This is a genomic window from Brevibacillus invocatus, from assembly GCF_003710915.1.
GTDB classification, from domain to species: Bacteria; Bacillota; Bacilli; order Brevibacillales; family Brevibacillaceae; genus Brevibacillus; species Brevibacillus invocatus.
In genome coordinates this window covers 1-49629 of record NZ_RHHR01000021.1, presented here as the reverse complement: position 1 = coordinate 49629, position 49629 = coordinate 1, and the positions used below count along the sequence as shown (strand labels likewise).

Here is a 49629-nt window from a genome sequence, read left to right as displayed (position 1 = left end):
GTAAGACCCCTCATAGACGATGAGGTTGATAGGTTCGGTGTGGAAGCGTGGTAACACGTGGAGCTGACGAATACTAATCGGTCGAGGACTTATCCACATGTCTTAGCAATCATGCAGATCCAGTTTTGATGGAACAAGGATAAAGGCTGTATTCTCGATTACTCAAAAGAGTGATGGTGAATACAGCTTTTTTTATTTCCAAATCACCTTTTCAAATACTAATCAAAAAAATCAATGCTCTAATAAATACATCGAAACAAAGGCTTGTCTTTTGGTATATGGGGATCAGGCATAAGGCGATTCTCACATTGTGATCGAAACGCTTTATGCTATGCTGAATGTCAGGAGTACAGGGCTCGAAAATACGAGTATCGCTTTTGTTCTACTTTCAGATTGATTCATTTTACTAACAGGATAAAGGGTGAAAGTTCAAGGAAGAGGGATGGGTATGTTAATACTTGCCGTAGAAGACGAGCAGGCTCTCCTTCAAGCTATAGAGGGAGTTTTGTCAGATGAAGGTTACCAAGTGGATACAGCAGAACGGGGAGACGATGGTCTCTTGTTGGCGGAGAGAGGAATCTATGACTTGCTGGTCTTAGATATCATGCTTCCAGGTATGGATGGAATTACGATGGTAAAAACCTTGCGCACCAAAGGAGTGACGACACCTGTACTGTTTTTGACCGCAAAGGACAGCGTGCAGGCACGAGTAGAGGGGCTGGATGCCGGAGCAGACGATTATTTGATCAAGCCCTTTGCCGTGGAGGAATTGACGGCAAGAGTCAGAGCCCTTCTGAGACGACACGGCAAAACAGCAGCAGAAGGAGAGATGACGTACGGGCCAATCTCCCTGAGAGTGAACGAGTACGATGGATTTATTCAGGATGAACCGATGAGATTGACGACAAAGGAATTTGAACTGCTCAAGTACTTCTTGCAAAACCGGGAGCAGATTTTGACCCGCCAACAGATTTTTGATCGAGTGTGGGGCATTCATTCCGATGCGAACTATGGCGTGGACGATCTCTACGTCCATTATCTTCGCAAAAAAATGGGTGCATGCGAAAATATCATCCGAACGGTCCGCAACGTCGGCTACATCTTAAAAAGGGAAGAATGATATGTTTCAAAAAACCAGATTTCGTCTGGTGACGCTGAATGTCATCGTAGTCTTTTTACTGCTGAATGCCTTGGGGGGCGCCGTGTATTTTACCATGAAAATTCTCCTCTATTCACAGGTGGATCGGGAGCTGGAGAAGGTATCCCAACGCTTGGTCCACGACCCGTTTCCACGGCTACAGCGGATAAACGAAGATCCCTACCCGTATAATCGGCAAGAGCGCAAGAAATTCGCCGATATGGAGCGCAGATATGTCCTGCTTGTATGGGATGGGGGTGGGAGGCTCCTCGGGTCTGCCTTTGGGGAACGTATGGACCCTGATGATTTTGAGCAATTTCACCAGCCCGAGGTAGTGGCCGGGATCGATACCAGAACAGTCAATGAACATGTATTCCGTGTCCAGACGGTGACGATCCCGAAAAGAGTCATAGTCGGCGACCGAATGGTCATGTCGCAGCAGTTCCAGGTCATTTACAACCTGGCCCCCGAGCAAAATATGCTAAACAGTTTGTTGTATGTCGTGTTGATCGGCAATGTGATCAGCATCCTGATCGCGATCGTCGTAGGGTGGTTTCTGGCGAAAAGGGCACTCGTGCCGATCCAGGTCTCCTGGGAGAAGCAGCAGCAGTTTATAGCGGATGCATCCCATGAGCTGCGTACTCCGCTGACTGCGATTTTGGTCAATCTGGAGCGGCTGTTCCGTCACCCGGATCGGACGATTGAACAGGAGAGCGAAAAGATCATGATCGGAATGCAAGAAGCCAAGCGCCTGAGCCATCTTGTCTCCGATCTGTTGACCCTGGCGCGGAGCGATTCGAACGAGCTGCAAATCATGAAAAAAAGATTCAACGTCAATGAAGTGGTTCAAACCTGCACCCAGGTGTTTTCTCAAATGGCGATTGCCAAGGAAGTAAGGCTGGAGACAGAGATTGAAGAGTCTCTGGATATGATGGGCGATGAAGAACGAATCCATCAAATGATGGTCATCCTATTGGATAATGCTCTGAAGTACACGAATCCCGGTGGAAGCATCTTCGTTTCCTGCAAAAGGGAGGGGCAGCGTGTAGCGATCATGGTCAAGGATACGGGAATTGGTATTCCGAAGGATGAAATTCCGCTCGTCTTTGACCGGTTCTATCGTGTGGATAAGATGCGTTCTAAATCCACAGAAGGGACTGGACTTGGACTTTCCATCGCCAAATGGATCGTCGAAGTACATCAAGGGAAAATTCAGGTTAGCAGTGAAGAAGGGATCGGAACATCATTTCTGGTCACACTTCCGATGAAGGTATGAAGCCGATATTCTGGCGAGAGCTGGAATTCGGTTTTTTTATTTTTTACACTTAACAAATTAAAATGTATGTTATATTATGAATATAACGAATTGGAAAAAGGAGGAATTGCGATGAGGTTGTTGGACGAATATTTGGAGCTTGGTGTCGTAGCGATGGCTAGAGCAGCAGAAGAAGGATGGTTTGGCGGCCATTATGGAGCAGCGCTCCTGGCAGGATATTTCATGTCTAGAGAGCATGATTTGCCGGAGCATATGAAGGACGGTATTGAACGAACCTGCGAATCCTACCGGGCCCTCAAGCCCGCGTGGTTCGCACCGCTGGAACAAGATGAAAAAGCCGATCCTGATCTATTGGAGCTTGTTGTGGCGGGTTTGGCTGAAAACGTAAAGCAGCTGCGTACCTCCGGTCATGGGCTGGCATTGGGCGTGATGGCGTTAAAGGCTTTGCGCGAACGTCCTGACCTGATCCGCCCGAGTATCGTAGCAGGACTGGTGAAGCTATTGAAGGCGACCACTGTAGATCGCCCCAATCGTTACTGGGGGATTGAAGATTACACCGAAGTCACCGTGGAGCAGATTGAGGGGATCCCTGCTTACGAAAAGGTCAATGAAATGGCAAAACATACGTTTGAAGAACTCCATGCCGTTTACCCGAACCGAGTCATTGACGGACAGCGTTATTTCTTCGAAGGCGAAGTGACGCACAGCATTACACATGCACAGGCTTTGAGTGAGTTGAGCCGGTTTGGGTATGACGATTTGGTTCAAGAAGGGATCAGAAACCATCGGGTACAAATGTTTCTGAATCGTCAACGACCGGAATTGATTCTCGAAGACGAGGTGAAGGAACCGGCTTTTAACCAGATTTTTTCCCCGAAGTACTGGGAAAAAACCTACCGTGACCCGCATGCCTTGAAGCTGCCGTATGCAGCGCTGGACTTGCTGAAGCAGCTGACAGAGGAAAAGAGACCGGAAGCAGAGCAAAATCTATGCAAAATACTCACCATCACCGAGTAACGAAGAAAAGGGAGGCCGCAATGGACCTCCCCTTTGTATTAATAATTGGGAATGAGCGTAGTAGTCGATTCGCAGTTGGCAAAATAGCTTTTGTGTTCCACCAGCGCACTGCGAATCGCCTGTTCATTGATGTCAAAGCCGATACCAGGAGCAGTCGGTACATTCAGAACACCAGGCTTGGCAAAATCGATCCACGGCGTGACGATATCTTCTGCAAAATAGCGATGGGAAGGTGAGGTATCGCCAGGAATGGTGAAGTTGGCAAGTGAGGCCATCGCAATATTGTGAGCGCGGCCAATTCCTGCCTCCAGCATGCCGCCGCACCAGACAGGTACATGATTTGCTTGGCACAGATCATGAATTTTCTTCGCGTCTGTCAGCCCGCCTACGCGACCGATCTTGATATTGATAATCCGACAGCTTCCGAGACCGATTGCTTTGCGGGCGTCTTCTACCGTATGGATACTCTCGTCAAGGCAGATGGGCGTTTTCAGCTCTCTTTGCAGGGTGGCGTGATCGATGATATCGTCGTGGGCCAACGGTTGTTCGATCATGATCAATCCGAACTCGTCCAGTTCCTTCAGCATTTCGATATCGGACAAGGTGTAAGCAGAGTTGGCATCGGCCATCAAGGGCACATCTGGACCAAATGTTTGGCGGATCGCACGCATCGGCTCCACATCAAAGCCGGGTTTGATCTTCACCTTGATCTTTTTGTACCCGTCACGGACAAAGCCTTCGACTCGCTGGAGCAGCTTTTCAATGGTGGGCTCGATTCCGATGCTGACCCCCACATCAATCGTCGTACGTGTACCACCCAAAGCCTGAGACAAAGACATGCCCTGCATTTTGGCATACAAATCCCAGACGGCGCCCTCCAAGGCAGCTTTGGCCATGTGGTTGCGCCTCATCCAGGAAAAGAGGTGGGATACTTCATCAGGATGCTCGATTTCACGTTTGAACAGTTGCGGGATCAGGTATTTCTCCAGCATGTACCAGACAGTATCCACATCTTCTTCGTTGTAGACCGGAACATCCATCGCGACACTTTCCCCAAAGCCAACATGCTTGCCGCTATACGCGCGGACGAGGATGCATTCCTTGTGCGTTTCTACTCCCATGCTGGTTTCAAACGGGGAATTCAACGGGATTTTGATGCGTTGCAAATCGATACGCTCCAGTTTCACGATTACCTCTCCTCCAATGGTTGAATGTGCCAGGTCACAGCCAAGACCAAGCATGGTGGCCTTCAGATGAGCACGCCCAGCGCCATCGTCATATGGGCATCGTGTCCACAGGAATGATTGGCACAAAAAAGTCCGTCCACCTCCTGCCACAAAGCGTCCATGTCGGCACGCAGCCCGACCGTGAAAGCGTCCGGTGTCGAGCTTCCCCACTCAGCGACAACGCCTGTCATGTCCTCAAAGGTCGTCAGGCGACAGTTGTATGATTTCAAGAAGTCTGCAAGAAAGGAAGTCGTCTGTACTTCCTGCCAGCTAATCTCGGGATGTTGATGAAAAATTGTTCAATGGTTGTGGCATATTTCCTCCTGGGAGACGTCTTGTCAATTTGTCTTTCAAGTCAGACTTTATTCTAATTCCAGACGTTCGTCAACCTATGCGAGGAGTTGAGCACGCTCCCTCATATCTTCATGAAGTTGGCAAGACAAGGCTTGCTCCAGAACCGCAAAAATATGGTTAAATGAAAGGAGGAGCAAGAGAGAAAATAGGAGGAGAGGGTGAGGAGTCATTATGGACAACACATTGGTACCTGAGGTTTTACAGATGATTGGTCAAGTGATTCCTGAAGGGGTTTCCATCGCGATCTCAGACGGGAAACAGTATACCTATTACAAGCCAAGTGAAGCTATTGATTTAAAAATTGAACCTGGTGATCTGGTTCCGGTTGGCTCCGCCACCCACAAGGCTTTGGAAATCAAGGGAAAAGTGGCTCATCATGTGGAGAGCCGTGTCTTTGGCATTCCGTATTACGGAGTTTCCATTCCTGTCATCATGCAAGGAAGAATCGAGGGGTATATTACCGCCATCTATTCTCCGCAAATGATGCCTATGGCTATACCTGAGCCGCCACGGCCACCTTTTCTGATCGGAAGGGACGAAAACGGCTGGTTGCCCATTCCGATGAACGAGATTATGTACATCAGCTCCAATGAAGGAAAAACACAGCTCCATACAGCGAATGGGGCTTATACCAATAAATACAATATGGCAGAGCTGGAGAACCTGCTTGCACCTGGGCAGTTCATTCGCTGTCATCGCTCTTATTTTGTCAATCTGGAAGCCATTCGTTTTATCCATCCGCATTTCCATTCCACATTCATTCTGGAGATGAAGGACAAGCAAAAAAGTCGCGTTCCGGTCAGCCAGTCTTACGCCAGCACTTTCCGCCAATTGCTCGGTTTCTAGGACTTTTTACCCATTAGCATTCGCGCTCAAATATTCTAGCTTATGGCCGGAATTTCTGCTTTGCATGAAATTGAGTGCCCGCTCAGTCGTCTGTGTGCTAGTTTATTTACAACAAGATTATGACTGTCACAAGGGGGAACTTAATCATGTGGGAGCGCTTACGTGATAAACGATTAGCAGATAAAATCGTCACGGCTGATGAAGCAGCAAGTTGGATCGAAGATGGCATGACACTTGGCTTGAGCGGTTTTACGCGCGCAGGTGATGCCAAGCTGGTTCCCATCGCTTTGGCTGAGAAGGCAAAAAGAGAAAATAAACCTTTTGGCGTTAACGTATATACAGGAGCATCGCTTGGAGCAGATGTAGACGCAATTATGGCAGAAGCGGGCATCGTGAACAAACGTGTGCCATTCCAAGCTGACTCGACTATGCGCAAAAAAATCAATGATGGCAGCATCATGTTTGTAGATCAACATTTGTCTCATACCGCAGAACTGATTCGCACGGGCGTAATGGGACAGATTGATTACGCCATTGTGGAAGCGGTTGCAATCACAGAGGATGGCATGATCATTCCGACGACATCTGTAGGCAACTCCAATATCTTTGTGGATCAAGCCAAGCATGTCATCATCGAGCTGAATGTGAACCAACCACTCGCACTGGAAGGCATCCACGATATTTATACACCGGAAATGCAGGGCGAGCGTGGCCCGATTCCACTCACATCGGTGGAACAGCGCATTGGAACAATTGGCATCCCGGTTGATATCAACAAAATCAAGGGGATTGTGGTCTCTGAAGTGGTTGACTCGCCATCCACGATCGTCGAGCCTGATGAAGAGACCGCGCAAATCGCTGCACATCTGATCGAGTTTTTACGTCATGAAGTACAGGCAGGTCGCATGCCGAGAAACCTGGCTCCGCTGCAATCGGGTATTGGTACGGTTGCCAATGCTGTGTTCAACGGATTCCTGGACTCTGAGTTTACGGATCTGACGGTTTACTCCGAGGTGTTGCAGGATGCTGTATTCGATCTGTTGGATGCAGGCAAAATCGCATTTGCTTCCGGCTGTTCGATCACGCTGACCGCAGAGAAGATGAAGCACGTAACAGAAAATTTCGCTGCCTATCGTGACAAACTCATGCTGCGTCCTCAGGAAATCACAAATCACCCAGAGCTGATCCGTCGTCTCGGCCTGATCTCGATCAATACCGCTCTGGAGGCGGACATCTACGGCAATGTGAACTCCACCAACGTATCGGGAACCAAGATGATGAACGGAATTGGTGGTTCCGGGGATTTTGCCCGCAACTCTCGTCTGGGCATCTTCGTGACCAAGTCTATTGCAAAGGGCGGCAAGATATCCAGTATCGTACCGTTTGCTTCTCATGTAGACCACACGGAGCACGATGTAGATATTCTCGTGACAGAGCAAGGCTTGGCGGATCTGCGTGGATTGGCACCACGTGAAAGAGCACTGAAAATCATCGACAACTGTGCGCACCCGATCTACCGCGATCAGCTCCGTGCATACTATGAGGAGGCACTGACACGCGGCGGTCACACGCCACATGTCCTGGAAAAAGCTTTCTCCTGGCACCAGCGTTTTGCCGAGGAAGGATCCATGCTGGAAAATGCACCTGTGCTTAGCCGTTAAGCATACGTGAATAAACCTTAATTAAAAAACCCGCCTGGTATCGATACGGATACACGGGCGGGTTTTTGTATGCTGCATGTAGAAGGTTAAATATGCTGCTCGCGGGCGAGCTCTGCCTTCTTTTCTTTGTGGTTGGCCAACGCGAAGACAGTACCGACAATGCAAAACGCTCCCAGCCATTCGAACAGGCCAAACGGTACATGCAGCCATACAACTGTCGCGACGACGGCGGATAAAGGTTCAGCACTTGCCAAGACACTTGTTTCTGATGGGAGGATGAAGCGTAGGCTGTCCAGGTACAGGTAAAATGCGATCAGCGTTCCAAACAAGACAAGAAAGGCGACAGCGAGAACAGACTGCACAGCCCAGATCTGACCGGTCGCTTGCCAAGGCTGAGACAGAAGGCAAAGACCGATCCCGCCGATGAGCATTCCCCAGCCCAACACTACGGTTGCTCCCCATCGCTCAAGCAGCTTCTTTGGATACAAGGTGTAAAAGGCGAGGGCGATTGCCGATGCTAGCCCCCACAGTACCGCCCCTGTCGAGATGGACAAATTGCCTGGATTGCCGTTGGTGATCAGTAGGAAGGTGCCCAGCAGTGCGAGGAAAAGCGCTAGCATTTGTGCCACACTAGGCAGCTGTCGATTTCGAGCTACGAGATAGCCCGTGAGAAAAACCGGCCCCAGGTACTGCAACAGTGTCGCGGTAGCTGCATTTCCCAGTTCGATAGAAGCAAAATACGTATACTGCACAGCCAAAAGACCAAATAGGGCAAAGATTACAAGCTTACCAAAGTCAGCTCCTGAACGAAGGATCTTCCAAACATTCTGGCGATTATCACCAACCAGAGAAAGGAGCAGCAGCATCGCTCCCGACAGGAGGAGGCGCGCCGCAACTAGCCAATCTGTCGTAAAATGATAATGCTGCAAGAGAGACTGGGCTACAGTCCCGGAAACACCCCATAAAAGCGAAGCAACAAGCACCATACTAAAACCGCGGATTCGCGTCGACACTTCTACATTTCTCCCCACTTTGTCATCTAGTATGGACTATATCCCATTCCTGAACCGCAGACAAGGACATTGCAAGCCATTCCTCCAGCCAGACAGGCCTCATTTGACAAGCGCGTGAATTTCAAGTAAGATTATCTTAAATTAAAGATATATCATTTGTTTGCAAAGGAGGGCTTGCCATGTCAGAGAAGCAGCAGCAGCCACTTCGAAATGATTCCCTCGATCTGTTAGTTGTGCTTTCGAGATCCTACAATTGGGTAACGGCTCATATCAATCGCGATATTCGGCAGTATGGATTGAATCCCACTGAATTCGGGGTTCTAGAATTTCTATTCCATAAAGGACCACAGCCCTTGCAGCAAATTGGAGAAAAGATCCTGATCTCCAGCGGCAACATTACCTATGTCGTGGACAAACTAGAGAAAAAGCAATTGCTGGTCCGCAAGCCTTGTGCAGTCGATCGTCGCGTCATCTATGCAGAGCTGACAGAAAAAGGGCATCAACTTTTGAGTGACATTTTTCCTGGGCACACAAAGTCCATCGAAAAGGCAGTAAGTGGACTGACTCCGGAAGAAAAGCATCAAGCCATTGCGCTTTTAAAAAAATTGGGCAGGGCCGCGCAGGAGCATTATTAGCAAGTGATTTGCTGATGTTCCTGCGAAGTGCCTGCAGTTTTCAACAGTAAAAGACTTGACAATATGCCTTAAATGTAATAATCTCGAAATCAAGATATGCAAATTGAATGTTAGTTACTAACATCAAGAAAGGGGAATATTCCTAACATGAGTAAAGTATTATTGATTAAAGCCAACGATCGCCCTATCGACCAAGCTGCAAGCGTGAAACTGTATCACGCGTTTGCAGATTCCTATAAGGAGAGTCATCCAAACGACGAGGTTGTTGAACTGGACTTGTTTGCAGAAAATCTTCCTTACTACGGAAACGACATGATCACTGCTATGTTCAAAGCAGGTCGTGGAATGGAATTGACTGCTGAAGAGCAAAAATCAGCTGATCTGGTGAACAAATATCTGAACCAATTCTCTGAAGCAGAAAAAATTGTGATTGCTTTCCCAATGTGGAACTTCACTGTACCGGCTGTTCTGCACACCTATTTGGACTACCTGGCTCAAGCAGGCAAAACATTCCGTTACACAGCCAATGGACCTGAAGGTCTTATGGGTGATAAAAAGGTTGCACTGTTGAGCGCTCGCGGCGGCGTATACTCCGAAGCTCCAATGGACGCAATCGAACTGGCTAACCGCTACGTGAAAACCATGCTTGGATTCTGGGGTATCAGCAACATCACTGAAGTGATTGTGGAAGGCCACAACCAATTCCCAGACAAAGCAGAAGAAATCGTACATGAAGGCGTCGTCAAAGCAGCGAAACTGGCGGAAACTTTCTAAAGGCCCGCCAGCCTTTTTTTCAGCAAGTATCTTTATTTAAAGATACTATAATTTAAAATAATTTAAGGAGAGATGAAAAATGATGGATCTTGGTTTGCTCATTATTCGTTTGGTGATTGGGTTGTTGTTCGTAGGTCATGGGGCACAGAAGCTGTTTGGCTGGTTTGGCGGCTATGGTTTGAAAGGAACAGGCGGATGGATGGAATCGCTCGGCATGAAGCCTGGTGTCACAATGGCACTGCTGGCCGGACTGTCTGAACTGGTTGGGGGACTGCTGTTCGCTACCGGTGTTGGCGGTGGTGTTGGCACCTGGGTCGGTGCTCTGTTGATCGCCTTTACCATGCTGGTTGCAATCGTGAAGGTTCACGCTCAAAATGGATTTTGGGTCACGCAAAACGGCTATGAATTCAACCTGACTTTGATCGCGGTAGTTATCGGTGTTGCTCTGATTGGACCTGGCGCATACATCCTGTTTTAATCGCACCCTCTGACGAATACGAATCATTCGTGCAACGTGCGCCAATCGACGGAATAAAGGAGGAACTAGCAGATGGATATTCGTGTCTATACACAAAACGAACAGGCAAAAGGACATTTTGGCGACGGTGAAATTGTAGAAAACAAACCAATCGGATTTCCACGAGAAGGCTCTGTGGTCAGCCGTGTGGGTCCGCTCTTTTACTGGGCGTGGGCCAAATCCTTGAAAACCTTTGAAATACCGTTTCATCCTCATTCCGGATTTGAAATTTTATCGTATGTATTGAATGGAACGGTAGGGCATAAAGACACGTTGGGAAATTGGCAAAAAGTGACCACTGGCGGCGTTCAGATCATGCAAACAGGATCTGGCGCTCATCATGCGGAGGAGCTCGGCAAAGATACCGAGATGTTTCAAATCTGGTTCGAGCCGCATCTGTCTCAGGCTACCAAACGTCCGCCGACGTACAATCAGTACGATCATGAGGAATTTCCGGTGGAGCATGCGGGCAGCGTGAGCGTCAAGCAGATGATCGGCGCTCATGCTCCAATCGAGGTCGTAGCTGATGTGAAGATGCAGGATGTTCGGATTCCTGCTGGCGCTACCTATTCCCTGTCCCTCCCGGCCGGATACGCGCATGCTGTTGTCGTGGTAGAAGGCTCTGGGGTGGTCAGTGAAGCTGGCAAGGAAGATGTGAATGGTGTCGCTGCCAAAAATGGAGACTTTGTCGTCACTTCTACGGAAGCGGACCACAACGTGACCTATCAGGCAAATTCAGATGAAGATTTCCGGTTGGTGTTGATCCAGGTACCGACTGAGGTGGATTATCCCCTGTATCGAAAATAAGAAAAACAGGAAAGAGTGCCCTCGAGCAGAATTTTTGGCTTGGGGGCATTTTTTTCTGTTTTGAAAGGCTTTAAAAACATTTGTTTATATGATAGACTTTTGTTTGCGGGCGTTAGTGTGAATGATAAGGAAGGAAGGAGGATGACCGTGGACAAAGAGAAACAGATTTTGCATCACATCCGGCACAATCCCTTTATCAGCCAACAGGAGTTAGCAGATCTGATCGGCATCTCCCGTTCAGCGATAGCAGGCTATATTGCGCAGCTGACCAAAAGAGGAGAGATTAAGGGGCGTGCTTATGTGCTCCGGGATGAGGGCTTGATTACCTGCATCGGCGGCGCAAACCTGGATCGAAAAGCGAGAGGCAAGCAGCAAATCCGACTCCATTCCTCCAATCCTGTGACCATTTCGGAGTCCTGCGGGGGAGTAGCACGCAATATCGCAGAAAATCTGGGACGCCTAGGCTGCAATACAGCAATCATCACCTGCATTGGCGAGGACAAGGAAGGTGAATGGATCGTTCAGGAAACGCGAAAGCATGGAGTGGATATCAGCCAGATCTGGAGGCTGCCTACCCAACGTACAGGTACCTATACAGCGCTACTGGACATTGACGGAGAAATGGTTGTTTCCCTGGCTAATATGGATATTTACGATGCGCTGACACCCGAGATGTTCGATGAAAGATGGTCGCATATCGCAGCAGCGAACGTGGTGTTTCTCGATACCAATGTGCCGACGGATTGTCTGGCCTACATCATCGAGCGTTGCAGGAAGGAGCAGATCCTCCTGTTCATCGATCCGGTATCATCGGCCAAAGCGCAGAAGCTGCCAGAGCGGTTGGACGGCGTGGAAGCGATTCTGCCGAATCTGGAGGAAGCGGAGCTGCTGGCAGGAATGGAAATTCGCTCGCTCGATGATTGTGCCCGAGCATGCGAGCGAATTCGGGAGCGCGGCGTCAAACACGTCGTCGTGACAATGGGAGAGCAGGGAGTCTACTATCAGTCCGAAGAATACGCCGAGCAACTGGCTCCCTATCCGGCAGAGGTTGTAGATGTGACTGGGGCAGGGGACGCCTTTGTCTCCGGGTTGCTATACGGAGTCGTGAATGGCGAAGCTTTCCCGAGGGCGTTGCGTCTGGGACTGGCGGCATCTGCCTTGACTTTGCAGACGGAGCAATCCGTAGCGGTTGGACTCCAGCCGGAACAACTCGAAGAGATCGTGGAACAATACGAAAAGGAGCGATAAATAATGAAATCATACCTGAGCTATACAGATGAAGTGCGTCACGCGTTGGAGAACAATCTGCCAGTGGTTGCATTGGAAACCACGATTATTTCTCACGGGATGCCATATCCGCAAAACATCGAGATGGCCAAGGAAGTAGAACAGATCATTCGCGACAACGGAGCAGTGCCTGCGACGATCGGGATCATGAACGGACAGATCAAGATTGGGCTGTCCGAAAGCGAGCTGGAAGAATTCGCGACGAACAAATCGGTAGAAAAAGTAAGCCGTCGTGACTTCCCGTACATCCTGGCAAGCGGCAAGATCGGAGCTACAACTGTAGCAGCAACGATGATCGCGGCACAGCTGGCGGGCATTCGAGTCTTTGCTACAGGCGGAATTGGCGGCGTTCACCGCGAAGGGGAAATCACTTGGGACGTATCTGCAGACTTGACCGAGCTGGCACAAACCAGTGTGGCAGTCGTTTGTGCTGGAGCCAAATCGATCCTGGATCTGGGTCGCACGCTGGAATACCTGGAGACGCAAGGCGTACCTGTAGTGGGGTATCGCACAGACGAATTCCCATCCTTCTTTGCGCGCGAAAGCGGCTTTGGCGTAGACTTCCGCATGGATACGCCAGAGCAAGTGGGAACGCTGATGGATACGAAATGGAAGCTGGGCATGGAGGGCGGGATGATTATCGCCAACCCTGTTCCTGAATCCGACGCACTGGATCATAGCAAAATCGAGGCTGTCATTCAGCAAGCGCTGAATGAAGCGAAGGAAAACAACATCGCTGGGAAAAAAGTAACGCCATTTTTGCTCGATAAAGTCAAGCAGCTGACTGAGGGCAAAAGCTTGCAAACCAACATCGCCCTGGTTAAGCATAATGCGGCAGTAGCGGCGCAAATAGCCGCTGCATACAACGCGAAAAGCAAGTAATTATAAACAAATGTAGAAGTTGCTGTTCCGAACAAATCGGGGCAGCAATTTTTTTTGAAAAAAGCTCTTGATATACCTAAGGGGGGTATAGTAAGATAAGGTCATGATAAGCAGACAGCTTCGGGGGAACAATACCAAAAAACATACCCCTTATGGGTATGTGATACGGAGGAATAACAAATGAGTGCCAAAACAGCTGAGGCGACACTTCCGATTACGGGAATGACTTGTGCCGCGTGCGCTCTACGTATTGAGAAAGGCCTGAAAAAGCTGGATGGAGTAGAGACAGCGAATGTCAATTTGGCTTTGGAGAAATCGTCGGTGGTCTACAATCCGGAAAAAACGAGCATTGAGGATATTCGCGGCAAGATTGAAGCGCTTGGCTACGGTGTCGCTGCCGATAAGGTGGAGCTGTCGATCACTGGAATGACTTGTGCAGCGTGCTCCACGCGGATTGAAAAAGGTCTGAATAAGATGCCTGGCGTATTGAAGGCCAACGTCAACCTTGCTCTGGAGACAGCAACAGTCGAGTATGATGGCTCACATATCGGGGTGTCTGATCTGATCCGTCAGGTAGAGAAGCTGGGGTATCAGGCTGCTCGCCGGGAAGAGGACGGCTCAGGAGCCGAGCGGGATCGTCGGGAAGAGGAGATCAAAAGACAGACGAGGAAGTTCTGGATTTCTGCGGTGCTTTCCTTCCCTCTCCTATGGGCGATGGTCAGTCACTTTTCCTTCACGTCGTTCATCTGGCTGCCGGAGGCGCTGATGAATCCCTGGGTACAACTGGCTTTGGCTACGCCTGTTCAGTTCGTAATCGGAGCTCAATTTTATGTGGGGGCGTACAAAGCGCTGCGCAACAAAAGCGCCAACATGGATGTACTGGTAGCCCTCGGGACTTCAGCCGCTTACTTTTACAGCCTGTATATGGCGATTGAGTCCATCGGTTCACATGCACACATGGTAGAGCTGTATTTTGAAACAAGTGCGGTGCTGATTACGCTGATCCTGCTGGGTAAACTTTTCGAGGTCAGAGCCAAGGGGCGCTCCTCGGAGGCAATTCGCAAGCTGATGGGCTTGCAGGCCAAGACAGCATCTGTCATTCGTGATGGTGTAGAGATGGTGATTCCGGTCGAGGATGTCAGACCTGGAGATATCGTTCAGATCAAACCAGGTGAAAAAGTACCCGTCGATGGAGTCGTGCTGGAAGGGCAGTCCGCTGTGGATGAGTCGATGCTGACAGGAGAGAGCATCCCGGTCGACAAAGCAGCCGGCGACAATGTGATTGGAGCTACAATCAACAAGAACGGCATGTTGAAGGTCAAGGCAACAAAGGTAGGCAAGGAGACGGCCTTGGCACAGATCATTCGCGTCGTGGAGGAAGCGCAGGGTTCCAAAGCTCCCATCCAACGGCTGGCAGACAGCATCTCCGGGGTTTTTGTTCCAATCGTGGTAGCAATCGCGATTCTGACCTTTTTGATCTGGTACCTGCTGGTCATACCGGGCAATTTTGGCGAGGCTCTGGAAAAGGCCATTGCTGTACTCGTCATCGCTTGCCCGTGCGCACTCGGCTTGGCGACACCTACTTCCATCATGGCTGGATCGGGACGTGCGGCAGAGCTGGGCATCCTCTTTAAAGGAGGAGAGCATCTGGAGACGGCGCATCACCTGGACACGATTGTGCTGGATAAAACAGGTACTGTCACCAAAGGTGAGCCAGAGCTGACGGATGTTGTCCCGCATGGTTTGGAAGAGCAGGAGCTGCTAGCTCTGGTCGGAGCAGCGGAGAAAAATTCCGAGCATCCACTGGCTCAGGCTATCGTGAAGGGAATTGTCGATCAAGGAGTAGCGCTTGGCACAACGAATTCTTTTGAAGCGATTCCGGGGTATGGAATTCGCGCTGTGGTGGACGATAAAGAAGTGCTGGTAGGGACGCGCCGTTTAATGGAGCAATACAACATTTCTTTTGAGCCATTGAGCGCGGGGATGCTCTCTTTGGAAAAGGCAGGCAAGACCGCGATGCTGGCTGCAGTAGATGGTCAGCTGGCGGGGATGATTGCGGTGGCAGATACCATCAAGCCCTCCTCGCGCAAAGCCATTGAGCGTTTGAAGGAGATGGGAATGACGGTCATCATGATGACTGGCGACAACCGTCAAACAGCGGAAGCGATTGCCCGTGAGGCAGGAATTGATCACGTGATTGCCGAAGTGCTGCCAGAAGGCAAGGCGGCAGAAGTGAAAAAATTGCAGGAGCAAGGAAAGAAAGTGGCAATGGTCGGAGATGGGATCAACGATGCACCTGCCTTGGCCACAGCCGATATCGGGATGGCGATTGGAACAGGTACCGATGTGGCGATGGAGGCTGCCGACATTACCTTGATGCGCGGTGAGCTGACCAGTGTAGCCGACGCTATCGAGATGAGCAAGCGGACCATCCGCAACATCAAGCAAAATCTGTTCTGGGCCTTGGCTTACAACACACTAGGCATTCCTGTCGCGGCAATCGGCTTTCTCGCGCCTTGGCTGGCAGGAGCTGCGATGGCTTTCAGCTCCGTCTCGGTAGTGCTCAATGCCCTGCGCCTGCAACGCGTAAAACTGTAAACCCACTCTCTGAACCTCACACGGCTTTATCTGTGAGTGTTCAAGGGTATATTATATAAATTGAAAATGAGGAGAGATAATCATGAAAAACATTACATTGAACGTAGAAGGAATGTCTTGCAATCATTGCGTCATGACCATTGAGAAAACCTTGAAGGAATTAGGCGCAAATGGAAAAGTAGACCTGGCTGCCAAGACGGTTGAGGTTTCCTATGAAGAGGGCGCAGTGACAGTGGAATCGATCAAGGAAGCCATCGAGGATCAAGGATACGACGTGAAGTAAATGCACGGCATGAAAGACAAAGCTCCAGTCCGAATATAAACATCGGGCTGGAGCTTTTTTTCTAATCGTTCCTCACGGCTTCATCCTGAGTTATTAACTATCAAAGACTTGTGTTTTTCTTCCAGTTTCTATTCGCACAGTAAATTTGCCTCCAGTGTATTCCTCTATTGTATTTGTCCAAAAATGCTGTGCGGGCTTGTTATTATCGATTTGGTATACTTCCCAATGTCCCTTATGCATTTGAAATAGTTCTTTTGCAACTTGTTTACCTAACCCTGTTCTTCGATATCTTTTCATAATAAAAAACTCAGCAATCGAAAAGTATGCGTCCTCTTCGCCTGTATTTATTAATCTCACTAAGACGAATCCAGCAATTTTCCCTTTAACCCATATTAAATAGGGAAACCTAGCGTCCTCTGTCCAGTATTCGTTTAACGGATATTCTCCATATCTCCCGTTATCTTCAATATGTAGGTCCATAAACTCAGAGAAATCATAAATATAGAATTGCAAAAGGTTGCTGAGTGTTTCCTTTTCATCCACAGTTGCTTTTTTAATTTCATAGTTCTTCAAAAAAATACCCCTTTATAAAAGTTCTACAATGTACCCCGTATTCAGCTTTTAAGCGCATCTAGGTTACCCGACCTTCCCACAGACCACGACTTCCCAAAAAGAAATTCGTGTAATGAATGGAACTCTCCTCCTCTACAGCACGACAAATGGTTTTTCTTTACCTTCCTTCACCTGTTTTGTAAAGACTTTGCAAATTGTTTACATGGCCTTCATATTCCGCACGTTCGATCAACAATAAACGCCCAGAGAAGGCGTTTTTCTTTTATCAAACCTTGTCGAGCCCTTTATACAGCGTTAAAAATACGACTCTACAATGAAGGCAAGACGAACGATGAACCAAGAAGTCGGTGGCAAAAGGAGGACATTACCATGATGGATCTGCATGTGCACACCACTGCATCGGATGGAAAAATGGCACCGGTCGAGCTGCTGGCTGAAGCGAAGGATAGAGGAATTCGCTACCTGGCCATCACTGACCATGATACGGTAGACGGTTACTTGCAGGCTCGTGACGAAGCCAAGAAGCTGGGTCTCCATCTGATCCCCGGAATTGAGTGGAATACAGAGGGACCTGAAGGGGAGCTGCACATCCTCGGCTACGGCTTTGATATATCCGACCCGCGCTTGCTTCACTTGATGGACAAAAGGCAGCAGGAGAGGGTCGCTTGGATAACCGAGATCGTAGAGCGCTGCAATCAGCTTGGGCTGATGATCACCGTGGAAGAATGCATGGCCAGAGCGCGCGGAAGTGTGATCGTTCGCACGCATGTAGCGGAGGCCATGGTCGCACGTGGATATGGACGGACGCCGCAGGCGATGTTTGATGCTTACTTGCGAAAAGGCTCGCCCGCCTATGTTCCGCGCCCGCCTTTTTCAGCTCGGGAGGCTATCGAATCTACCCATGAAGTCGGTGGAATCGCCGTACTTGCACACCCCGGCATCTATCCGTTTGAGGTTCAGCTGGGCAATTTGCTCGATTATGGCATCGATGGCATTGAAGTGTATTATCCGCGGCACTCCTTGGCAGAAATGGCGTACTGGGAACGCGAGGCAAAAAGGAATCACCTGATTCGATCCGGAGGCAGTGACTTTCATGGTCACGGCACACGCAATCCTTATCTCATCGGAAGTGTGCCGATACCAGCAGAAGTAAGGGAGTGGTGGACATGCTGTTTGTTTCGTCAACCTTGATGTGGACGTACCCGGTAGAGGCAGCCATCCTGATAGCGTGGCAATACGGCTTTGCAGGTATGGAGGTATGGGCGGAGCATGTCTGGTTTCATCAAAGCAATGCGATGGAGATCCGGGATGCAGCCAAGCGGACGAATACAAAGCTCACGCTGCATGCGGCCAGCTGGGACTTGAATCTGTGCTCGCTCAACCAGGGGATTCGCAAGCAGTCGGTCAAAGAGGTGATTCGATCTCTTGATCTGGCGAAAGAGATCGGAGCAAACAGTGTCACGATTCACCCGGGACGAGTCACCCTGTCACCCAAAAGTCGAGGATGGCACGAGCCGATTCTGATCGAGAGCTTGAATGTGCTGGCGCGTGAGGCACAGGAGCGGGGGCTGGTGCTGTCGATCGAGCATATTGAGCCGCTTCCAAAGGAAATGGTGGTCACACCGGATGACCTGAATCGACTGCGCATGGCTCTCGACTACCCAACGACAGCTACCTTTGATATTGCGCACGTACCGCTGACCAGTTCCCTGACACAGTTTTACCAGGAGCTGGAGGGCGTAGACAAAATCCATGTCAGTGACGCCACGGCGACCAAGCTGCACGTGCCACTAGGTACGGGTAACATCGATCTGGATGCGATCTGGCAGCTGCTGTGGGAATCCCAAAAGCCAATCATCCTGGAGGGCTGGGATGATTCGCGTGAGCTGTCCTTGCTGAAGCAAAACCTGTTGTATCTGGAAACAAGCGACTGTGTCTCATTTGAATTGGTATAGGAGGTCATTCCTGTTTTGAATATTCTCATTACAAACGACGATGGTATTTTTTCCAGTGGCGTGCTGTGCCTGGCGAAAGCCCTGCAGTCATTCGGAAACGTATCGATTGTCTGTCCCGATCAGGAAAGAAGTGCGATCAGCCATGCCATTACGCTGAAATCACCGGTGAAGGCAAACAAGGTAAACTTTTTTGATACCTCTCTGGAAGCATGGGCTGTCAACGGAACTCCTGCCGATTGTGTCAAAATGGCGATCGAGGTGATTCTCAAAGATAAGCCGGACGTGATTGTATCCGGGATCAATCGTGGCCCCAATCTGGGACGAGACGTCTTCTACTCCGGTACGATCTCAGCAGCGATCGAAGGAGCCCTGTACCAAATCCCGTCGATTGCCATCTCGCTGGCGACATTGAAACCCAATGCTTCCTATTCCTTGGTCGAATCACTGGCCTACGATGTGTTCGAAACCTTGTTCCGTCACAAGCTCAGTGCCGATACCGTACTGAATATCAACTTGCCTTACCTGTCCAAGGAAATGGTTAGAGGTGTAGCGGTTACACCGCTGGCGATGGATGTGCTTCGCTACCAGTACGTGGGTTTAAACGATCCACAAGGGTATTTGTGCTACTGGCTTTCCGACACCTTGAGCGAGATTCATTTTGAGGAAGAGGAATCTGATTATTACAAACTGCGAGATGGATACGTCACAATTACTCCTCTTCAGTTGAACATGACGAATACAGCGATGAAAAGCAAGATAAGCAAGTGGTTTCAATCATCTGTATCCAATTCGTAACGCTCTATACATACCAAGGAGGCAATCGATATGAACCGAATCCCTTTACGTAAATGGACCTTGTCTTTGTTTGCAGCTGTTTCAGTCATGGGACTGGCTGCTTGTGGCACTTCTACCAGCTCCACGCAGCAAGCCGCAACTCCTGCTCCTGCTCCAACGGCTCCCGCAGCCAGCACGCCAGCACCGGAAGCGTCCACGCCCAAAGTAGAAGGTACACTCAGCTTCTATACGTCCCAACCAGACGCGGACGCAGCAGCACTGATCGAGGGCTTCACGAAACAATATCCGCAGGTAAAGGTAGAGCTGTTTCGCTCGGGGACAGAAGAAGTCGTAAGCCGTCTGCAGGCAGAGGCGCAAGCAGGTCAGGTAAAAGCCGATGTGCTGCTGGTCGCGGATGCCCCTACGTTTGCCAGTCTGAAAAAGCAAGATTTGCTCATGCCCTATGCATCACCTGAAGCGGAGCAAATCCCTGCAGAACTGAAGGATGCAGACGGCACCTACACCGGAACCAAAGTCATGGCGACAGTTCTCGCTGTCAATTCCAGCAAAGTGAAGGCACTTCCAGATAGCTGGAAAGTGCTGACCGCTCCAGAAGCGACAGGGAAAGCAGTGATGCCAAGTCCGCTTTACTCTGGCGCAGCTGCCTACAACCTGGGTGTATTTACACGTCAAAGTGAGTTCGGCTGGGAATATTTCGAAGGTCTGAAAGCAAACCAGATGACAGTCTCAAAAGGAAATGGAGCTGTTCTGAAAAGCTTGGCTGGTGGTGAAAAAGAGTACGCGATGGTCGTCGATTACATGGTGGCGCGTGCCAAGCAAGAGGGCTCGCCAGTGGAACTGGTCTATCCGAGTGAAGGTGTACCTGTGATCACAGAGCCGATCGGGATCCTGAAGGCTGCGAAAAATCAGGACGCTGCAAAGGCATTTGTCGATTATGTGCTGTCTGAGGAAGGACAGAAGCTGGCGGCAGGCTTGGGCTACACACCGATTCGCAAAGGGGTAGCTGCGCCTGAAGGACTCAAAGCTTTGGAAGAAATCAAAGTGCTGTCTGCAAGCATTGATGAGCTGGAGGCATCCAGGGAAGCGGATAAAAAGAAATTTGGAGAGATGATGGGTGGCAACTAACTGGCAATCGGCATGGAGCGAACGACAAGTGGAGGGGCGGCGTACGATGGCCGCCGCTCCCAAGCTGAAAGAGGCGGCTACTTGGCTCGTGTTGGTGCCGGTCGCCTTCTTCTTTGTCTATCCGTTGTTGAAGCTGCTACTGCTCAGTGTAAAAACGGATGAGGGGATCGGATGGGGCACTTTTGCCGAGATGCTGGCAGATGCACGCACTTGGACCGCAGTCGTCAACTCGCTATCCGCTGCCGGAATCTCCACCCTGATATCCCTTGCTATCGGGGTATCTCTTGCCTGGCTGTGCGCGTATACCGATATTCGCTGGAAGGGAGCGATCCACGTATGCGCGTTGCTTCCGCTCTTGATCCCCTCGTATGTCATGACGCTGGCCTGGACACAAATGGCTGGACCTGCGGGGGTTTTGAACCGGGCCGCCAGCTGGCTGGTTGGCACTCCGGTAGAGCTGTGGAATGTGTATGGTCTGGACGGAATCATCGTCGTGATGGGGTTAAGTCACTATCCTTTGGTCTACATGCTGACGCTTTCTGTGCTGTACCGGATTCCCAAGGAACTGGAATGGGCTGCGCGCTCGTCCGGAGCCCATTCCCGCACGGTCTTTTGGCAAGTGACTTTGCCGCTTGCACTGCCAGGGATTGCCGGTGGAGGCCTGCTTGCCTTCATTTCCGGACTTGATAACTTTGGTATACCGGCTTTCTTGGGGATCCCAGAAGGTATTGCTGTACTGAGTACCTTGATATATGAGCAGGTCATTGGCTTTGGACCGAGCGCATTTGCCCGAGCATCCGTACTTTCGATTCTGCTTGGTATGATCGCACTAGCAGGAACGGGACTGCAATGGCTGCTGCTGCGCAAAAGTCGTGTGGATCAGACCAGTGCAGAGGATCGATCCGTTCGCCGTCCTTTGGGCAAGCGGAAAAGCTGGGTGGAGGCAGCAGTATGGCTGTTTCTTGTGGTGACGAGCTTCCTGCCGCTGCTTTCAATGGCTTCTACCGCGTTTATAAAAGCCTATGGTTTGCCGTTTATTAGCGAAAACCTGACCCTAAAGCATTTCCTATTCGTGCTCCGGGATCATGCCGGGACGCGCGAGGCAATCTCGAATAGTTTGATGCTGGCAAGTCTGGCAGGCGCGCTCTGTCTGGTGGTCGGTACCTTGTTTGCGTACTGGCGAATCCAGCGTCCATCCCCATTGGGAAAGGCGATGGAGGGAGCTGTTTCCTTGCCTTATGCTTTGCCAGGCATGGTAATTGGTTTGGCGATGATTCTGACCTGGATTGAGCCGATCCCAGGATGGCAGCCGGGCGTGTACGGTACCGTTTGGCTCATCCTGATCGCCTACGTGACACGCTTTTTGATCCTTCAGGTAAAAAGCAGCACCGTCTCGATCATGCAGGTAGGCAGAGAAGTCGAGGAGGCAGCGCGCATCAGCGGGGGGAGATTCTGGACGCGGTGGAGTCGTATCCTGCTGCCCTTGTATGCGCCAGGCATGCTAACCGGATTGTTCCTTGTCTTTCTGACGGCCTTTACGGAACTGACCATCTCGTCCTTGCTCTGGTCGTCTGGAGCGCAGACCATCGGCGTGGTGATCTTTGGCTTTGAACAGGCAGGGTCCACGACACTCAGTACCGCTCTTTCTACGATGATCGTGGCCGTGATTTTGCTGCTGTTGGCTGCGGGAGGATTGTGGAAAAGATATTGGCAACGGAGGGTAGAAGGATGAATGACGCGATGGTAGTGGGGGTATCCAAGCGATTTGGTGAGGTGCATGCGCTGCACCAGATCGATTTGCAGATAAAGAGCGGAGAATTCGTCGCTTTGCTGGGCCCGAGCGGCTGCGGAAAAACGACGCTGCTGCGTCTATTGGCGGGATTTGAATCGCCATCGAGCGGCGAAATCTGGCTGAATCACGAGCGGGTAGCGGACAAAAACCAGCTCAAACCACCGGAACAGCGGCGCATCGGTATGGTTTTCCAGTCGTTTGCCCTCTGGCCGCATCTGACGGTGTATGAGAATGTGGCGTTTCCGTTGCGCCATCAGCAGAATGTGCCAGAAGTTTATAAAAATAATCCCGGTGCGCGAGTGGCCGAGATGCTGGAGATGGTGGGCCTGGGAGGCATGGAAAAGCGCTACCCGAGCCAGCTGTCCGGTGGGCAAAAGCAGCGGGTGGCGCTGGCGAGGGCGATTGTGTTCAACCCAACGCTGCTCTTGATGGACGAACCGTTGAGCAGCCTGGATGCCGAATTGCGTATCCAGATGCGCAAGGAAATCCAGCATATTCACCGGGAGCTGGGAACCTCGATCGTGTACGTGACGCATGATCAGTCAGAGGCGCTGGCGATGGCGGACAAGATCGTCGTGATGCGCGGTGGACGAGTCGAGCAGGCGGGTACGCCGCACGAGATCTACTACTCGCCGCAGTCACCGTTTGTCGCCAAGTTCGTCGGGCGTGCCAACTTTGTCAAAGGACAGTGGGCGGACCCGCATACGTTTTTACTGGAGAGAGACGGGCAAGCATCGCTACCGCTCCGGGTCTCCCAAGATTTCGCTCCCTTTCATGCGGATCAGGTGCTGCCGGTCAGGCCCGATCAGATCAAGCTTCACCCATGGAACGAGGGAGCGGATGGTGTGAGGGGACGCGTCCAGCATGTTCAGTTTCAAGGGAGAGAGCTGCTCTATTCCATTCAGATTGGAAAGGAAGAATGGGAGGTCGCCTCTGATATCGGAACCTCGTTTTCCTATGGGGATCAGGTGGCTGTGGAGATTTTGGTATAGCGCAAAAGGAAGAAAAGGCAGAAGGCTCCTCGCAACGGTAGATCATACCGCTGCAGGAGCCTTTTGGTTGTGTTTCAGAGGCAGGAAAGTGATTTTTCCAAGTCCTTGTCCAGGACGTACACCTCGATTCGTTCGCCGATTTTGGTGCTGATATCGCTATGGCTCGACAGTACCTTGCAGCCCGTCATCCGCTCTACGACATCCTCCAATTCCTTGCTGTACATCTCCCGCAACAGCTCACGCATCTCTTTGACGATGCGTCGTCCCTTCTCATGACCAGAGAGATGCTTCTCCTCGACAGTGAGAACGCCCTTGAATCTGGCAATCACCATATCACTGACAATATAGGTCTTTGCTTCCTGTGGTCCTCTCCCGATCAGGTCGCGTTGAAACTTGATAAGCGCTTCGCTGATTTCGGACTCCAGCTTTTTTTTCACAGAGATGGCCAAGCGCCATTCCTCCCCGGATATTCGTTGTGACTTATCTTACTCAGCGGCTGAAAGCCTGTCAACTGTTGAAAAATGAGGGGGGTAGGTGACCTGTGAAAACGTGTGGATTCGAGAGGGATTCTTCATTTTGATGAGCAGGAAAAAGATAAACGAATGCGATTCATAAAGAAAGACACGATTCCATGAATTCTTGCGGAACTGAACGTTCACAAGAAGTGGGAGCAAGCGTATAATCAAAGCACGATAAAGAAATAGGCAAACAAACGGCCTAGTCCCGAGCATCGCGGGAGCGGGGGAACCAATCTTTTGGGGTTAATCCTGAGTAATCAGGAGGGATGAGGAAATCTTCTCTGCCATCCTACCCGTCAGCTAACCTCGTCGGCCAAAGCAGGGAAGGTCGTGCAGTGATGAAGTCTGGGCTAAGAATGCGCCAGAAGGAGAGTTCCTCTCGGGCGTGTGATAGGCTGATGCAGGCTTTTTCTTTGGGACCTTTGTTCCGGAGGGAAAGGATGTATCGGTCTATTTTTTATGGGGAAATCAACGGGCAGCTTATCCATATGCAGTCCAATGGCTGCAGATGGATAAGAGGTAGTGGGTCACGTCATAAACCGAGTAACGTAGACGAAAAACAATGGATCCTGAACAGGAAGACAGAGTACAGGGAGTCCACAATGTGGGACGCCAGGTATTACGTAGGCCTGCGGATTTCGATTAGCAACCATGCTTTGGTTTGCTGTGGAATTTCGCAGTTTTTTGTATTGCGCAAAAATGTGAAGCGAGGGAAGAGAATGCCCAAAATTCAGGTGAGACAGCTATCAAAGGTGTTTGGTAGACAACCGCAGCTAGCATTGAAGCTTTTGGCAGAGGGGTGGACAAAGGAACAAATTTTTAGGCAGACCGGTCTTTCCGTCGGCGTTAACCAAGTGAGTTTTGACGTGGAGGAAGGAGAAATATTTGTCATTATGGGTCTCTCCGGAAGCGGCAAGTCCACTTTGGTCCGACTGTGCAATCGGCTGATTGAACCGACGAGCGGAACCATTTTCATTGATGGAGAAGAGATCATCGGCATGAATGCCACTCAATTGCGCGAGGTGCGGAGAAAGAAACTGGGGATGGTGTTCCAAAACTTCGCTCTCTTTCCGCAGCGGACAGTTCGTGAAAACGTTGAATTTGGTCTGGAGATTCAGCATGTTCCGGTGGATGCCCGGCAAGAAAAAGCAAGAGAAGCCATCGCTCTCGTTGGTTTAGAGGAGTGGGAGAATGCCTACCCGGTTCAATTAAGCGGCGGTATGCGCCAGCGGGTCGGACTGGCACGTGCGCTTGCCAACAATCCCGATGTTCTCTTGATGGATGAAGCGTTTAGTGCACTAGACCCTTTGATTCGAAAAGATATGCAGGATGAACTTCTGGAGTTGCAGATGACGATGAAAAAGACGATCTTGTTTATTACTCACGACCTTCATGAAGCATTGCGATTGGGAGACCGTATCGCGCTTATGAGGGATGGGCAGTTGATTCAAGTAGGACGACCGGAAGAGATCATGACCGATCCGGCAGATGAGTTCGTGAAAAAATTCGTGGAGGATGCAGACTTGTCCAGAGTTCTTGTAGCAAAGAATGTGATGAAGCGGGCAGAAGCGATCACGCCGGATAAAGGGGCGCGTGTCGCGCTTCAGCTCATGATGGATAACGGTGTGTCCAGCTTGTATATCGTGGACAAAAAACGATCGCTGCTGGGATTGGTTTCTGCCTACGATGTATCGCTCGCAATCAGTACGGGTGAGACACTTTCGACTATTATGAAAACGGACATTCCGACAGTTTCACCGGATACACTCCTGCACGATTTGATTCCCATGATGGCAGATGTGCATGTCCCCATTGCGGTAGTAGGCGAGCAACAGCGTTTGCTGGGTGTCCTTGTAAAAGGGGCGGTATTGGGTGGTCTGGTTGGAAAAGTAAATATTTCGGATGAACGGATAGAGCGATTGAGGGTAGAGGTGAAGAGCGATGGACTCCGTGCCTAAGGTCCCGATCGATAAGTGGGTAGAAGGATTCGTAGCGTTTCTTGGTGAGTACAGAGGGGAGCTGTTTGATCCGATCGACTCTGTCATTTCGGGGATGCTAACCTTTTTTTCCACTGTATTGACAGGTGTTCCGTTTTTTATCATCATCCTGCTGTTTGGGGCGCTGACCTGGGTGTTTGGGAAGCGAAATACGATGATTACTACCGTAATTGGGCTCTCGCTCATCTATAACCTGGGCTATTGGGAAAATACCATGGAAACGTTGGGGCTGGTCATTGTTTCGGCATTGGTTTCCATCGTAGTGGGGATTCCTGCAGGTATCCTTTGCGCGAGGCACGACGCGTTTCGCAATCTGATGACGCCTGTACTTGATTTGATGCAAACGATGCCTGCGTTTGTGTACCTCATCCCCGCGATTTTTTTCTTCGGCTTGGGGGAGGTTCCTGGAGTCATCGCTTCTGTCATTTTTGCCATGCCGCCGATTGTGCGTCTCACCAATCTTGGGATTCGCCAGGTACCTCAGGAATTGGCCGAAGCGGCAGACGCCTTTGGCTCTACCGGTTGGCAGAAATTATGGAAGGTTCAGCTGCCTCTGGCTAAAACGACGATATTGGCTGGGATCAATCAGTGCATCATGCTTGCGCTCTCAATGGTCGTGATTGCAGCGATGATTGGGGCCAAGGGACTGGGAGCGGATGTATACCGCGCCATATCCCAAGTGGACATAGGTAGAGGATTCGAGGCAGGGCTGTCGATTGTGATCATTGCGATCGTCTTGGATCGAATTACACAACATGCAGGTCAAAAGGAGAGAGAAACGATATGAAGAAAACGATTACCGTTATCCTGGCTATAATGTTGGGTGCTTCTGTATGGGTGACAGGCTGCTCTCAGCAGGAAGCGAGCCCGACGCCTAGTGTAACGCCCCCTCAGACATCTACCGAAGCAGCCAGTACCTCAGTGGGTGAAATACTGGATTACAAAATCATCGGCATCGACGCCGGGTCTGGCTCCATGTTGAAGACAGCGGAAGTGTTGACGCACTACGGGCTGGACAATTGGCAGTTGGTCGAGGGCTCCGATGCGGCCATGACGGCAGCTTTGACCCAGGCGTATGCAGAGAAGCAACCCATTATCATTACGGGCTGGTCCCCCCATTGGATGTTTAAAAAAATGGATCTGAAGTATCTGGAGGACCCGAAAAACGGCTTTGGTGGAGCCGAACAAATCCATACCATCGTCCGAAAAGGATTGAAACAGGAGCATCCTGCAGCCTATCAGTTTTTGGATGCGTTCCATTGGGAGCCAACTGATATGGAGGCCGTCATGGTACAGATTCTAGACGGGGAACAACCGGCGGATGCAGCGTCTGAGTGGGTGAAAAACAACGAGGAAAAGGTAGGGAAATGGGTGGAAGGCATCCAGCCTGTAAACAAAGAAAAACTGACGATCGCTTATGTGGCATGGGATTCCGAGATCGCCAGCACCCACGTGGTAGAACATGTGTTAGAGAAAAGACTCGGGTATGAAGTGGAATTGAGTCAGGTGCAGACCGGACCCATGTGGGCAGGTGTGGCGATCGGTGATGTTGATGGCATGGTAGCTGCTTGGCTACCTTCTACGGATGTAAGCTACCTCAAAAAGTTCGGAGGACAGATTGAGGATCTGGGTCCAAATCTGGATGGAACAAAAATCGGATTGGTGGTTCCGGCTTACATGGACATCACGTCCATCGAGGATCTCAAGAATTGATTCGGGAGGGCTGTGTCTGTGATGAAGAATTATCTGGTGATCGGAAAGGGAGAGGCATTCACTTCTTTTGTCCAGACGCTAAACGGTGACAGTCAGCCAGCCTTTTTTGGCAGGAATCCCGGTGCGTATTCGTCGATTGCGGCAATGACGGGTGAAGCGATTCAGCGATTCGTGCCCGTCTCCTTTGACGAAAGCTACCGCGATCAGGATTCCTTGCTGGTGTATCATTCTGCCTACATCTTTCCTGATGAATGGTCAGAAGGGCGCGATTTTATTGCCTTGTTCCGGCAATTGGGAACCTGCCGGATCTTTGTGATGACGCATGAGCATCGCAACGTGACGTTGTACAAATGTTTGGGAGCGAACTATGTCATCGTAAGTAAGCCAGGATATACAGGATACGGGTGGCTGGCTGCACAAATCAGAGGTTAAATGGAACGGCTCTGCTGATGACACATGGACTGAACTCGTGTCAGAGTCTGCAATGAAAAAGAGAGAGAATCAACGAAATAACATGATCGGATGAGGCCTGACGTCGTTAAATCGCTTACATGAATAAAGAATGCACAAATCGTGCAAAAAAGACAGAAACAGAACATTAACAAGCGTTTATGCCAGACGTATAATGAGACTCGTAACCAACAATTGCAGATCTGGCCTAATCCCGAGGCACTCGGGAACGGAGGAACCAATCAGTAGGGGTTAATTCCACGCTTCATATGTGGAAGGGATGAGAAACTCTTTCGCCATCCTACCCGACAGCTAACTTCGTAGGCTAAAGCGAGGGAGGTCAAAAGACCGCCTGTTTGAGGAGGCCTTTTTTGTTGTCTTATGGACGGCCAAAGGACTTACTCAAAACGTTTTACAGGTCTTTTTCGTTTTGCTCTCAAAAAGAATAAGCTGTTCTCGGAAGAAGGAAACGGGAGACAAAACGCAAAGAAGGCAATCCATTGTCGGCTGGGCGTTAGGTAGACCAATGAGTACTTTTTCTCCGAATATTTGATCGTTTAACCGCTGGATGCGACGACTTCGTTCGCCTGTTCATCTGTGCTGGTCAAAAGTGACGATCAACGGGGAAATCGTAAGCATTGGTCTATTTTTTTACCCAACGGCAGGCTTTTTCGAAAAATAGGAAACCTGCACGGGGTAAGCGAGAGAGACGACTCGTCGATTTTTTAATAGGAGAAAAGGAGGAACGTGAATGGATGCTGTTTCCGTACTGCTATTGGCGCTTTCGTTTGGTGTATTTTTCGCACTCATCAAGTTTTGTGACGCGGTGGTAAGAGAACAGGGAGGGAAAGAAAAATGATCGTGTTGTTGTTGATTGTGGCCGGCCTTTCCATGTACTTGTGCCACGCGCTGATTTACCCGGAAAAATATTGAGTTTGGATCAATCCATTTTTATACAGGTAGTTAGGAGGAACTGTCGTGGACTTTCTTCAAATATCGTTGGTTCTGGTCGTGCTTCTCATATTGGCCATACCGATGGGACGATATCTGGCACTTGCCTTTTCGCTTACGACCACTCGATTGGACCGCGTGTTTGGTGGGGTGGAAAATGTCATTTATAAAATATCTGGGATTCGTGTAGCCGACATGACCTGGAAACAATACGCAGCAGGTGTGCTCATGAGCAACATCGCCATGGTCGCGATCGCTTATCTACTGCTTCGTCTGCAAGGATTTCTACCGGGAAACCCCAACAACATCGGTGCGATGGAACCGCTTTTGTCGTTCAACACCGCTGTCAGCTTTTTGACCAACACCAACCTGCAGCACTACAGCGGTGAAAGTGGCTTGTCCTATCTCTCGCAGATGATGGTGATCATCTTCCTGATGTTTACCACTCCGGCTACGGGGATCGCTGTCGCCATGGCATTCATGCGCGGGCTGACTGGCCAGCGTAGCATCGGGAACTTTTACGTCGACTTGATTCGTTCCCATACACGAGTACTGATCCCGCTTGCCATGATCGTCACGTTGCTTCTCGTGTCTCAAGGTGTTCCGCAAACCATGGAGCCTACTGCAACCGCTACGACAATCAGTGGTACAGAACAGCAGATTGCAAGAGGTCCTGTTGCTTCTCTGGTTTCGATTAAGCACTTGGGTACAAACGGGGGCGGATTCTTCGGAGTTAACTCTTCTCATCCATTTGAGAATCCTACACCTCTTTCCAACGTGATTGAGATTCTCTCGATGTTCCTGATTCCGGCGTCGTTACCATTTGTCTTCGGTTTTATGGCAAAGAGCCGCAAACAAGGCTGGGTGATCTTCGGGGCTATGGGCATGATGTTCTTGGCCTTCTTGATTACAGCGTATACCGCCGAGGTAAACGGCAACCCGGCATTGGAACGTGCAGGATTGTCCCAGCTCATGGGCAGTATGGAAGGAAAAGAAGTTCGTTTTGGCATCGCGCAAAGTGCCTTGTTTACCGCGGTTACGACAGCAGCAACCACTGGTACGGTAAACAATATGCACGATACCTTGACGCCGCTTGGCGGGTTGGTTCCTTTGGGCGAGATGATGCTCAACAGTGTGTTTGGTGGGGATGGCGTGGGAACCGTCAACATCTTGATGTACGCGATCCTGGCCGTATTTTTGGCCGGCCTGATGGTAGGTCGCACGCCCGAATTCCTGGGCCGCAAGATTGAGGGAAGAGAGATGAAGCTGATCGCCATCGCGATTCTCGTACACCCGCTAATTATTCTGGCTCCAACGGCTATAGCTTTGGCGACTGAAATGGGCACAGCGGGAATATCAAACCCAGGGTTCCATGGGATCTCTCAAGTTTTGTATGAGTTTACCTCGTCGGCAGCCAATAACGGTTCCGGTTTTGAGGGATTAGGCGACAACACACCATTCTGGAATATTTCCACCGGTTTAGTCATGCTGTTTGGTCGATACGTATCGATCATTGCCATGCTGGCGGTAGCCGGTTCCTTGATCGCGAAAACACCAGTACCTGAAACATTGGGTACCTTGCGTACAGATAACAGCGTGTTTCTGATGATTCTGATTGCCACGGTGGTGATCGTGGGTGCGCTGACATTTTTGCCAGTGCTGGCACTTGGTCCGATCGCAGAGTGGTTGACCATTCGATAATTTTAGAGGCAGAGGAGATATTTCGATGAGTAGAACGCGCACGGTGGCGCTTCCCAAAGATTTGTACCAGCGGGCCTTTGTCGATTCGTTCAAAAAACTGGACCCGCGCGTGATGATGAAAAATCCGGTCATGTTCGTTGTCGAGGTAGGGTTTGTGATTACTCTCCTCCTCACGTTTTTCCCCCATTTGTTTGGAGGAGCGTCCGACCCGTTTTACAACGGTGTCGTCAGCTTGATCCTGTTCGTGACCATCCTGTTCGCCAATTTTGCAGAGGCATTGGCGGAGGGAAGAGGAAAGGCACAGGCAGAAAGCTTGAAAAAAACCAAACAAGATACAAAGGCACGACGTCTGCAAAAAGATGGAACGATCCAGATGATCAGCTCCACTGAGCTGAGAAAAGGTGACATTGTCATTGTCGAAACAGGCGAACTGATCCCAAGCGACGGTGAGATCATAGAAGGCGTAGCATCCGTTGATGAATCGGCGATCACGGGAGAATCTGCGCCAGTCATCAAAGAATCTGGCGGTGATTTCAGCTCCGTTACGGGAGGCACACGTGTTGTCAGTGACCGCATTCGGATCCGTGTGACGACCGACCCTGGCGAATCATTCCTGGATCGCATGATTTCACTGGTAGAGGGAGCGAAAAGGCAGAAGACACCGAATGAGATTGCGTTAAATACCTTGCTGGTCAGTTTGACATTGATTTTCCTGATCGTCTGCACGACGCTGCTGCCGATTGCAACCTATGTGAATGCTGCTATTCCCATTGCAACCCTGATCGCTTTGCTTGTTTGCTTGATCCCGACGACAATTGGTGGACTATTGTCTGCCATTGGGATCGCAGGGATGGATCGCGTCACGCAGTTCAACGTGATTGCTATGTCCGGGAAGGCCGTTGAGGCGTCAGGTGATATCAACACGATTATTTTAGATAAAACGGGAACCATCACACACGGAAACCGGATGGCAGCCGAATTTGTGACCGTTGGGAAAACAAAACAGGAAGATTTGAATAGGGCGGCAGCACAAAGCTCTGTTTACGATGAAACACCAGAAGGACGCTCCGTCATCGAGCTGGCGAAAAAGCAGGGCCTCGCTTCCAGCGAGCTTGAGCTTCCTCATTCGGAAGGTGTAGAGTTCCGTGCTGAGACCAGGATGAGTGGGACGAATTTTGCGAATGGGGTACAAATCCGCAAAGGTGCCGTTGACGCGATCAAGAAACACGTTAGCGAACAGGGAGGGAAGATCCCGTCTGACTTGGAAGAAAAGGCGAACCGGATTGCGACAGCCGGAGGAACCCCACTGGCTGTGGCAGAAGGAAACAGCATTCTGGGTCTCATCTATTTGAAAGACACCGTGAAGCCAGGTATGCGAGAGCGTTTTGAAGAGCTGCGCCGTATGGGAATTCGCACCGTCATGTGTACGGGAGATAACCCGTTGACAGCAGCGACCATCGCGCGAGAAGCAGGGGTAGACGATTTTGTGGCGGAAGCCAAACCGGAAGATAAAATTGCCCTGATTCGCAAAGAACAGGCAGCAGGCAAGCTGGTTGCGATGACCGGTGACGGAACGAATGATGCTCCAGCGCTCGCTCAAGCTGACGTGGGTTTGGCGATGAACAGCGGTACCGTTGCGGCGAAAGAGGCCGCCAACATGGTGGACCTCGATTCCGACCCGACCAAGATCATCGAAGTAGTGGCAATCGGCAAACAGCTCTTGATGACACACGGTGCCTTGACGACATTTAGCATTGCAAACGACGTGGCGAAGTACTTCGCGATCATTCCCGCGATGTTCATGTTGGCTATACCGCAGATGGGAGCATTGAACATCATGAGCCTAGCCACACCGCAAAGTGCCATTTTGTCTGCGCTGATCTTTAATGCGATCATTATCCCGATCCTGATCCCCCTGGCGATGAAAGGTGTAAAATACACGCCGATGAGTGCGACGAAGCTGCTCAGTCGCAATCTGGTGATCTACGGATTGGGGGGTATCCTCGTTCCATTTGTCGGTATTAAGCTCATCGACCTGGTGCTTGTCGCATTGAATCTGGTGTAACCACATCGAAAAAGGAAAGCAAAGGTGAAGGGATATGTTGCTTGCAAATCTGCGTCTTAGTCTCGTCTTGTTGTTGATCTGCGGTCTCGCTTACCCGCTGGCCATGACAGGCATCGCTCAAATCGTCATGCCTGCGCAAGCAAGCGGAAGCCTGATTGTAGATGAAGCTGGCAAAGTAGTTGGCTCTGAGCTGATCGGCCAGACATTTACGGATTCGAAATATTTCTCTGGACGCATTTCTTCTATTGATAACAATGCGGCAGGTTCAGGGTCAAACAACTATGCTCCGTCCAATCCGGCCTTGATCGAACGCACACAAAAAGATTTGGCTGCCTTTTTGGAAGCCAATCCTGGTGTCAAGCAGGAAGAGATCCCGGCTGACTTACTGACCAACTCCGCTTCCGGATTGGACCCACATATCTCGCCAGAGGCTGCGGCCATTCAGGTGGAGAGAATTGCGAAAGCACGGAATCTCGATCCGGCGAAGCTGAGTGCGCTGATCGAGGAGAATACGGATGGCAGAAGCCTGGGTGTGTTTGGGGAACCGCGTGTGAATGTATTGAAGTTGAATCTGGCGCTGGATCAATTGAAGTAAAAGAGAGTAAAGGAGTGCTGGGATATGGTAGAACAGTTTCGGAGGAAGTCTCCCGAAGAAATCTTGAAATCCATTTCCAGGATGCATCGGGGCCGTCTGAAGATCATCCTGGGGGCAGTGAGCGGTTCTGGCAAAACCTATCATCTATTCATGGATGGACAGGGTCTGAAAAAACGGGGGATTGATGTGGTGATCGGAAGCACAGGCGACGCCACGCATTCGAAACTGGCGCAAAAGCTAGAGGGACTGGAAAGGATCCCGCCGATTACCTGGTATACCCGAGGGGAAGCGAGGCACGATCTGGATGTAGCCGCTATCGTCGATCGTGACCCGGAGGTGGTACTTGTAGATGGTTTGGCTCACCGGAATCGGCCAGATGCCCCTCTTCCCACACGCCTAGACGACGTGCAAGTTCTGCTGAACCACAATATTAGTGTCATTACCACCGTCAATATCTATGAATTGGCAGGCATGAAAGAGCTGGCAGAACGGCTGACCAAGACCGAAGTAAAAATCGAGCAGTGTGTGCCCGAAGATACGCTCTCGTTGGCAGATGAGGTGAAGCTGCTGGATGTGACGCCGGAAGCGATTCTGAAACGACTTCAGGAGGATGCAGGCAATCATCCCTTGTTTCGCAGAGACAACCTGCATGTACTAAGAGAGCTGGCGCTGCGTTTTGTAGCAACCGGAGTAAACGAGGATCTGGAGGAATACAGAGAAAAGCACGGCATGGTGGGAGCGTCAGGGGCAACGGAACGGATCATGGTATCGGTGCAGTATCACGGGAATGGGTCCATCTTGGTCAGGCGCGGACAACAGGTGGCCAAACGGCTCGGCGGAGAGCTGTTGGTCGTCTGTTTTCACCCAACGTCCAAAAAACGAACGAAGGAAGAGGCCACTTTCAGACGGGCTATTGTCAAGCTAGTTGATAAAGTGGGGGGAACATTCGAAGAACAACCGTTGCAGCGGGAAAAGGATGTAGCAAACGAGCTAGTCGCCTACGCGATGGAAAAAAACGTGACCCGGATCGTCATGGGTCAATCCAAGCGAACGCGTTGGGAAGAGATATGGTACGGCTCCATCGTCCATAAAATTCTGCGGCAAACAAAGAATATCGATATTTTTATCGTGGCTGATCGGTCTGAGCGAGACGGAGAGCGAGTCATTCCGACCAAACGTCTGGGAGCGTCGCCACCCAATCCCTACCGTCGTCTTTCTGAGGAAGAAATGGAACAGGAAATCGGGAAAATCAGGCGCGGTACCTTGAAAGTGTATGTGGGGGCAGCTCCTGGAGTCGGCAAAACCTATACAATGCTACGGGAAGGAAACGAGCTAGCCCAAAACGGGATCGATGTAGTGGTGGGTCTTTTGGAGACGCACGGGAGAAAGGAAACAAGCGAGCAAGTGAGCGGGCTTACCCTGATACCCCGCAAACGCATCCCCTATAAAAACGTGACCTTGGAGGAAATGGATACGGACGAGATTATTCGTCGCAATCCGGAAGTGGTGCTGGTGGATGAATTAGCCCATACGAACGTGCCGGGAAGCAAGTACGAGAAGCGGTATCAGGATGTGGAAAAGATTCTTTCGGCAGGTATTTCTGTCATTTCTACAATGAATATTCAGCACCTCGAAAGCTTAAACGACAGTGTGGAACAAATCACGGGCATCCGTGTACGGGAGACCGTTCCTGACCACATTCTGCATCAGGCAGATGAAGTAGAGCTCATTGATATCTCGCCCAAGGCATTGCGGCAACGAATGCGGGAGGGAAATATTTATGCGATGGAAAAGGTGGAACAGTCGCTGGCCAATTTCTTTAAAACAGGCAACCTGATCGCTCTGCGTGAATTAGCCTTGCGAGAAGTGGCAGATGACGTGGATGAGCGGTTGGAGGCGTGGGAGCGGCGAACACTGCGGGGGCCTTGGCGGCAGCAGGAAGTGATATTTGTCTGCGTCAATCTGCGTGCAGACAGCGAGCGCCTGATTCGCCGGGGGTTTCGCATTGCGTATCGACTGAAGGCATCCTGGCACGTAGCCTATGTTCAGGATCATGAGCCTTTAACTGAAGAGGAAAGGACCCAGTTGGAAAGGCTGAGGACACTCACGGAGCGGCTCGGAGGCCGTTTTGAACAGTACAAAGCAGCAAAGAGACGGAAGGTATTCACCAAGCTGGTACAACATATGGACGAAAAAGGGACGACTCAAGTGGTGATGGGTCAATCGGCGAGAACCAGGTGGAAAGAAATTCGTGAGGGTTCGGTCATTCAGCGATTGCTGCGGGAAGTTCGACACATGGATGTACTGGTTGTAGCCGATCATACACCCGATACGATGTGAGGGAGGATAACAATGGGCACAGCGAAAGAAGGGCGATGGGATAGAAGCATGGCAGAAGCCTATAGCCGTTTGGAGTGCCTGGCAGCAGAGTGTGCCATACGAGGGCAACCAAATCCTCCATGTACGGAGGAGCTCTTGTTTTACAAGTTGACTCAGGTGTATGTACAGGAAGAAGAGGTGCGCTTGCGGCAAAAATTAAAGCGGAAATCCTCGCAACGCATCTCCCGCGTCATGCACGAGACTGTCGGTGATTTTCTCTCCGATCGCTTGTCAGGACTTGCCTTTCAGGTTATCGATGGACTGCTTTATGTCAAAAGGGAGGAACGACTAGTAGCCGTGATCAAATGCATTCCCGATCTTGGTAGCTACGATACTCCCTCTTGGAATGCGACGATTGCCCGTTTCGTCAAGAAGTATCAAAAACGATACAAGCTAGCGCCAGAACAGTTGCTGTTTGTTGTGTGTTCTCTCGCTAAAAGTTTGGATGCAGCCCACGCCAAGGCTTTGACAGGGATCGAGGTCTGGAGCGGCACGGCGCTTACCACTCCGGCGTATCGGGATGCACTGCAAGCTTATGTCTGCAAATGCGTCGAAGCCATGGATGCGATTCCGAAGCCCCTGCAGCAGCTCTATTTTTTAAGTGCAGATATTCATCCGAATGCACTAGCGTATCAATTGATTCGGGGCGAATCAGCGTACCTGCCTGATCGGTGGTTAAGGCCATCAATTAGTGAGTTGATTCAGTTTTTGGAATCTAGGCTACGATAGATGGGTACATCCCCGTTCACATACTCGGCGGTGTATTGGCTACTCGCGCAATGGCCCCCTTATCTGATACACTATATATAAACGTTCGCTTATAAATGGAGAGATTCCGATCTTAAAGCGGAAGGCAATATAGAAGTGAATTCTGATGTGCTGGGGAGGAAGGGAACGATGTTTAAAAAAATCATGGCCAAGATGGGGATCGGTACTGCGAGAATCGATCTGAGACTGGATCGACCGGGATATCGTATGGGAGAAATGGCGACAGGGGTTATCCGCATTGAAGGTGGCAATGTCGAGCAGCGAATCATTGATCTGCGCGTGAATCTTCTGATGAAGGTATCCGTGCGAGGGCAAGACGTGATCAAGCAGGTCGAATCCTTCCCTGTGAAAAGCCAATTCACTGTGCAGCCGAAGCCGGCCGTCCAGGAAATCCCCTTTTCGTTTGCGCTGCCGGATGGATTGGCGATTTCTACGCCGTCTGTGCAGTACAATCTTCAAACCAAGCTGGATGTAGAGATGGCGGTTGATCCTACGGACATGGATCTGATCACGATCCTTCCACCCGAACCGGTAGACCGCGTCCTGCAAGCGCTGGAGAGAAACGATTTTCGTCAAAAGCCTCAATCAGGCAGGCTGACACCATATGGTCAGGAATTTTCCTTTTTCCCCGGGGCAGGGCTCGGTGTTCCGCTGAAGGAATTGGAAGTGATCTTCTTGGCGACTCCTGATGAACTGCGTCTGTTGATTGAACTGGATCTGGCGAACGGATTCATGGGACGTGAAAAGGAGTACAAAGCAGAGATCGTCGTACCGCAGGAGCTGCTGGCAGCTGGTCAGGAAGCAGCTTTGTCCCGTTATCTTCTGGACAAAATCCTCGAGTATGCCAACAATCCACAATCCATTCCTTACGTGTCGATGGCGGCGTTTCAACAAGGTGCAGCAGGATATGGGCAACCGGGCCAACGCCGTTCTGGAATGGGTGGCATGATCGGGGGCATGGCAGCTGGTCTTTTGGGCGGAATGCTGCTTAGCGAGATGATGTCCGGTATGGGCGATGAAATGGCTGGCGGCGAAATGGGAGAAGAAGAGCCGGCTATGGACGAAGAAATGGATATGGGTTTTGACGACTTCGATGAATTTTAATGGATGATGTTAGGAAGCCGCCTGTTGAAAGCGTAGCAGGGGGCTTTTTTGTTGTTCGGTCATCCATATTATGGTATCTTAGGGGAGTTCCATAGTCCGAGTCTGATGGAGGGAATGACGATTACGATAAGAATAAAAGGAATACCCCATTTTTCTGGAGCGTTTGTTTCCGGTTCTGAGATGGCACCAGATGCGTTTCGCAAGGCAGGGCTCGTTATGCAGCTGCAGGCGAAGGGCTTGGCCGTAGAGGATCAGGGCAATCTGAAGCTTCCGGATTATTTGCCGCGTCACAATATTCCGCCAGTTCGCAACTGGCCTGCACCGCGTATGGTGTGGGACCTTCTGTCAAAAGAGGCGGCAGAGTGGCTGGATCAGGATGACTTTCTGTTGATGCTGGGCGGGGATTGCAGTCTGATCGTGGGAACAGCCATCGCACTGCAACAGCAATACGGCGAACAGGCTTATTTGCTGGTCATGGATGGACACCTTGATGCGGTGGTGCCTTCTGCATCTCGTTGTATTGGAGCTGCAGGTATGGGACTGTGGTTCCTGCTGCAGGATCAGGGTGTCTGGATCGAGCGCTCAGGCTGGACAGCGGATCGGGTAAAGCTGGTCGGCTGCCAGAGAATGCCGGAAGAACATTTTGGGGTGGAGATCGTGACGCTTGACCAGCTTCAAGCCGATGATCTGGATCGTGTAATCAACGAGGTATTGGCATCGATCCCTGCAGATGCGAAAATCCTGGTCCATTTTGATGTCGATGTGATGAATAAGGAAGCGATGCCGGCTGCTTATGCGCCGAGTGAGACAGGAATCAGCGCCGATGAAGCACAGCGGCTTCTTACTCGTGTGCTGCAGGATCAGCGAGTGGTAGGGATGGAAGTGACGGAATTTTCCGCGCTGCGCGACACCACTGGCGAACAGGCGCAAAAGCTGGTTGAGATGATGGCATTGGCTTTGGAAGCGCGAGAGAGTAACTAGATTATACATGATAGATAGAGACATGCGGACAACGAAGGGGTTGTCCGCATTTTTACATACTAAACATATCGAACAAATTCGAAAGCAGGGGCTTTTCGATCAAAAAATTTTTTTCTTGTCACAAAATGACCTTCTTGTTTGTTATATGTGGCAATTGGAGGTGAGAAGGCTTGGATAATCACGAAATGGAACAGGTGATAAAGGGGGTCAGGGCGGGAGATATTGATCAATTCGGCATGATCATCGATGCGATGCAAAAACCGCTGTTCGTATACTGCTACCATATGCTGGGGCATCGGCAGGAAGCGGAGGATGCGGTCCAGGAGGTTTTTCTGAAAGCATTTGAGCGGTTGGACAGCTATCGTGAGACCGTTTCTTTTTCGGCATGGATGTATAAGATTGCGTACCATCATTGCCTCAACCTGTTGAGCAGGGCAAAGCTGAATCGCGTGGTTACTTTTTTGCGCGCAGGGATTCAGACGGTTAGCCGACATGAGGGGGAGAAACGGGTGGAAGCTGAAGAATATGTAAGCAATCCTCTTCATGTGGCCTTAACGAAGCTTTCTGCCAAGGAGCGCAACCTCCTGATCTTGCGCGTGGTGGAAGATCGCAGCTATGAAGAACTGGCATTGCTGCTGGATACAAAACCAGCTACGCTGCGCAAACAGTATGAACGTGCTTTGAAAAAATGCAAATCCACCATGATAGTGATGGAAGGCGGTGACCGTCATGACGCGATCTCAGAAGTCAGATGAGTGGAAACAACAGTTGATGGCCGCAGCCGAAGACTTCGATGTCAAGGATCGGGTTCTGCACAAAATAAAGGAACGGCAACAACAAATGGAGGGGAAACGAATGAAGAAAAGAATAAGCGTGATCGTGGCTGCCACTCTTGTTTTTGGGGTAACGTCTGCTTATGCAGCGATCAAGGTGCATGAATTAAAGAACGATCAAGGAGAAGCGGTGGTCAAAATAGAGAAGAGTGAAAATCAGCAGCCTGCCGCGGCAGAGCAAGTGATCAAAACCTTCGAGGACGTCCGGAATTCGCTTGAGCCGGGGGAAAGTGCCGCTGTATACTTCCCTGGTCCGGACAATCCGGATAAAAGAGTCTCCTTTACCAGAATGCCTGTCGTTCATGAGACATCTGCTGCGCTTCAAAACGAGGTTGGAGGTTTTTATGCAGTACCAGCTGAAATAGCAGGCGGCTACACATTTGTAAACGGTCATGTCGATTATCCTTTCAATTATCGTCAGCCAGAGCTGTTCGCAGAAATGTACGAGGAAGCAGAAAAGGAAAAGAAAGTCGTCGTGGTTCGGAAGGTATCACCTGAGCCAAAAATTGAGAGAGTGGTGACGACGTACAAAGGAAACGCCGGGGAAGCAATGATTACGGTCACGAACTTTGAGGGAATGAAATACATCTCGGAGGAGACGGGACCGGATGCAGTCGTGGAAAAAGTAAAGGTGCAAAATAAAGAGGCCATTTATATGGCAAGCAAGCTCATGGATGGAACGGATCAAAAGGTTGTGAAGTTTTACCAGGATGACAAAAAGAGGCTTTTCGAGGTCATTGCGATGAAGCCAACCATGACGAAAGAAGATTTGCTGGCGATTGCGGAAGTGCTGAGATAAAGGACGCCTTTATAATGACAGAATGAAGATGATCATGAAAGAGCCGTGCGGACAACGATAAAGTTGTCCGTCTTTTTTTGCTTTCTTTCCTGACATACAGATGTCAACAAGGATGTCTTATGATCAAGTCAAAACGTGCAACACACAGCTATAAAAAGGAAAGGGATGAAATCAAGTGGCGATTTCACAGAACAAGATTGGACTTATCGTTGCAGGGCTTCTGCTCTCTATTCTGATGGCGTCCATGGACAATACCATCGTGGCAACAGCGATGGGAACGATCGTAGGTGAGATGGGTGGGCTCGACAAATTTATCTGGGTAACTTCTGCCTATATGGTGGCGGAGATGGCGGGTATGCCCATCTTCGGCAAGTTGTCGGATATGTACGGGCGCAAGCGTTTTTTTGTCTTCGGCATCGTTGTCTTCATGCTCGGCTCAGCCTTGTGCGGAATGGCCGAATCGATCGTTCAACTCAGTATCTACAGAGCAATTCAGGGTATTGGTGCCGGAGCGATGGTATCAATCGCGTTTACGATCATGTTCGATGTCGTTGCACCGAAGGATCGCGGAAAGATGACAGGCATGTTTGGCGCTGTATTCGGATTGTCGAGTATTTTGGCTCCCTTGCTAGGTGGGTACATCACGGATCAATTACATTGGGCTTGGATTTTCTACATTAATCTGCCGCTAGGATTGCTTGCTTTCGTCTTGATCCTGTTTTTCTACAAAGAGTCGATTGAGCATTCCAGGCAAAAGATCGATATTCTGGGCGCGGTCCTGTTGGTCGGAGCCGTTGTCTGCCTCATGCTGGGCTTGGAACTCGGGGGCAAAGAATACGCATGGAGCTCGCCACAAATCGTCAGTCTGTTTGCAGGATTTGTGATTCTGACCGCCTTACTGGTCTACGTGGAGAGGCGCGCTGTTGAGCCGATTATTTCCTTTCGGATGTTTCGCAGCCGTCTCTATACGACGAGCAATCTCATTGGGATGCTCAGTGGGGCCGCATTTATGACAGCTTCAGTCTATATCCCGATTTTCATCCAGGGCGTACTTGGCGGCAGTGCGACGAATTCCGGTTTCGTGCTGCTGCCAATGATGGTGGCTTCGGTAGTGACCGCTACTGTGGGCGGTTTCCTGATGACGAAGCTGTCGTACCGAATGATCCTGATCCCGACGCTCGCCCTCTTTATTGTGGGGCTCGCGCTTCTGGCGACATTGACAAAGGAATCACCAGGCTATCTGATTACGATTTATATGATCGTGATCGGGTTGGGCATTGGCTCATCCTTCTCCGTACTCAGCAATGCTGCTGTCCATTCCTTTCCGGCTACGCAGCGAGGAGCAGCCAGCTCAACGCTGAATTTCAACCGATCGCTTGGCATGACACTCGGCATCACGATATTCGGCATCCTGCAAAGTCATTTGCTCACGAGCAATCTGACGAGCATCTTTCGCGGCAGCTCCGCTTCTGCTATTCCGCATAACGTGGACTTTCACGACCCGCATGTTCTGCTCAATCCGACTATTCGCCAATCGATGGATGGGCAGGTGTTGGGCAAGATTTTGGATGGCTTGTCATCCTCTATTGTCACAACGTTTACGTGGGGACTCATCCCGGCATTTCTGGCGCTGGCAGCAGCGTTCATGATGAGTAAAGAGAAGTTGGACCCGATTGCACGAGAAGACAGCTATTCTTCTTCCCGCTAATCAAGATCAACGAAGGAGGACCATTCCTTTCTGACTCGATACACGTATTGCCTAGTCTGAATTATGATAGAAGGATCAGATTCTGGTAGGGGGGAAATCGATGAAACTCGAACGGCTGATGGCCATCACTATCATTCTCTTAAACCGAAAGCGCGTACAGGCACAAGAATTGGCAGATCGAATGGAAGTGTCGCTTCGCACCATTTACCGTGACCTGGAGTCACTGAATCTCGCGGGCATTCCCATCGTGTCCTATACGGGTACAGAAGGCGGCTATGAAATCATGGACAGCTTCCGTCTGGACCGGCAGCTGCTCTCTTTTGACGAGTTGATGGCGCTATTTACCGCACTGCGTGGCCTTCAATCCACACAGGCGATGGACGATTCGAGCATGGACCGATTACTTGAAAAGGTCGGAGCATTAATCTCTCGAACGGAGCAAGGGCGTTTGGTTGAACGAGAGCAAATGATGGTGGATTTTACCCCGTGGAGAACGAGTGAGGCAGAAAGAAAAAAGATAGATACCCTGAACAAAGCCGTCCAAGAAAAAAAGTTGATCCGTTTTGCTTATACGGATGGGCAAGGTCAAGAAACCGAGCGTTGCGTGGAGCCGATGGGTCTGGTGCTCAAGGGGTATAAGTGGTATCTGCACGGTTACTGTTTGGAGCGGGAGGATTATCGGATATTTAGACTCTCGCGGATTCGGGATTTGCTGGAGCTGGAAGAATCATTTCAGCGCCGGGACATCGAACTCGCGGCACTGAATGAAAAGTGGATACAACCACCGTCCCAAACGCAGCGTCAGGTCGGGGTTGTCCTGCATTTTTCCAATACGGTCAAAGTAGCAGTTGCGGATCGATTTGACGAGGATGAGATCGAACGGCTGCTGGATGGTTCATTTCTAGTAAGGACTACCCTGCTTGATCAAGAGCGGCTGATAGGCTTTTTACTTACCTTCAGAAGTGAGCTGCGGATTTTGGAGCCAGCGCATTTGGCGGCTGCTGTCCGAAAGGCAGCTTTAGATATAGCGGGTCTGTACCTTGAATCGGGAGAGCTTGCAGAACAGTAGGAGGAAGGGTTGATCCATGAGTCTTCAGCGGAAAGTAGCGATCGTTACAGGCGGATCACGCGGCATTGGACGTGCTGCATCGCTAATCTTTGCAGAACGGGGAGCAAAGGTGGTGGTCAATTACGTCGCGAATGTCACGAGTGCCTGGGAGGTAGTGTCTGAAATCGAGGCAAATGGTGGCGAAGCAATCGCGTGGCAAGCGGATGTTCGTCAGGCAGATTCGTTTACACGGCTGGTAGATACAACTGTGGAGACCTTTGGCCGCATTGATATCCTGGTTAGCAACGCCAACATGAGCTTTACAGCTAAGCCTTTTGCCGAGATGTCTTGGGATGCATTCTCGCAAAAAATGCAGGATGAGCTAAAAGCAGCCTTCGTGACGACAAAAGCTGTCACACCGATCATGAATCAGCAAAAACACGGACGCATCATCTACATTTCTAGCAGCTTGGGGAAAGATCCATCCCCGTATATGATCGCTCATGGAACGGCAAAGGGCGCCCTGGATACTTTTGCTTGCTATATCGCACAAGAATTCGGTTCCAGCGGCATCACGGCCAACGTCGTGGCGCCCGGTCTTGTACGGACAGAGGCTACAGCAGGGATGTCAGAGGAAGAAAAACAAGTAATCGGCAATTTTACCCCGCTTGGACGTATAGCGGAACCAGAGGATGTGGCAGGTGTGATTGCTTTTTTAGCGAGTGAAGATGCTCGGTTCGTTACCGGAACGTACACGCCTGTTACAGGTGGACTTTCAATGGAATAATACAACACGATCACCAACACTCCCCTTGGCTGCTCAAAAAGCGCGAACAGGCACATTGGATGGGCTATCCGCGTATACCTAGTAGGCAACGGGAAAGAGGTGACCACATATGAGCGGATGGCTATCACTCCTGCTCGTTTCCCTGGCCATCAGTATGGACAGTGTAAGTGTTGGCTTGACGTACGGTTTACGGAAAATGAAAATGCCGTTTTTGTCTCTCGTCGTGGTATCAGGTTGTTCATTCGCGGTCGTCTACGGGGTTATGCTGGTAGGCTCTTCACTTACCTCCTGGCTCACTCCTGAGATCGGGCAGCATGTGGGTGCCGCTGTTTTGATCGGGATGGGGTTGTTTACCCTGTGGCGACTTTTTTCATCTGATTCCAAACCTGAAGCGAAGCAGGAGGAACCTCCTGCCGCAAGCATGACCGAACAGGGGGAGCCAGAGCGTACTGTGCTGTCTCAGTTTCGTATCTTTGGTGTGATGATTCAGATCTTGCGAGATCCGTCTCAGGCGGACGCTGACCGCTCAGGGCACATCATGGGCTGGGAAGCCGTCATGCTTGGGCTTGCCTTGTCTCTGGATGCGTTTGGGGCAGGGATTAGTTTGACGTTTTTAGGGTATGATCCGCTGCTCGTCTCTCTTTGTATTGCCTTGATGAGTGCTTTCTTGCTGTGGACAGGTTTGGCTATGGGACGTCGGGTAGGACAACATAACTGGGTCGCCAAACTGACCTGGCTGCCCCCTGTTTTGTTGATCTGCATTGGCGTGGCAAAAATCTTTTAAATAACCAGCATGTCTGACCCGTCCTCTCCAAGGGACGGGTTGTTTTATTTTTCAGCTCGTCTGCATACACATGAAAATGAGTGAGAAGTGGATGGAGGAGATGCAGGTGGATTCACAGCAGCCAATTCGAAAATGGTACACGCTGGCGGCAGCCGACGTGACCGAAGCCCTTCAGAGTGATGCGTCACAGGGACTGACTCAACAGGAGGCAGAGCGGAGGCTGGCAAAACACGGCGCCAACAAGTTGGCTGAAAGCAAGAAAAAGCCTCTCTATACGGTCTTTCTCGATCAGTTCAAGGATTTCATGGTTGTCATTCTTTTTATTGCCACGTTGATTTCGTATTTTCTCGGCGAGTACCTGGATGCAATCACCATCATCGCGATCATTATCATCAATGGTGTGTTGGGCTTCATCCAGGAAGCCAGGGCTGAACGCTCCCTGCAGGCATTGAAGGAGCTCGCTTCTCCGATGGCGCGTGTCATGCGGGATGGTCATCTCTCCATGATGCCTGCTTCGCGCTTGGTCCCTGGCGATTTGGTCCTGCTGGAAGCCGGCGATCGGGTACCTGCAGACCTGAGACTGATCACGGCCAATCGCCTGGAGATTGAAGAGTCGGCTCTGACCGGAGAGTCACTTCCGGTCGGGAAAATGTCCAGGAAGCTGGAGCATGCCGTAGCTACCCAAGTTCCGTTGGGCGATCAGAAGAATCTTGGTTTTATGGGCACGATGGTCACGGGGGGTACGGGCAGCGGGATTGTGGTCGAGACAGGCATGAATACCGAGATTGGGAAAATTGCTCATTTGATGAATACGGCAGAAGAAGTGGAAACCCCGCTGCAGGTGCGGCTGGAGCAGATGGGCAAGCTTTTGGTCGTAGTGGCGATCCTGTTGACGATTGTGGTGATTGTCGCAGGAATCTGGCATGGTCACGAGCTGTTCACGATGTTCCTCGCCGGAGTGAGTCTCGCGGTGGCTGCCATTCCTGAAGGGCTGCCTGCGATTGTGACCGTGGCGCTGGCGCTTGGTGTCCAAAGGATGATTCGGCGCAACGCGATTGTCCGCAAGCTGCCATCGGTAGAGACACTGGGGTGCGCTTCCGTTATTTGCTCAGACAAAACAGGCACCTTGACGCAGAATAAAATGACGGTTACGCATGTATGGCATAGCGATACGATGTACGAGGTGAGCGGGAGCGGCTACGATCCTCAGGGATCTTTTCACCAGCAGGGGAAAACGGTCTCTGTGGCTCGGGATGGCGCCCTGAATCAAATATTGCGCATTGCCGATCGTTGCAACAACGCGAGGTTGACCAGCGAAGAGCAGAGTGCGCGAAAGCTGTTGGGTATGGGCAAGACGACGCGTACCTGGCATATAGTCGGTGATCCGACAGAGGGAGCGCTGAAGGTGCTGGCCGCCAAAGCGCAAAACGGAAGTGTCGAGCGTGGGAAAAATGGGCAGCAGGCTGATCGGGTAGAGGAGTTTCCTTTTGACTCCGACCGCAAAATGATGTCCGTCGTAGAAAAAGGCTCGGATGGGACCTTTACCCTTTTGTCCAAGGGGGCAGTGGAGTCCGTCTTATCCCGATCCACGCACATTCTCTGGAAAGGGGAGCTGCAACCTCTCTCCGCTACACTGCGCCATCAGGTGCTGGATCAGACGGAGCGGATGGCAGCACGTGCTTTGCGTGTTCTCGCTTTTGGCTATCGGCAGCTGCAAGGCTATCGACCTGGTCAGGCGATCGGAGTGATGGAAAATCATCTCGTCTTCGTGGGACTGGTCGGCATGATCGATCCTCCGCGGGAAGAGGTTCGTCCCGCGATCGAGCTGTGCCATCAGGCGGGCATCAAGACGGTCATGATTACGGGCGACCACAAGGTGACAGCAGAGGCGATCGCACGCCAGATTGGCATGATGCGCGGATACGGCGAAGTCTTGGAGGGCCGTGAGCTGGATCACATGTCTGACGCGCAGCTAGTGGAGTACGCCGACCGCATTTCCGTCTACGCTCGTGTCTCGCCGGAGCACAAGCTGCGGATTGTCCGTGCCCTGCAGAGCAAAGGGCATGTAGTGGCGATGACAGGGGATGGCGTGAACGATGCGCCAGCGATCAAGACGTCCGATATCGGAATTGCGATGGGGATTACAGGAACGGACGTCACCAAGGAAGCAGCCGATCTGGTACTGCGCGATGACAACTTCGCCACGATCGTCTCTGCTGTAGAGGAAGGGCGCAACATCTACGACAACATTCGCAAGTTTATCCGCTATCTGCTGGCCTCCAACGTAGGGGAAATACTCGTCATGTTCTTCGCCATGCTGTTGGGTCTGCCGCTGCCTCTCGTGCCGATCCAGATTCTGTGGGTAAACCTCGTGACAGATGGATTGCCGGCGATGGCATTGGGGGTCGATCCGGCAGAGCGGGATACGATGTACCAGAAGCCGCGCAACAAGAATGAAAATATTTTCAGTCGAGGTCTAGGGTGGAAAATTATCAGCCGTGGATTTTTGATCGGTGCGATGACCTTGCTCGCGTTCTGGCTTACCCTGAAAGAAAATCCGGACGATCTGGTGCATGCACAGACCGTTGCCTTCGTCACCTTGGTGATGGCGCAGCTGATTCATGTCTTTGACTGCCGCAGTCAGTACAGCGTCTTCCACCGCAACATTTTTGAAAATAAATACCTGGTGTGGGCAGTGGTCTCTTCCCTGGTACTGGTGCTGGGTGTCGTCTACATTGATTCCCTGCAGCCGATCTTCAAAACCACTGACCTGAATGTGCGTGATTGGGCTTTGATCCTCGTCACATCGGGCATACCAACCTTTGTGGCAGGTATAGGTGGAGTATTGTTTGGCGGGCGTCCAAAAGAAAAGCGCGCACCCAAGAAAAAAAGCTCGTCCATGCGTACCGTTCGCTCCTAGTCCGTGACGAGCTGACCGGTACCGTCAAGCAGGAAAGAGGGATCGCTTGTGCGCTATAAAAGAAGCCGTTGGGCGAGGCGAATGAGACAAATGGTCGCGGTATTCCTGATCACCCTAGCGATTCTGGTCGCACTGTTTTTCATTGCGGAGCGTAGGCTGCAGCCTACGCTCATGCTGATCGCGCAAGCCAAGGCAGAGCAGATCGCCAAGCTGGCCATTTCTGATGCCGTGACGAAAAGGATTAGCCAGCAAGGTGTGGATTTCAATCAGATCGTCACCATGGAAAAGGATAAAGAGGGGACCATCAATGCGGTCAATTTTAACTTCAAGGAGTATTCCCGGATTGTGGGGGAAACGACCTCCCGTATCCAAAATCGCCTCAAGGAGTTCGAGGAAGAGCATACCCAGACGAGCATTCCGCTCGGCGTGGCGACCAAAAACGTCTTCCTGGAGCATATTGGTCCGGACATTCCGATCTCCTTCGTACCGATTGGGGCTGTCAAAACGCGTCTGGAAACGAGGATGAAGCAGGCTGGCATCAACATGGTGCTGGTGACGGTCTACATCAACGTGGAGGTCAATCTGCGCATCATTATTCCGTTCGCTACCGAGCAGCACTTGGTCACCACCACGATCCCGATCACAGAAGCCTTGATCGTAGGAAAGGTCCCGCAGTATCTCTACAACAATCCCACGGGCAAACCAGATGTCCCGATGCCGCGAAATGCATACTCCATTGATCCGGCGCAATAACCTTGAAACGTTTCATGCATGTCTCCGTCACATAGAATGACACACTAATGAAATCAACGACAGGTAAATGGAGGCTGAAAAGCATGAAAAAGGTACGCACAGGCATGATGACACTGGCCGCGTTGGCCGTTTTAGGGACAAATATGGTAACTGTGTCCGCACAGGACAAACAACTTTCCATCGAGATCAATGGCAAGAAAATGGAATCGATGGCGATTATGGATCAAAGTCAGCAAACCGTCCTGGTACCCCTTCGCGATGTCGCGGAATCTCTGGGCTTCCAGGTGACGTGGAATGCGGCAGCCAAAGCAGCAGAGGTTAGCAAAGGCGATATCAGCGGGCAGGTTAAACTGAACGAGGTCCGCGACCCTGCAGGTGTACAAGACAAAATGTTCCGCCCAGAGCCCCGTCTGTACAATGGAAATACGTATGTTCCAGTGGGCTTCGTGGCCGAGGTACTGCAGGCAGAAGTCAACGTCACGGATGATTCGGTTACCGTAACGGAAGAATCCGAGGTGGCACCTGTGAAAAAAGGCACCATTACAACCATTAACAAAAACGACAAAGGACAGATCTCGATTCTCCTGAATGGCTATCAGACGGGTATCATCCTGCACCTGAGCGAGGAAACGAAGATTACCTCGGCAGATGGCAAGGAGCTGAAGCCTGAGGATCTGAAGATGGGTATGGAAGTAGAGGCAACCCACCCGAATTTCATGGCGTTGAGTATGCCTCCACAAGCAGGAGCAATCAGCATCGTGGTGAAGAGCAGCCTGGAATCTGAAGATGTATTGGGTACGGCTGGCAGGGTAGTCAGTGTAGAGAAGGACCAAGCTGGCGACGGTGCAACCAAAATCACCGTAGAGGGCGATGCCCTGACCCAAGAATCACAGGCACATGTAGCGTTGTTGATCACTGAGGATACGGTTATCGTCAACGCGCGTGACCAGCAACGCTTGAAGCCAGAGGATCTCAAGCCCGAGATGAAGGTGTACGCTTTCTACGGACCAAAGCTGACCCGCAGTCTGCCACCGCAAGGAGTAGCGGAAAAGATCGTGGTCGAGATCGTAGAGGAAAACAAATAATTAGGAGAAGTGGTTCGGCGCTACCCGAGCCGCTTCTTTTTTTGTACTATCGGAAAGTTTAAGTGCGTTAAAGAGATTAGCGGAAGATAGTATAAGTGCAACTAAGGCTCCGCCAAAAGCTTGGCGTAGCCAAGTTTTCTAATG

General features: G+C 50.7%; 44 protein-coding genes, 1 rRNA gene, 1 pseudogene and 2 riboswitches. Of the genes and pseudogenes, 41 read left to right on the top strand and 5 right to left on the bottom strand.

What is annotated here, in order from left to right:
* The 4 genes from EDM52_RS13480 to EDM52_RS13465 form a co-directional block, all read left to right on the top strand.
* Positions 1-97: ribosomal RNA gene (locus EDM52_RS13480) — 23S ribosomal RNA — on the top strand; the annotation flags it as partial.
* A gap of 351 nt (positions 98-448) precedes the next feature.
* The gene (locus EDM52_RS13475) at positions 449-1120 is read left to right on the top strand and encodes a response regulator transcription factor (RefSeq protein WP_122909498.1); all 672 of its coding nucleotides are present in this window, start codon (positions 449-451) and stop codon (positions 1118-1120) included.
* A gap of 1 nt (position 1121) precedes the next feature.
* The gene (locus EDM52_RS13470; RefSeq protein WP_122909497.1) at positions 1122-2414 is read left to right on the top strand and encodes a sensor histidine kinase; all 1293 of its coding nucleotides are present in this window, start codon (positions 1122-1124) and stop codon (positions 2412-2414) included.
* A 111-nt stretch (positions 2415-2525) separates the two neighbouring features.
* Positions 2526-3431 carry a hypothetical protein gene (locus EDM52_RS13465; protein WP_122909496.1) on the top strand — a complete coding sequence of 302 codons (906 nt, stop codon included), beginning with the start codon at positions 2526-2528 and terminating at the stop codon, positions 3429-3431.
* Between the two features lie 38 nt (positions 3432-3469).
* Here the strand turns inward: EDM52_RS13465 and menC are convergent, their stop codons facing one another.
* Entirely contained in the window at positions 3470-4618 is a 1149-nt protein-coding gene (gene menC / locus EDM52_RS13460) for an o-succinylbenzoate synthase (RefSeq protein WP_122909495.1), read from the bottom strand.
* 65 nt (positions 4619-4683) lie between these two features.
* Positions 4684-4953 (bottom strand): annotated as a pseudogene (locus EDM52_RS13455) (amidohydrolase); the annotation flags it as partial.
* Positions 4954-5182: 229 nt separating this feature from the next.
* Here EDM52_RS13455 and EDM52_RS13450 point away from each other — a divergent pair.
* Together EDM52_RS13450 and EDM52_RS13445 are read left to right on the top strand one after the other, a co-directional pair.
* Positions 5183-5857, top strand: coding sequence for a LytTR family DNA-binding domain-containing protein (locus EDM52_RS13450; RefSeq protein ID WP_122909494.1), 675 nt, complete (start codon positions 5183-5185; stop codon positions 5855-5857).
* Positions 5858-6003: 146 nt separating this feature from the next.
* On the top strand, positions 6004-7518 hold the full coding sequence (locus EDM52_RS13445; protein WP_122909493.1) for an acetyl-CoA hydrolase/transferase family protein: 1515 nt from the start codon (positions 6004-6006) through the stop codon (positions 7516-7518).
* An 86-nt stretch (positions 7519-7604) separates the two neighbouring features.
* On the opposite strand, the gene EDM52_RS13440 is transcribed toward EDM52_RS13445, so the two are convergent.
* Complete coding sequence (locus EDM52_RS13440) at positions 7605-8504, bottom strand: DMT family transporter (RefSeq protein WP_122909506.1); 900 nt, start codon at positions 8502-8504, stop codon at positions 7605-7607.
* A 206-nt stretch (positions 8505-8710) separates the two neighbouring features.
* Between EDM52_RS13440 and EDM52_RS13435 the strand changes: the two genes are divergently transcribed.
* The 8 genes from EDM52_RS13435 (at position 8711) to EDM52_RS13400 (ending at position 16314) form a co-directional block, all read left to right on the top strand.
* Positions 8711-9166: a MarR family winged helix-turn-helix transcriptional regulator gene (locus EDM52_RS13435; protein WP_122909492.1), complete on the top strand. Its 456-nt coding sequence runs from the start codon at positions 8711-8713 to the stop codon at positions 9164-9166.
* A gap of 147 nt (positions 9167-9313) precedes the next feature.
* Positions 9314-9940 (top strand): FMN-dependent NADH-azoreductase, encoded by a 627-nt coding sequence (locus EDM52_RS13430; RefSeq protein ID WP_122909491.1) that lies wholly within the window; start codon positions 9314-9316, stop codon positions 9938-9940.
* 79 nt (positions 9941-10019) lie between these two features.
* Positions 10020-10418, top strand: a complete 399-nt coding sequence (locus tag EDM52_RS13425; RefSeq protein ID WP_122909490.1) for a DoxX family protein — start codon at positions 10020-10022, stop codon at positions 10416-10418.
* A 72-nt stretch (positions 10419-10490) separates the two neighbouring features.
* On the top strand, positions 10491-11264 hold the full coding sequence (locus EDM52_RS13420; RefSeq protein WP_122909489.1) for a pirin family protein: 774 nt from the start codon (positions 10491-10493) through the stop codon (positions 11262-11264).
* A 147-nt stretch (positions 11265-11411) separates the two neighbouring features.
* Positions 11412-12512 carry a carbohydrate kinase gene (locus tag EDM52_RS13415; RefSeq protein ID WP_122909505.1) on the top strand — a complete coding sequence of 367 codons (1101 nt, stop codon included), beginning with the start codon at positions 11412-11414 and terminating at the stop codon, positions 12510-12512.
* A 3-nt stretch (positions 12513-12515) separates the two neighbouring features.
* Positions 12516-13433 (top strand): pseudouridine-5'-phosphate glycosidase, encoded by a 918-nt coding sequence (locus EDM52_RS13410; protein WP_122909488.1) that lies wholly within the window; start codon positions 12516-12518, stop codon positions 13431-13433.
* A 180-nt stretch (positions 13434-13613) separates the two neighbouring features.
* Complete coding sequence (locus EDM52_RS13405; RefSeq protein WP_122909487.1) at positions 13614-16031, top strand: heavy metal translocating P-type ATPase; 2418 nt, start codon at positions 13614-13616, stop codon at positions 16029-16031.
* Between the two features lie 82 nt (positions 16032-16113).
* A complete protein-coding gene (locus tag EDM52_RS13400) occupies positions 16114-16314 on the top strand; it encodes a copper ion binding protein (protein ID WP_122909486.1) in 201 nt (66 codons plus the stop codon).
* 93 nt (positions 16315-16407) lie between these two features.
* On the opposite strand, the gene EDM52_RS13395 is transcribed toward EDM52_RS13400, so the two are convergent.
* Positions 16408-16887, bottom strand: coding sequence for a GNAT family N-acetyltransferase (locus tag EDM52_RS13395; protein ID WP_245996907.1), 480 nt, complete (start codon positions 16885-16887; stop codon positions 16408-16410).
* Between the two features lie 369 nt (positions 16888-17256).
* Between EDM52_RS13395 and EDM52_RS13390 the strand changes: the two genes are divergently transcribed.
* The 6 genes from EDM52_RS13390 to EDM52_RS13365 are packed head-to-tail and all read left to right on the top strand — an operon-like array spanning position 17257 to position 23546.
* Complete coding sequence (locus EDM52_RS13390) at positions 17257-18078, top strand: PHP domain-containing protein (RefSeq protein ID WP_122909485.1); 822 nt, start codon at positions 17257-17259, stop codon at positions 18076-18078.
* On the top strand, positions 18054-18842 hold the full coding sequence (locus EDM52_RS13385; protein ID WP_122909484.1) for a sugar phosphate isomerase/epimerase family protein: 789 nt from the start codon (positions 18054-18056) through the stop codon (positions 18840-18842). Before EDM52_RS13390 ends, EDM52_RS13385 begins: the two co-directional genes overlap by 25 nt.
* A 15-nt stretch (positions 18843-18857) precedes the next feature.
* Positions 18858-19637: a 5'/3'-nucleotidase SurE gene (surE, locus tag EDM52_RS13380; protein WP_122909483.1), complete on the top strand. Its 780-nt coding sequence runs from the start codon at positions 18858-18860 to the stop codon at positions 19635-19637.
* A gap of 30 nt (positions 19638-19667) precedes the next feature.
* Entirely contained in the window at positions 19668-20762 is a 1095-nt protein-coding gene (locus tag EDM52_RS13375) for an ABC transporter substrate-binding protein (RefSeq protein WP_122909482.1), read from the top strand.
* Positions 20752-22494: an ABC transporter permease gene (locus tag EDM52_RS13370; protein WP_245996905.1), complete on the top strand. Its 1743-nt coding sequence runs from the start codon at positions 20752-20754 to the stop codon at positions 22492-22494. Before EDM52_RS13375 ends, EDM52_RS13370 begins: the two co-directional genes overlap by 11 nt.
* On the top strand, positions 22491-23546 hold the full coding sequence (locus EDM52_RS13365) for an ABC transporter ATP-binding protein (RefSeq protein ID WP_122909480.1): 1056 nt from the start codon (positions 22491-22493) through the stop codon (positions 23544-23546). The genes EDM52_RS13370 and EDM52_RS13365 overlap by 4 nt, the downstream gene beginning before the upstream one ends.
* 74 nt (positions 23547-23620) lie before the next feature.
* Here the strand turns inward: EDM52_RS13365 and EDM52_RS13360 are convergent, their stop codons facing one another.
* Complete coding sequence (locus EDM52_RS13360; RefSeq protein ID WP_122909479.1) at positions 23621-23995, bottom strand: Na-translocating system protein MpsC family protein; 375 nt, start codon at positions 23993-23995, stop codon at positions 23621-23623.
* Between the two features lie 255 nt (positions 23996-24250).
* Positions 24251-24393, top strand: a riboswitch (cyclic di-AMP (ydaO/yuaA leader).
* 390 nt (positions 24394-24783) lie between these two features.
* Between EDM52_RS13360 and EDM52_RS13350 the strand changes: the two genes are divergently transcribed.
* The 21 genes from EDM52_RS13350 (at position 24784) to EDM52_RS13250 (ending at position 49485) form a co-directional block, all read left to right on the top strand.
* Positions 24784-26022: a quaternary amine ABC transporter ATP-binding protein gene (locus EDM52_RS13350; protein ID WP_122909503.1), complete on the top strand. Its 1239-nt coding sequence runs from the start codon at positions 24784-24786 to the stop codon at positions 26020-26022.
* Positions 26006-26848 carry an ABC transporter permease gene (locus EDM52_RS13345; protein WP_122909478.1) on the top strand — a complete coding sequence of 281 codons (843 nt, stop codon included), beginning with the start codon at positions 26006-26008 and terminating at the stop codon, positions 26846-26848. The genes EDM52_RS13350 and EDM52_RS13345 overlap by 17 nt, the downstream gene beginning before the upstream one ends.
* On the top strand, positions 26845-27774 hold the full coding sequence (locus tag EDM52_RS13340) for a glycine betaine ABC transporter substrate-binding protein (protein WP_122909477.1): 930 nt from the start codon (positions 26845-26847) through the stop codon (positions 27772-27774). Before EDM52_RS13345 ends, EDM52_RS13340 begins: the two co-directional genes overlap by 4 nt.
* A gap of 21 nt (positions 27775-27795) precedes the next feature.
* A complete protein-coding gene (locus tag EDM52_RS13335; protein ID WP_122909502.1) occupies positions 27796-28206 on the top strand; it encodes a hypothetical protein in 411 nt (136 codons plus the stop codon).
* A gap of 213 nt (positions 28207-28419) precedes the next feature.
* A riboswitch (cyclic di-AMP (ydaO/yuaA leader) is annotated at positions 28420-28566 on the top strand.
* A 513-nt stretch (positions 28567-29079) separates the two neighbouring features.
* Positions 29080-29157: a K(+)-transporting ATPase subunit F gene (gene kdpF / locus EDM52_RS25685; RefSeq protein WP_122909501.1), complete on the top strand. Its 78-nt coding sequence runs from the start codon at positions 29080-29082 to the stop codon at positions 29155-29157.
* Between the two features lie 45 nt (positions 29158-29202).
* Entirely contained in the window at positions 29203-30876 is a 1674-nt protein-coding gene (kdpA, locus tag EDM52_RS13325) for a potassium-transporting ATPase subunit KdpA (RefSeq protein ID WP_122909476.1), read from the top strand.
* Between the two features lie 25 nt (positions 30877-30901).
* Positions 30902-32941, top strand: coding sequence for a potassium-transporting ATPase subunit KdpB (gene kdpB / locus EDM52_RS13320; RefSeq protein WP_122909475.1), 2040 nt, complete (start codon positions 30902-30904; stop codon positions 32939-32941).
* Between the two features lie 34 nt (positions 32942-32975).
* Positions 32976-33536 carry a potassium-transporting ATPase subunit KdpC gene (kdpC, locus tag EDM52_RS13315; RefSeq protein ID WP_122909474.1) on the top strand — a complete coding sequence of 187 codons (561 nt, stop codon included), beginning with the start codon at positions 32976-32978 and terminating at the stop codon, positions 33534-33536.
* Between the two features lie 24 nt (positions 33537-33560).
* A complete protein-coding gene (locus EDM52_RS13310) occupies positions 33561-35876 on the top strand; it encodes a universal stress protein (protein ID WP_122909473.1) in 2316 nt (771 codons plus the stop codon).
* Positions 35877-35888: 12 nt separating this feature from the next.
* Positions 35889-36644 carry a hypothetical protein gene (locus EDM52_RS13305; protein ID WP_122909472.1) on the top strand — a complete coding sequence of 252 codons (756 nt, stop codon included), beginning with the start codon at positions 35889-35891 and terminating at the stop codon, positions 36642-36644.
* Between the two features lie 168 nt (positions 36645-36812).
* A complete protein-coding gene (locus EDM52_RS13300) occupies positions 36813-37787 on the top strand; it encodes a sporulation protein (RefSeq protein WP_122909471.1) in 975 nt (324 codons plus the stop codon).
* A gap of 51 nt (positions 37788-37838) precedes the next feature.
* Complete coding sequence (locus tag EDM52_RS13295) at positions 37839-38768, top strand: arginase family protein (protein ID WP_245996904.1); 930 nt, start codon at positions 37839-37841, stop codon at positions 38766-38768.
* Positions 38769-38938: 170 nt separating this feature from the next.
* Entirely contained in the window at positions 38939-39523 is a 585-nt protein-coding gene (locus EDM52_RS13290; RefSeq protein ID WP_122909470.1) for an RNA polymerase sigma factor, read from the top strand.
* A complete protein-coding gene (locus tag EDM52_RS13285; protein ID WP_122909469.1) occupies positions 39498-40400 on the top strand; it encodes a hypothetical protein in 903 nt (300 codons plus the stop codon). The genes EDM52_RS13290 and EDM52_RS13285 overlap by 26 nt, the downstream gene beginning before the upstream one ends.
* 175 nt (positions 40401-40575) lie before the next feature.
* A complete protein-coding gene (locus EDM52_RS13280) occupies positions 40576-42108 on the top strand; it encodes an MDR family MFS transporter (protein WP_122909468.1) in 1533 nt (510 codons plus the stop codon).
* Positions 42109-42208: 100 nt separating this feature from the next.
* On the top strand, positions 42209-43177 hold the full coding sequence (locus tag EDM52_RS13275; RefSeq protein WP_122909467.1) for a helix-turn-helix transcriptional regulator: 969 nt from the start codon (positions 42209-42211) through the stop codon (positions 43175-43177).
* 16 nt (positions 43178-43193) lie between these two features.
* Positions 43194-43943, top strand: a complete 750-nt coding sequence (locus tag EDM52_RS13270) for an SDR family NAD(P)-dependent oxidoreductase (protein ID WP_122909466.1) — start codon at positions 43194-43196, stop codon at positions 43941-43943.
* A gap of 109 nt (positions 43944-44052) precedes the next feature.
* Positions 44053-44727: a sporulation membrane protein YtaF gene (gene ytaF, locus EDM52_RS13265; protein WP_122909465.1), complete on the top strand. Its 675-nt coding sequence runs from the start codon at positions 44053-44055 to the stop codon at positions 44725-44727.
* A 91-nt stretch (positions 44728-44818) separates the two neighbouring features.
* Positions 44819-47647: a calcium-translocating P-type ATPase, SERCA-type gene (locus EDM52_RS13260; RefSeq protein WP_420866959.1), complete on the top strand. Its 2829-nt coding sequence runs from the start codon at positions 44819-44821 to the stop codon at positions 47645-47647.
* A gap of 81 nt (positions 47648-47728) precedes the next feature.
* Positions 47729-48400, top strand: coding sequence for a sporulation protein YunB (gene yunB, locus EDM52_RS13255; RefSeq protein WP_415783065.1), 672 nt, complete (start codon positions 47729-47731; stop codon positions 48398-48400).
* An 83-nt stretch (positions 48401-48483) separates the two neighbouring features.
* The gene (locus tag EDM52_RS13250) at positions 48484-49485 is read left to right on the top strand and encodes a copper amine oxidase N-terminal domain-containing protein (RefSeq protein WP_122909463.1); all 1002 of its coding nucleotides are present in this window, start codon (positions 48484-48486) and stop codon (positions 49483-49485) included.
* Positions 49486-49629: the final 144 nt, after the last annotated feature.

Bases quoted from the DNA above. Each gene is read 5' to 3' on its own strand.
- kdpB (WP_122909475.1), top strand. From the start codon at position 30,902: ATGAGTAGAACGCGCACGGTGGCGCTTCCCAAAGATTTGTACCAGCGG.
- EDM52_RS13420 (WP_122909489.1), top strand. From the start codon at position 10,491: ATGGATATTCGTGTCTATACACAAAACGAACAGGCAAAAGGACATTTT.
- EDM52_RS13390 (WP_122909485.1), top strand. From the start codon at position 17,257: ATGATGGATCTGCATGTGCACACCACTGCATCGGATGGAAAAATGGCA.
- EDM52_RS13475 (WP_122909498.1), top strand. From the start codon at position 449: ATGTTAATACTTGCCGTAGAAGACGAGCAGGCTCTCCTTCAAGCTATA.
- kdpF (WP_122909501.1), top strand. From the start codon at position 29,080: ATGATCGTGTTGTTGTTGATTGTGGCCGGCCTTTCCATGTACTTGTGC.
- EDM52_RS13430 (WP_122909491.1), top strand. From the start codon at position 9,314: ATGAGTAAAGTATTATTGATTAAAGCCAACGATCGCCCTATCGACCAA.
- EDM52_RS13385 (WP_122909484.1), top strand. From the start codon at position 18,054: ATGCTGTTTGTTTCGTCAACCTTGATGTGGACGTACCCGGTAGAGGCA.
- yunB (WP_415783065.1), top strand. From the start codon at position 47,729: ATGAGACAAATGGTCGCGGTATTCCTGATCACCCTAGCGATTCTGGTC.
- EDM52_RS13285 (WP_122909469.1), top strand. From the start codon at position 39,498: ATGACGCGATCTCAGAAGTCAGATGAGTGGAAACAACAGTTGATGGCC.
- EDM52_RS13335 (WP_122909502.1), top strand. From the start codon at position 27,796: ATGAAGAATTATCTGGTGATCGGAAAGGGAGAGGCATTCACTTCTTTT.
- EDM52_RS13270 (WP_122909466.1), top strand. From the start codon at position 43,194: ATGAGTCTTCAGCGGAAAGTAGCGATCGTTACAGGCGGATCACGCGGC.
- EDM52_RS13425 (WP_122909490.1), top strand. From the start codon at position 10,020: ATGATGGATCTTGGTTTGCTCATTATTCGTTTGGTGATTGGGTTGTTG.
- EDM52_RS13440 (WP_122909506.1), bottom strand. From the start codon at position 8,504: ATGGTGCTTGTTGCTTCGCTTTTATGGGGTGTTTCCGGGACTGTAGCC.
- EDM52_RS13365 (WP_122909480.1), top strand. From the start codon at position 22,491: ATGAATGACGCGATGGTAGTGGGGGTATCCAAGCGATTTGGTGAGGTG.
- EDM52_RS13310 (WP_122909473.1), top strand. From the start codon at position 33,561: ATGGTAGAACAGTTTCGGAGGAAGTCTCCCGAAGAAATCTTGAAATCC.
- EDM52_RS13465 (WP_122909496.1), top strand. From the start codon at position 2,526: ATGAGGTTGTTGGACGAATATTTGGAGCTTGGTGTCGTAGCGATGGCT.
- EDM52_RS13435 (WP_122909492.1), top strand. From the start codon at position 8,711: ATGTCAGAGAAGCAGCAGCAGCCACTTCGAAATGATTCCCTCGATCTG.
- EDM52_RS13450 (WP_122909494.1), top strand. From the start codon at position 5,183: ATGGACAACACATTGGTACCTGAGGTTTTACAGATGATTGGTCAAGTG.
- kdpC (WP_122909474.1), top strand. From the start codon at position 32,976: ATGTTGCTTGCAAATCTGCGTCTTAGTCTCGTCTTGTTGTTGATCTGC.
- EDM52_RS13350 (WP_122909503.1), top strand. From the start codon at position 24,784: ATGCCCAAAATTCAGGTGAGACAGCTATCAAAGGTGTTTGGTAGACAA.
- EDM52_RS13260 (WP_420866959.1), top strand. From the start codon at position 44,819: ATGGAGGAGATGCAGGTGGATTCACAGCAGCCAATTCGAAAATGGTAC.
- EDM52_RS13345 (WP_122909478.1), top strand. From the start codon at position 26,006: ATGGACTCCGTGCCTAAGGTCCCGATCGATAAGTGGGTAGAAGGATTC.
- EDM52_RS13375 (WP_122909482.1), top strand. From the start codon at position 19,668: ATGAACCGAATCCCTTTACGTAAATGGACCTTGTCTTTGTTTGCAGCT.
- EDM52_RS13250 (WP_122909463.1), top strand. From the start codon at position 48,484: ATGAAAAAGGTACGCACAGGCATGATGACACTGGCCGCGTTGGCCGTT.
- EDM52_RS13340 (WP_122909477.1), top strand. From the start codon at position 26,845: ATGAAGAAAACGATTACCGTTATCCTGGCTATAATGTTGGGTGCTTCT.
- EDM52_RS13275 (WP_122909467.1), top strand. From the start codon at position 42,209: ATGAAACTCGAACGGCTGATGGCCATCACTATCATTCTCTTAAACCGA.
- EDM52_RS13410 (WP_122909488.1), top strand. From the start codon at position 12,516: ATGAAATCATACCTGAGCTATACAGATGAAGTGCGTCACGCGTTGGAG.
- EDM52_RS13405 (WP_122909487.1), top strand. From the start codon at position 13,614: ATGAGTGCCAAAACAGCTGAGGCGACACTTCCGATTACGGGAATGACT.
- EDM52_RS13470 (WP_122909497.1), top strand. From the start codon at position 1,122: ATGTTTCAAAAAACCAGATTTCGTCTGGTGACGCTGAATGTCATCGTA.
- EDM52_RS13445 (WP_122909493.1), top strand. From the start codon at position 6,004: ATGTGGGAGCGCTTACGTGATAAACGATTAGCAGATAAAATCGTCACG.
- EDM52_RS13300 (WP_122909471.1), top strand. From the start codon at position 36,813: ATGTTTAAAAAAATCATGGCCAAGATGGGGATCGGTACTGCGAGAATC.
- EDM52_RS13305 (WP_122909472.1), top strand. From the start codon at position 35,889: ATGGGCACAGCGAAAGAAGGGCGATGGGATAGAAGCATGGCAGAAGCC.
- EDM52_RS13400 (WP_122909486.1), top strand. From the start codon at position 16,114: ATGAAAAACATTACATTGAACGTAGAAGGAATGTCTTGCAATCATTGC.
- ytaF (WP_122909465.1), top strand. From the start codon at position 44,053: ATGAGCGGATGGCTATCACTCCTGCTCGTTTCCCTGGCCATCAGTATG.